Raw genomic sequence first — 56,159 nt, 5'->3', positions numbered from 1 at the left:
CGCAACCGGCCCCGGCACGCGCCGGGCATTTCCTGGATCGCGCCACATGAGCGAGGACTCCAAGCTCGCCATCGCGCTGCACTACGAGAAGGGCAGCGGCGCGCCTGTGGTCGTCGCCAAGGGCAAGGGCACGATCGGCGCCAAGATCGTCGAGATCGCCAAGGCCCATGATATTCCGATCGAGGAAAACGAGATTTTGGCGGGCGCGCTCTCCAAGGTCGAGCTCGGCGAGGAGATCCCGCCCGATCTCTACAAGGCGGTGGCCGAAGTGCTGGTGTTCGTGCTGCGGCTCTCGGGCCGGGCGCGCTAGAGCACGCCACTCTCTCCGCACGTCATTGCGAGCGTAGCGAAGCAATCCAGAGTCCCTCCGCGGAAAGATTCTGGATTGCTTCGCTGCGCTCGCAATGACGGAATATGCGGAGTAGACGCGGGCCTATCCCAGCTTGAACAGCGCCTGCAAGAATTCCACGACCGCTTTCCGCGCCTCCGCCGCCGTGGCTGGATTGCCGCCGACATGCGGGTTCAGCTCGACGCAGGAATCCTTGTAGGTGAACGGCACATTGGTGTCGCCGTTCATCAGCACGCCGCCATTACCTTCCTTGATGTGGCAGTTGCGCACGGTCTGGGCGTTGGCCGACACCACGACCGAGGCGACGCCGAGCAGGCCGCTGTCGAAGCCGTGGGCGCTATCGGGGTATTCAGTTAGCACCACGTCGCGGCCAGCAGTCTTGAGCCGCTCGACGAAGGCCTTGCAGCTCTTCACGGGGTTATAATCATCCGGCGTGCCGTGGAAGATGCGGATCGGGCGCGCCGCGACCTCGGTGTCGGTCTGATAGGTCGTCGAGCAATCCGGGTAGAACGGGATGTAGGCCGCGAACTGCACGCCGGACTTGTTCCAGAGCTTGTGGAAGCGATCGAGGCTCGCATAGAGCGTCGCTTGGCCGCCGCGCGAAAAGCCCATCAGCACGATGCGATCAGGATCGACGCGCGGATGCTTCGCCAGGATCTCCAGCGAATGGTAGATGTCGATGATCAGATTGAGCCGGCCGAGCAGGGCCTGGTTCGGCCCGACTACGGTCAACCCGCGGCCGGTGAAGCCGTCGATCACAAAGGTCGAAATGCCCATGGCGTTGAATTCGTGCACCCACGCTTCGGTAGCGGCGCCGACGCCGCTCGAGCCGTGCATCAGCACCACGACCGGCATCCTGCCGGTGCCCTGCGCCACGCGGAATTCGCCAGCGACGGTCACAGGCTTGCCGGCCGCTGCATCGCCGCTCAGAAATTGCTGGTCGGAGAGCGTGAGTGACGGGATCGGGAAGATCTCGGTCCGGGCCGGCGCGTCCTTGGGAAGCGATTGCGCGCTGGCAAGCACGGTTGAAGCGTAAAGCGCAATGAGCACCATCGCGGCGCGGAATGCCGTCGGCATTGGATCCTCCCCTTAAGATTTTGGGGAAGTAGATCAACGCCCGTACGCGCTGTCAATTTGCGCGCGGGCGTCTCACGCCTTCTCGGCCGGCTTCTTCGCCGTCAGGGCCTGGTCGATGGCGAAGCCGCCGATCTCGCTCATCGCCTGCGAGATCACGTCGCCCTTTCGCTCAAAGCCCCGCGAGAGATAGTCGAACTGGGTCCGCGCCAGCTTCAGCACCTCGATCGGCACGGAGACGACGGTCTCGTTGAACGCGTCGACGGAGGCGCGCAATGTATCGAGCTCGGTGGTGAGCTTGCCGATATGGCTTTCCGCATCCTGCATCAGGCCGACCAGCTTGCCGCGCTCGACATCGAAGGCGGCGCGCTCGGCGGCCGCAGCCGATGTCACCTCCGCAAGCTGCGCCCGCAGCGCGTTGATCTGGCTGACCATGGCGTCGGAGGCGAGTTCGGCGGCTTCGCGCAGCTCGACATGCCGCGTGCTCTCTTCCTGCTGCTCGTGAAAAAGCCGCTCGGCCGACATCGCCCGCTGCGAAAGCGACTCGATCAGGCTCGCCGCGCGCAGCAGCATCTCGCCGTTCCGCCCCGACACCATGCTGGCCATCCGCCGCAGGAAGTCGGTGGTCTCGGACGCGCTGTTCGGAGGCAGGGGAACGACCGTGGCGGACATGAGGTGATGCTTGCAGCCGGACGTGATGACCGCCGCCGTACCGACTGGCTCACGCAACATTCGGCGCCTGATCGTAGGCTTGGAGCAAGCCTGAATCGCCCGGCCGGGTCAACCGATCTGCGCGGGCAAATCGCGGTCATCCCGGCCGCTGGCAGGAGTCAGGCATCCGTCTGCCGGCCGATCCGGCCCAGATGGGTGAAACCGAAGCCGGCGGAGTATTTCAGGCCGTAGCCCAACGCCCGGTCGAAGCCGATATGGGCGAGCCAGATCAGGGCGATGGACAGGGTGAGGGGCGCGGCGAGGCCCAAACCCAGCGTGATCAGGATCACCGGCGCCAGGTAGCTATGGGCGGCGTTGTAGGCCATGGCGCCGAATTTGGCGTCCGACAGATAGGCCAGGAAGCTCAGATCGGGAACGAAGAAGAGCAGGGCGTAGACCCACCACGAGCCGCTCCAGGCCGCATAGAGCGCCGTCATGCCAGCGAACAAAGCGAGCCCCTCCAGCCGCAGCAGGATCCTGACGCCGCCGGTCACGGCGCCGGTTTCAACAGCTTTCTCGTCCATCGTCGTCTCCCGGGCAAAACTTTGTAATTCCTTGCGCTTTCACGCTACTTCAAGGGTGCCCTGCGGCCCCGAAAGCCGCTTCCCGGCCTGCAAAATGCCGTGTTAGAACCCCGCATCACTTAAGGCTTAAGAACTGGCGGGAGCAAATGAAACATATCCTGGACGCCCTTGAAGACCGTCGTGCCGGCGCAAAGCTCGGCGGCGGGGAGAAGCGCATCGAGGCGCAGCACGCCCGCGGCAAGCTGACCGCGCGCGAGCGCATCGAGCTCCTGCTCGACAAGGGATCGTTCGAGGAGTTCGACATGTTCGTCGAGCACCGCTCCACCGAGTTCGGCATGGAGAAGAACAAGATCCCCGGCGACGGCGTCGTCACCGGCTGGGGCACCGTCAACGGCCGCAAGACGTTTGTCTTTGCCAAGGATTTTACGGTGTTCGGCGGCTCGCTGTCGGAAACGCACGCGCTGAAGATCACCAAGCTGCAGGACATGGCCATGAAGGCGCGGGCGCCCATCATCGGCCTCTATGACGCGGGCGGCGCCCGCATCCAGGAGGGCGTCGCCGCACTCGCTGGCTATTCCTATGTGTTCCGCCGCAACGTGCTCGCCTCGGGCGTGATCCCGCAGATCTCGGTCATCATGGGTCCCTGCGCCGGCGGCGATGTCTATTCGCCTGCCATGACCGACTTCATCTTCATGGTGAAGAACACCAGCTACATGTTCGTCACCGGCCCTGACGTCGTGAAGACGGTCACCAACGAGGTCGTCACCGCCGAAGAGCTCGGCGGCGCCTCGGTGCACGCGACGCGCTCGTCGATCGCAGACGGTGCCTTCGAGAACGATGTCGAGACGCTGTTGCAGATGCGTCGCCTGATCGACTTCCTGCCGTCCAACAATTCGGACGGCGTGCCGGAATGGCCGAGCTTCGATTCCATCGAGCGGATCGACATGTCGCTAGACACGCTGATCCCCGACAATCCGAACAAGCCCTACGACATGAAGGAGCTGATCCTCAAGGTCGTGGACGAGGGCGATTTCTTCGAGATCGCGGAAGCCTTTGCCAAGAACATCGTCACCGGCTTTGGCCGCATCGCGGGCCGCACCGTCGGCTTCGTCGCCAACCAGCCGATGGTGCTGGCCGGCGTGCTCGACAGCGACGCATCCCGCAAGGCGGCGCGCTTCGTCCGTTTTTGTGATGCCTTCAACATCCCGATCGTCACCTTCGTCGACGTGCCGGGCTTCCTGCCCGGCACCGCCCAGGAATATGGCGGCCTGATCAAGCACGGCGCCAAGCTGTTGTTTGCGTACTCACAGTGCACCGTGCCGCTCGTCACCATCATCACCCGCAAGGCCTATGGCGGCGCCTTCGACGTCATGGCATCCAAGGAAATCGGCGCCGACATGAACTACGCCTGGCCGAGCGCCCAGATCGCGGTGATGGGCGCCAAGGGCGCGGTCGAGATCATCTTCCGCTCTGACATCGGCGATCCCGACAAGATCGCCGCCCGCACCAAGGAATACGAGGACCGCTTCCTGTCACCCTTCATCGCCGCCGAGCGCGGCTACATCGACGACGTCATCATGCCGCACTCGACGAGGAAGCGCATCGCCCGCGCGCTGGCGATGCTGAAGGACAAGAAGGTCGAAGCGCCGGCGAAGAAGCACGACAATTTGCCGTTGTAGAGAGATGGTGGCCCGGATGAGCGAAGCGACACCCGGGCTTTCGTCTCAGTCCCACATGTCGCTTCGCTCATGCGGGCTACTGGTCGGAAGCAGGGAAGCGCAGTGACACGGCGCCGTCTGTCGGAAAAGCGAATGATCGACGAGCTGGAAACAGGTCGCGAGCACCTCCTATCGGCACCGGCCTCACGAAGGCTACTATCGCTACTTCGCCATCGACTGCAGTCGATCACTCGCAACCTCTACGTCGTACACTGGATTCCAGAGCAAGCAGAGGATCTGTACGATATCCTCGTCGATGGGACGACTGTCGTTCAAATTGAGCTTCCGCGCGATCCGGGCAGCACGGAGATTGTCTTCGAGAAGAGCGGCGTCAAAGAGTACGCCCGCAGGCGCATGTCGAAGCCAGATCGTCGTAAACTAGAACTTGCGCTCGAGCTTGCTCAACGATGACCGAAGACGATCCGACCGACGAAATCTCCGATATCGAAGATCGGATCGAGGCGCTGGCCGCGATCGCGGAACGTTGCCGGAAGTACATCCTGGCGTCCAAGATCGCGATCGGCAGCGGTGCGGCGCTGCTCCTGGTGACCATTCTCGGGCTGTTTGGATTTGGTCAGACCGCCGCGCTCGGCTCGATCGCGCTGGTGCTCGGCGGCATCGTTTCGCTCGGCTCGAACATCAGCACGCTGCGGCAGACAGACGATGCGATCGGTGCTGCGGAGGCGCGACGCTCGGCATTGATCGGCAGGATCGATTTGCGTGTGGTCGCCGATACGCCGATGAAGCTGGTGTGACGCTGCCTCAGGCAGCCGTCTTGAGACCCAGAACCTGCAATTCCGTCCGACATTCGGCAGCGAACGCCTGAAGTCGGTCCGCGGTGTGCTGGTCGAGGATCGCCTTCGCCAGCCGAACGGCACGGGCGACTTGCGATTTCAGATGGTCGATACGGGCCATGGGTCACCTTCCACCGTGATCATTTGAGGCACATTGCATCGTTCCAGTGGTCACGAGCCTAGGGCATCCACCCGGTCAGTTCTGTGCGGTGGGTCACATCCCGCGCGCCGCATCTCCCGCCGCGAAATGCGCCATCTGATCGGCGTGAGCCTTTGCGAACGCCGGACGGCCGATCGCGCGCGCGACGTAAGCGCGGCAGGCAGGACTGTCCGCCAGCCCGTCGAAACTATCGACGACGCGCAGCACGTCCGACATCAGGATGTCGGCGACGGAGAAGGAGCCCGCCAGCCATTCACGGCCGGCCAGCACTGGCTCGAGACGCTTGAGGCGGAGCTTGAGAAAGTCGTCCACGAATTTCCACGCCGCCGTGTCGCTCGGATGACCCATGAACTTCGACATTGTCCACGGCAGGCCTGCCATCTCCATCGAGTTGAGCGCGGCGAACAGCCATTCCGTGGCATCGCTGCGGCCGCGCTGATCTGAAGGCATCAGCTTCGTGCTGAGCCCGCCGAGATGCAGCAGGATCGCGCCGCTCTCGAAGATCGAGAGGTCGCCATCGGTGAGCCAGGGAACCTGGCCGAAGGGCTGGTGCGCCAGATGCGCCGGGCCCCGGTCGTTGAACGGCGTGCTGGCGACGCGATAGGGCAAGCCAGCCTCTTCGAGCGCCCAGCGCACCCTGAGGTCACGCACATAGCCGCGCGGCGGCGGGGGAACCCAGTCGTATGTGAACAAGGTGAGGTCGGCCATGGGGTGTCTCCGTGCTGTCTCAGGCAAAGGACGGACGGAGGCGGCGCGTTCCGACATGGGCGTGACGTTTTTTTGTGGCGCTACCGGCAGGCCGGATAGCCGAAGCGTCTGATGATTTCGCTTCCCGAGATCGAATGGAACGCGAAGGTGTCCATGAAATGGTTGTCGGTGACGTATTGGCGCAATGCGCCGTTGTAGGTGCTCAGCATCTGTCGTGTGGAAGAGGCGCTGATGGTTCCCTTCTGCATGTTGCCACCGGCGTGAAACAGCAACGTCGCGCTCGGCATGACGCAGACATTCTTGATCGAGAGGAACATGGTGCAGGCGGACTGGCAGTGGCCGTCGATGCGGAAGCGTTCGCCTGAGGCGTTGTACTGCTGGATCACGTTCTGGAACTGCGCAAACGCGTAGGCATCGCGGGCGCCGTAGCCCATGCGGAGCGACGAGACGGAGCCGTCGGCATAGGCCTGGGATCCCGTCAGGCCGCACAAGGTGAAAAGGAATCCGAACGCGCCCAGCCTGCGCGCCAATCGCTGCCGTCTCTTCAAGGTGCTCTCCTGAATAAAATTGAGTTGGAATGGAAAGGGTCAACTTCATCATCTTGGCAGAGACCGTTGGGCGGGCAAAGGCGCGCTTGCACCCATGCCCAACAGTTTTTGCTTGAGGAGAACGGTGGTGGGCGCGCTCGGCCTTCGAGGTCGCGCGCCTGCCTGACAGCGTTGCAATGAACCTGAACGCGCGATTCAGCGGCAGTTCATGTCGTGAGCCCGACACTTCCTCTGCATCATCGATTCAAGCAGAGGACATCTCATGGAGCGCCGAAAATTTTTGAAACTCGCATTCGGTGTTGCGGCGGGAGCCGCTGCGTTCACCGCGGCCGCACAGGCCGCGCCGCTGGCCCCGCAAGTGCTGGGGAATGGCAGCATGCCGTCAGCCAATCCGGACGCTCAACCCGCTGTCATCGGTGGCGAAGAAGCAGCGCAGCTCAAGCCCGAGCAGGTGCGCTGGGGTCACGGCCATTGGCATCATCGTCACTGGGGATGGCGTCACCGTCATTGGGGTTGGCGCCGTCGCTGGCACCATCGCCGCTGGCGTCACTGGTAACGCTGCGCTGGAATGAAAAAGGGGATCGTGGTGGCGATCCCCTTTTTGTTGTGCCTGAAGCGCCTCGACAAGAATGGCCGCGCAGGCTCATCCCGCGCGGCCATTTCGCACGTGCAAAGATCAGATCGGGCGGCAGCGGCCGTAGTACCAGCGGAAACCATAGGGGCACACGCGCGGGCGCACCACGACGACAGGCGGGGCGACCACGATCGGCGCGGGCCTCACGACAACAGGACCGCCCATCGGACGGCAGCCGCCATACGGGCCGCGATACCAGCCCGGGCCGCAGCCGCCCATGGCGCTGGCGGACTCGCTGAAGCCGACGGCGGCGCTGGCGAGCATCACGGCGGCGAACAGATATTTCATGTGATCTTCCTTCTCGTCCTTGGGGGGCAAGTTCTGTGGGGGAGGCGCTAGGGGGAAAGTGCTTCGATGATGTGGCGCTTGCGGCGCACAATGAATCAACAGACACGATTCGACACATTAAATTTCAGCACGTGCCGTCACGTTGCGATCCAAACCTGCCAATCATGACCTGAATGCGGCATGAACATTTCTCGCGTGCGGCCTTGCGCGACACGAGATGGCGCTGGAGCCGACCTGCGCGCCGTTCACGCCGTTGGCGTGATCAGTCCCTGCCGTTGCCGAACAGCGCCGCAAACTGCTTCTCGCCGGTGCGGGTGAAATTCACCACGCGGCTGCCGGGCGTCGCGTCGCGCGCGGCCCATTTCAGCTCGGCAAAACGCTGCATCATCGCGGCCCCGAGCGTGCCGGCGAGATGGTGGCGCCGCTCGCTCCAGTCGAGGCAGGCCTTGCACACCGGGCGGCGCGGATGGCTGAGCATGTCGGGCGAGATCTGCAGATGCCTGACGAGGAAGCGCTCGCCTTCCGCCGTCAGCTCGATCTCCTGCTTTTTCTGCTTGACCAGGTTTCGCTCGCGCAGGGAGTCCAGCATCTGCACGCCGAGATCGCCGGCGAGGTGATCGTAGCAGATCCGCGCGCGCCGCAGCGCCGGGTCCTTCGGCCCGGTGCGCACGCGCATGTGGCCGGTGCGCGCGGCAAGGCCTGCAAGCCCCTCGAGCACGCCGGCGACATCGTCGTCGGTGAGGCGATAGTAGCGGTGGCGGCCCTGCTTCTCCGGTTCGACCAGCCCGCCGGCCTCGAGTTTTGCCAGATGCGAGCTTGCGGTCTGCGGCGTGATGCCGGCCTCCTGCGCGAGCTCACTCGCAGTGAGCGCGCGTCCGTTCATCAGCGCCGTGAGCATGTTGGCGCGGGCGGGATCGCCGACCAGCGCGGCGACCATGGCGATGTCGGGTCCTGATTTCATGCTTCGATGGTAGCCGAAGCATTGCGGCCGGGCAAGCGCGTAGCGTGGTGCCGCAAACACGTCATTGCGAGCGACGCGAAGCAATCCAGATGCTTCAGCGGCGGCGGTGTCGCTCGTGTTTTTCGCAACCGACAGATCAAGGAGCCCGTCATGTCCATCACCGTCTTCATCCGCTACCAGCTCGATCCGTTCAAGCGCGCGCAATTCGAGGAATACTCAAGGCGCTGGCTCACTATCATTCCGAAATGCGGTGGCGACCTGATCGGCTATTTCATGCCGCACGAGGGCACCAACAACATCGCGTTCGCGCTGATCACCTTCGAGAGCCTGGCTGCCTACGAGGCCTATCGCGCGCGGCTGCGGCAGGACGCGGAAGGCATGGCGAACTTCCATTTTGCGGAGGAGAACAAATTCATCCTGGCGGAAGAGCGCACCTTCCTGCGCAAGGTGGTAGTGTAGGCCATCGTTGACGAGGAGGCACCCATGATCGCCGTGATCTTCGAGGTCTGGCCCAAGCCCGAACATCGCCAGGACTATTTCGACCTTGCGGCCGACCTGAAGCCGTTTCTGCAAACCATCGACGGCTTCATCTCGGTCGAGCGGTTCGAGAGCCTGACCGAGAAGGGCAAGGTGCTCTCGCTGTCGTTCTGGCGGGATGAGGCCGCCGTTCAGGCGTGGCGCAACACGATGGAGCACCGCCGCACTCAGGCCAAGGGCAGGGCCAAGATCTTCGCCGACTACCATCTGCGCATTGCCAGCGTCGTTCGTGACTACGGTATGACCGATCGCGCGCAGGCACCGCAGGACAGCCGCGCCGCGCACGACCCGCACTAGCGCTCGCGCCTATGTGTGCCTATCTCTGCGCGGCCAATACCAGGGAGAGAAACATGCATGTGACAACTGCTGACAAGCGCGCAACATTCAGGAAGCTGCACGAGAGCGGCTGCTTCATCCTGCCCAATCCGGTGGATGTCGGCGGCGCCAAGGCGTTGCAGCATCTCGGTTTCAAGGCGATTGCGTCCTCGAGCGCAGGCTTTGCCTGGACCATCGGCAAGGCCGACAACCGCGTCACGGTGGACGATGTCTGTCAGCATCTGGCAGCACTGAGCTCGTCGGTGGACATTCCCGTGAACGCGGATTTCGAGGGCGGTTTTGCGGTCGAGCCTGCTCAGGTCGCTGACAACGTCGAGCGCGGCGTGCGCACCGGCGTGGCGGGCCTCTCGATCGAGGATTCCACCGGCGACAAGGACAAGCCCCTGTACGATCGCGCGCTCGCGGTCGAGCGCATCAAGGCGTCGCGCAAGGCGATCGGCGACAGCGGCACGCTGCTGGTCGGCCGCTGCGAGGCTTATCTCTGGGGTGTCACCGATTTGAAGCTCGTCATCGACCGGCTCACCGCCTACGCCGACGCCGGCGCCGATTGTCTCTATGCGCCGGGCCTGAAGACGCGCGAAGACATCGCCGCGGTGGTGAAGGCCGTCGCACCGAAGCCGTTCAACCTCTTGATCGGCGCGTCCGGCCTGTCGTTGAAGGAGGCCGAAGATCTCGGCGTACGCCGGATCAGCGTCGGCGGCTCGCTCGCCCGCGCCGCCTGGGGCGGCTTCATGCGCGCGGCGAAGGAGATGGCGGAGAAGGGGACGTTCAGCGAGCTGGGAAACGGCTATCCCGGCGGCGAGCTCAACAAGATGTTCAGCTAGAGCATGATCCGGAAAAGTGTGAAGCGGTTTTCCGAAGAGATCATGCTCAAACAATAGAGCAGACAAAAGCGGCGGGACCGTTTGATCCCGCCGCTTTTGCAGTCATTGTAAATCGTTACTTCGCGCCGTCGGATGGAGTCTGCGTATCCGGCGCCGGCTTGCTCGGCGCAACGCCCGTGGTCACGCCCGGCGCGGTATTGTTGCGCGGCGTCACGTCACGCATGCCGGGAGGTGCGGCCGGATTGGCAGGTTGCGTCTGCTGCGCGGTCTGGGTAGCGGGCGTATTGCTCGCCTGGTTGCCCGTGCCGGAGTTGTTCAGGCCATAGAACACGGCGCCCAGCACCAGGGCGACAGCTACGGCGAACAGCGCGACCTTGCCGCTGGAGGCGAGGCCTTCGCCAAGCTCGGGATCGGCCTGAAGGTCGGCATCCCGGCGCGCCGCGCGAAGATACTCATCGTCGGCGAGGTTCGGGCGGTACGGATCGTTGGGAAAACGGTCGTCAGCCATCGATTGGGTCTCCTCGTTGATTACGTCCTGACAACCCTCAGCTGCGCAATTCCGTTCCGCGCGTCCTAATGCTTTCGTCGCATGTTGCCCCCAGCCGCGGAATCGGGAACCTGTTCACGCGGGAACTCGATGCGTAAGTTCCATCGCAGCAAGAAGGGAACAAAGCGATGTGGAACCTGCCGCCGACCGATAGCGTGCTGCATTTCCTGTCGTTGGTTGCCGTGGCCGCGCAGGGCATGACGGCGGCGCTCGCTGCCGGCCGCCGCAGCATGGACTGGCTCGGCGTCTGCTTCCTCGGCTGCATCACAGCGCTTGGCGGCGGCACGCTGCGCGATCTTTTCCTCGGGCACTATCCGCTGGCCTGGGTGCAAAACCCTGTCTATCTCGCGCTCGCCGGCGGCGCGGCCTTCCTTACGATCCTGTTCGCGCGGCTCGTGCACCGGCTGAAGCTCGCCTTCATCGTGCTCGACGCGATCGGCCTCGTCGTTTTCACCATGACCGGTTGCGACATCGCCTGGCAGATGGACGCGACGCTGCCGATCGTCATCGTCTCCGGCATGGTGACGGGCTGCGCCGGCGGCGTGCTCCGCGACGTGCTCTGCAACGACGTGCCGCTGCTGTTTCGCTCCGAGCTCTATGCCAGCGTCTCGGTGGTGACGGGGCTGTTCTACGCCACCGCCTTCGGTCTCCAGCTCAACGCCGAGCTCTGGACCATTTTGACGTTTGCCCTCGGCATCAGTTTTCGTCTCCTCGCGGTGCGTTACAAATGGGAGATGCCGAAATTCGTGTTCACGGGGGATGAGGAGAAGCGAGATTGACCTCGCCTCACTCTATCCAAGCCGTCATAGCCGGGCTTGTCCCGGCCATCCACGACCTTGACCGCGGCACGAAGAACATGGATGCCCGGGACAAGCCCGGGCATGACGACGAATGCCGAAAAGAAGCAACTACGGCGCTTGCCCACGCGCTTTCGCCACCTGCGCCGGCGTCACCATCGGGCCGGCATTGCCCCAGGAATTGCGGATGTAGTTTGTCACCGCCGCGATCTCTCCGTCGGACAATTTCCCGGCATAGCCCGGCATCTCGCCGGTGTTCGGCGCCCGCGGCGTCGTCAAGGTGTGCGCGCCGTCGAGAATGACGCGCAAGGTGGAGGACGGGTTGATCGATTGCAGCAGCGCATTGCCCGGTAGCGGCGGATAGATGCGCGGGGCGCCGGAGCCGTCGGCTTCATGGCAGGCAATGCAGAATTTGGCATAGACGGCCTGGCCCGCTTTCATCTCGGGCTCGTCAGGCGGCGTCACGTTCGTCTCGCGGCGCGCCGGCGGCAGGTTCTTCAGGTAAAGCGCCATCGCGCGCACATCGGCATCGCTCATCTTCGACGTCGAGCTGACGATCACCTCGGCCATGGGACCTCCGGCATGGCTTTTGGCGTTGCGGCCGCTCTGCAGATATTCGGCGATGTCCTCCGCGCTCCACGACTGCAGCCCGGTGCGGGGGGCGCCATCGAGCCGCGGCGCATACCAGCCGCCGACCTCATTGCCGGTCAGCGCCTGCGCGTTCTTGTCGGCGCCAAAATAGTTCTTCGGCGTGTGACAGGCGCCGCAATGGCCGAGCCCGGTGACGAGATAGCCGCCCCTGTTCCACGCCGCGCTCTTGCTCTGGTCCGGCTCGAACAGGCCGGGCGTGAAGAACAGCAGGTTCCAGCCGCGCATCAGGAAGCGGTAGTTCAGCGGCCAGCGCAGCTCCGGCGGCTTGTTGCGGCTGACGACGGGCGCGAGCGTGCCGAGATAGGCGCGGATCGCCAGCGTGTCGTCCTTGGTCATCCGCGTGAAATAGGGGTAGGGGAAGGCCGGGTAGTACAGCGATCCGTCCGGCGCGGTGCCGGTGCGCACGGCGCGGGTGAAATCGGCATCGGTCCAGGCGCCGATCCCGGTGTCGCGGTCCGGGGTGAGGTTCGGGGCATAGATCGCACCGAACGGCGTGTCGATGCGCTTGCCCCCGGCGAAGGGTTTGGCCGGATCGGCGGTGTGGCAGCCGGCGCAATCGCCGGCCTCGACCAGCGCCTTGCCGTAGGCAATCAGCTCAGGCGACGGCTCGGCGGCGAGAGCGGCATTCGCAACCGCACTGCACAAGAGCCCAACAGCCAGAATCGTCCGCATCAATGGCTTCTCCTGCGACCATCAGTCGAGCGCCGGATCATAGCGGCGTCATGTCGTTTCGCGACAGCGGGGGTATCGTGACACAAATTGAAAATCGCCAATGTCTTTCCGGCCACGAAATTGCGTTTTTTTCCCGTCGCCGCGGAAGCGCCAGATTTGTGATGCGCCGCCTTAAATATCCGACATAGAGTGGCAGAGGTGGTCGGCGTGCCCTAGCTAAAAACAACGGGCAGGCAACGGCTTAAGCAGCCAAACGCTCAAAAGGGCGGAAGAGGACAAGAATGGGCATCAACCAGGGTCCGATCAGTCTCGATCAAAAATACACCCAAGGGACCGGCCATATCTTCACGACCGGCATCCAGGCGCTGGTCCGTCTGCCCATGGCCCAGATCAGGCGCGACCGCGCCGCGGGGCTGAACACCGCGGGCTTCATCTCCGGCTATCGCGGCTCGCCGCTCGGCGGCTACGACCAGCAGCTCTTCGCCGCACGAAAGCACCTCGAGCAGTACAACATCAAATTCCAGCCCGGCGTGAACGAGGATCTCGCGGCGACCGCCGTCTGGGGCTCGCAGCAGCTCAACCTCTCGCCCGGCGCGAAATATGACGGCGTGGTCGGCATCTGGTATGGCAAGGGCCCCGGCGTCGACCGCTGCGGCGACGTCTTCCGCCACGGCAATGCCGCCGGCTCGGCCAAGAACGGCGGTGTGCTGTGCCTCGCCGGCGACGACCACGGCGCAAAGTCCTCCACCGTCCCGCATCAGTCGGACCACGCCTTCATCTCGGCCTTGATGCCGTATCTCTATCCCTCGAGCATCCACGAGATGATCGAGATGGGCCTGCTCGGCATCGCGATGTCGCGCTATTCCGGCTGCTGGGTCGGCATGAAGGTGATCACGGAGACGGTGGAGACCACCGCCGAGATCGACCTCACCGACGAGATGAAGCCCTTCATCATTCCCCCGGATTTCGAGCTGCCGCCCGGCGGGCTCAATCTGCGTTGGCCCGACGACCGCTTCGAGCAGGACCGCCGGCTGCAGGACTACAAGGGCTTTGCCGCGATCGCCTTTGCCCGCGCCAACAAGGTCAACCGCGTCACCATGGATTCGCCGAACGCTCGTTTCGGCATCATGGCCTCGGGCAAGAGCTACGAGGACGTCCGCCAGGCGCTGCGCGAGCTCGGCATCACCGAGGAGGTCGCCGCAAAAATCGGCCTTCGTCTCTACAAGATCGGCATGCCCTGGCCGCTGGAGCCGGAAGGCGTCCGCCAGTTCGCGGTCGGCCTCGAAGAGATCTTCATCATCGAAGAACGCCGCGAGATCGTCGAGAACCAGGTCAAGCAGGAGCTGTTCAACTGGCGCGACGACGTCCGTCCGCGCATCGTCGGCAAGATGGACGAGCACGACAAGCGTTTTCTCACCTTCTCCGCCGAGCTCAGCGTCGCCTCGCTTGCGACCTCGCTCACCGAGCGACTTCTTCGATTGAATCTCAACCCCGAGATCGCGGAGATGCTCCGCGCCAAGGCCGACTGGTTCAACGGCCGCCAGGCGTCTCAGATGATCCCTACGGCGCCTGTCTCCCGCACCCCGTATTTCTGCTCCGGCTGCCCCCACAACACCTCCACAAAAGTCCCCGAAGGCAGCCGTGCGCTCGCCGGTATCGGCTGTCACTTCATGGCGCTGTGGATGGACCGCTCGACCGAGACCTTTACGCATATGGGTGGCGAGGGCGTGCCGTGGGTCGGCATCGCGCCCTTCACCAACGAGAACCACATTTTCGCCAACCTCGGCGACGGCACCTATTTCCACTCGGGCATCCTGGCGATCCGACAGGCGATCGCCTCCAAGGCCAACATCACCTACAAGATCCTCTACAACGATGCGGTGGCCATGACCGGCGGCCAGCGCCATGACGGCGATCTCTCGCCGCAGAAGATCATGGCCCAGCTTCACGCCGAGGGCATCAGCGAGATTTATCTCGTCTCGGAGAACCCCGATGCCTATCCGGCCGATACCATTGCGCCCGGCGTGAAGAAGTATCATCGCGACGAGCTCGATCGTGTCATGAAGATGTGCCGCGAGTACAAGGGCACCTCGGCGATCGTCTTCGTGCAGACCTGCGCCGCCGAAAAGCGCCGCCGCCGCAAGCGCGGCCTGATGGAAGATCCGGCGCGCCGCGTCATGATCAACCCGGCCGTCTGCGAAGGCTGCGGCGACTGCTCGGTGCAGTCGAACTGCATCTCGGTCGAGCCGCTGGAGACCGAATTCGGCCGCAAGCGCGCCATCAACCAGTCCTCCTGCAACAAGGACTATTCCTGCCTGAAGGGCTTCTGCCCGTCCTTCGTCACCGTGGACGGCGGCAAGCCGCGCCATCGCGCGCCGGCTGATCTCAGCGACATCGGTCCAATTCCCGAGCCCGCCTCAAAACCGTCGCTGGACAAGCCCTACAACATCGCGGTCGGCGGCGTCGGTGGCACCGGCGTGCTCACCATCGGCGCACTGCTCGGCATGGCCGCGCATATCGAGGGCAAGGCCTCGATGATCCTCGACATGTCCGGCCTCGCCCAGAAGGGCGGCGCGGTGCTCAGCCACGTGCGTCTCTCGGATCATCCGGCCGAGGTGACGTGCTCGCGCATCGTCACCGGCACGGCTGACGTCGTGCTCGCCGCCGACGAGGTGGTCGCGGTTGCCAAGGACACGATCTCGCTGTGCGACACCAGCCGCACCCGCGGCATCATCAACAGCCATGTCATCCCGACCGCCGATTTCGTGCTCAACCGCGACTTCAATTTCCAGACCCGCAAGCTGAACGGCCTCTTGGAGACGGCGCTGCACAAGGATTCCGTCTTCTTCGACTTCACCAAGCCGGCCGAGCAGCTGCTCGGCGACAGCATCGCCACCAACATGATGATGATGGGCCATGCCTATCAGAAGGGGCTGTTGCCGCTGTCGGCGGAAGCGATCGAGCAGGCCATCGAGGTCAACGGCGTCTCGATCAAGATGAACAAGGAAGCCTTCCGCCTCGGCCGCCTCGCGGTCGCCGATCCCGCGCGCCTTGCCGAGATGCTGAAGGGGACGGACGAGGTCGAAGCGCTCAAGACGCTGGATGCCATGACGCTCGACGAAATCATAGAACATCGGGCCAAGCATCTCACCGCCTACCAGAACGGCCGCCTCGGCAAGCGCTACCGCAAGCTGGTCGACCAGGTCCGCGACGCCGCGGTCAAGGGTGCCTACGGTGATGCGCTGCCGCGCGCGGTCGCGATCAACTACGCAAAACTGCTTGCCTACAAGGACGAGTACGAGGTCGCGCGGCTCTTCACCGACGGCGCCTTCGCAAAGCAGCTTCAGGACCAGTTCGAGGGCGACTACAAGTTCAGCTTCAACCTGGCGCCGCCGATCCTCAGCCGTGGTGTCGATGCGCTCGGCCGCCCGAAGAAGCGCGCCTTCGGCCCCTGGATGCTGAAGGTGTTCGGCGTGCTCGCAAAATTCAAATTCCTGCGCGGCACCCCGCTCGACATCTTTGGCCGCAGCGCCGACCGCAAGCTCGAGCGCGATCTGATCGCGGGCTATGAGAAGGACGTCGCCACCGTGCTCGGCCTGTTGTCGCCGGTCACTGTTGACACCGCGGTCGAGCTCCTGTCGCTGCCCGACCGCATCCGCGGCTACGGACCGGTGAAGGAGAAGGCCGTCGCCGACGCCAAGGCCCGCTACGCGCAGCTCGCTGCCGATCTGGCGAGCCCGCCGCCGGCGCCACGGCAGATCGCAGCCGAGTAGGGTGCTTCGTACGGTGGGTTAGCCTTTCGAACTGCGCAAAGCGCAGTTCGAAAGGCGTAACCCACCCAACGACACCGCCCCTTGTGTCGCCCGTCGGGCGAAACACACAAGCAGCGGGTCAATCCGCACACTCAAAAATATTCTCCTTTACCGAAATTCGGAATTGTCGTATCAATCCGCCACCTCATCCCTCTCAAGGGGCGTATCGCGATCGTCACGAAACGCGGGGTGAGTGGCGGTGGACGCGGGCTGCGTCGCGCGGGGGATTGTCTCGTGCGCACGACGGGCGCGGTCTCGCGTACGGCAAAATCGTGTGGTCCTGACGCCCGGAGTCTGTGCGTCAAGTCTTGCGGGTCACTCGCAGGGCGACGGGGGCAATAGTGCATCGCTCCCCGGGGAGAGCGCGACATAAGCCGTAAAGCCACTGCGCAGGGAAGGCCGGTTGTTGGGCCGCACCTGTATGCCGCTGTGCACCTGTTTTCGCGCATTTGCGCACAGCGGACCGTGGGTGCCCAGCCGGCACCCGGTCTTCCCTGCACCCTCTTTTCCGGAGGGAGCGAGAAGGACGCAAAAGCTCGGGCGAGATGCGCCGCGAGGATGCTTCGCTGCGCTTGTAATGACGGTGTGGAGGCGGCGCGCGATGTATGACGGAGCGGGCAATTGCGCCAACTCGCTACCCCTCTCGCCCGACGGAATATTTCCGCGCTTGCCAATCAGGCCGGTGCGGTTCAGAAAAACAGGGCCATAAGAAACGCGAGCGGAGACCTCTGTTTTGACCATCAAGGGCAAGGCCTATATTGCCGGGATCTACGAACACCCGACCCGGCATGCGCCGGACAAATCCACCGCCCAGCTTCATGCCGAGGTCGCCAAGGGTGCGATCGAGGATGCCGGGATCAGCAAGGACGATGTCGACGGCTATTTCTGCGCGGGCGATGCGCCCGGCGGTGCCTGGCCGATGGTCGATTATCTCGGGCTGAACACTAAAAAGCTGCGCCACGTCGATTCCACCGAGACCGGCGGCTGTTCCTACATCATCCATCTCGGTCACGCGGCTGAGGCGATCGCGGCGGGCAAGTGCTCGATCGCGCTTGTTACGCTCGCCGGCAAGCCGCGCACCGGCGCGATGCCGCCGCGTGCGGCCGGCGCGGAAGCTGATTTCGAGTCCGCTTACGGCGCGACCACGCACAATGCCTATGGCATGTGTGCCATGCGCCACATGCACGACTATGGCACCACCTCCGAACAGCTCGCCTGGATCAAGGTCGCAGCCTCGCATCACGCGCAATACAATCCGCATGCGATGCTCAAGGACGTCGTTACCGTTGAGGACGTCTTGAACTCGCCGATGATCTCCGATCCCTTGCATCGCATGGATTGCTGCGTCGTCTCCGACGGCGGCGGCGCGCTTATCGTGACGACGCCGGAGATCGCCAAGAGCCTGAAGAAGCCGCTGGTCAAGCTGATCGGTCATGGCGAGGCCATGAAGGGCCCGCGCGGCGGCAAGGATCTCGATCTCACGTACTCCGCCGGCATCTGGTCCGGCCCGCGTGCGTTCGAGGAAGCCGGCATCACGCCGCAGGATATCAAATACGCCTCGATCTATGACAGCTTCACCATCACGGTGCTGATGCAGCTCGAGGACCTCGGCTTCTGCAAGAAAGGCGAGGGCGGCAAGTTCGTCGCCGACGGCAATCTGATCTCTGGTGTCGGCAAGCTGCCGTTCAACACCGATGGTGGCGGCCTCTGCAGCAACCATCCGGTCAACCGCGGCGGCATGACCAAGATCATCGAAGCCGTCAGGCAGCTGCGCGGCGAGGCGCATCCGAAGGTGCAGGTCAAGAATTGCGATCTCGCCATCGCCCACGGCACCGGCGGCCTGTTGGGTGTTCGCCACGCTGCCTCGACTGCCATTCTGGAGCGCGTGTGATGAGTGAAGCCAAAAAGTATCCGGCCCCGGTGACCAATCCGGAGACCGCCGCGTTCTGGGACGCGGCCAAGCAGGGCAAGTTCATGATCAAGCGCTGCACCGCGTGCGGCGAAGCGCATTACTTCCCGCGCTCGATCTGCCCGTTCTGCTATTCCGACAAGACGGTGTGGGAGGAAGCGTCGGGCGAGGGCACGATCTACACCTGGAGCCTGATGCGGAAGTCGCCGACCGGCCCCTATGCGATCGGCTACGTCACGCTGAAGGAGGGACCGTCAGTGCAAACCAATTTCGTCGACTGCGATCTCGAGAAGCTGAAGATCGGCCAGAAGGTGAAAGTGGTGTTCAAGCCGACGGATGGGGCCCCGCTGCCGTTCTTCACGGTGGCCTAGGACGGTCCTCATCCTGAGGAGCTTGCGAAGCAAGCGTCTCGAAGGATGGCCACGACGAAGAAACGTTTCGGGCATCCTCGTGGTTCGAGACGGCGCAAGAGCGCCTCCTCACCATGAGGATGAGCACCACTGGGAGGAAACCGACAAAATGTCCGCCAGATACGAAGAACTCAAAGGCCTCAAGAACCTCGGCCAGAAATACAGCTACGCCGATCGCGAGGTCATGCTCTACGCCTACGGCATCGGCCTCGGCGCCGATCCCATGGATGAGAATGAGCTCGCCTTCGTCAACGAAGGCACGTTGACGCCGCGACCGCTCAAGGTCGTGCCGACCTTTGCGTCCGTCGCGGCCTGGGGCTCGGGTCCTGGTGAGATGAACCTCAACCGCGTGATGGTGGTCGACGGCGAGCGCGACATCACCTTCCACCAGCCGCTGCCGGTGGCGGCGAACATCACCGCCGACTCCTCCGTGCTCGAGGTCTACGACAAGGGCAGGGACAAGGGCGTCGTCATCGCCCATCAGACCGTGCTGAAGAACGAGAAGGGCGAGAGGCTGGCGACGCTGGTTGCCTCGCGCTTCGCCCGCGGCGATGGCGGCTTTGGCGGGCCGAACCTGACCCAGCCCGATCCGCACAAGATTCCGACGCGGGCGCCCGACAAGACCATCGACATCGTGACGCGCCCCGACCAGGCGCTGGTCTATCGGCTCTGCGGCGATCGCAATCCGCTGCATTCTGATCCGGAGTTTGCGAAGAAGGCCGGTTTCCCGCGTCCAATCCTGCACGGAATGTGCACCTACGGCATCACCTGCCGCGGCGTGCTCCAGACCTATGCCGATTACGACGCCTCAGCCTTCCGCCAGCACGTCGCGCGGTTCTCCTCGCCCGTTTATCCCGGCGAGACCGTGACCATGGACCTCTGGAAGGACGGCAACGTGATCTCGTTCGAAGCCAAGGTGAAGTCGCGCGGGGTGACGGTGATCAAGAACGGCAAGACGGTGCTAGGTTAGCAAGGTCTTGTGCCCCGGACGCAGCGCAGCGCTCCTTCAGCGGTGCGCTGCAGAGCCGGGGGCCCAGAGCGCCGCAACAAAGAACAGGGTCCCGGCTCTGCGTCCCAGCGTTTCACGCTGCATCGCGTCCGGGACACGAAACAACAAAATCAGGGAGAAGCCACCATGGGACTACTCGACGGCAAGGTTGCGCTGATCACCGGCGCGGGCGGGGGGCTCGGTGAGGCCTACGCAAAGCTGTTCGCGCGGGAAGGGGCCTCGGTCGTCGTCAACGATCTCGGTGGGCCCCGTGACGGCTCCGGCGCCGACAAGTCGATGGCGCAGCTCGTGGTGGACGCGATCAAGGCCGAAGGCGGCAAGGCGGTCGCCAATGGCGCCGACATCTCCACCATGGAAGGCGGTCAGTCGGTGTTCGACGACGCCATCAAGCATTTCGGGCGCGCCGACATCCTGGTCAACAATGCCGGCATTTTGCGCGACCAGACCTTTGCCAGGGCGTCTGAGTCTGACTGGGACAAGGTCATCAAGGTGCATCTGAAGGGCACCTTTTGTTGCACCATGCCGGTGTTTCGCTGGATGCGGGACAACGGCGGCGGCGTCATCGTCAACACCTCCTCGACCTCCGGCCTGATCGGCAATTTCGGCCAGACCAATTATGGAGCTGCCAAGGGCGGCATCTGGGGCCTGTCCAACGTGCTGGCGATCGAGGGCCGCAAGTACAACATCCGGATCTGGACGCTGGCCCCGGGCGCCCTGACCCGCATGACCGCAGACCTGCCCCGCTATAAGGAGAACCCCGGCGCGGCGCTGGGGCCGGACGGCATCGCGCCGGCCGTGCTATACATGGTCAGCGATTTGTCGGGCGACCAGACCGGCAAGGTGCTGGGCGTGTCCGGGCCCCGCGGCGTGCGCGAGATGCGGATGATGGAAATGGAAGGCTGGAAGCCGCCGCACACGGGCTGGAACGCCCAGGACATCGTGGAGCATGCCAAGGAGATCTTCTTCTCCGAGGAGCAGATCAAGATGGGCGCGCGGCGGTTTTAGCCACACGACAGAGAGACAAGGACGACGATGAAACTGACCGCCGACGCCAAGGGCACCTTCGCAATCGCGCCGACGCCGTTCCACGATGACGGCCGGATCGACGAGCGCTCGATCGACCGCCTGACCGATTTCTACGACGAAGTCGGCTGCGACGGCGTCACGGTGCTGGGCATCCTCGGCGAGGCGCCGAAGCTGGATGCCACTGAAGCCGAGCAGGTGGCGGTGCGCTACGTCAAGCGCGCCAAGAAGATGCAGGTGATTGTCGGCGTCTCGGCGCCCGGCTTTGCCACCATGCGCTCGCTGGCCAGAGCCTCGATGGACGCGGGCGCCGCCGGCGTCATGATTGCGCCGCCGCCGTCGCTGCGCACCGACGACCAGATTGTTGGCTATTTCAAGCAGGCGGCCGAGGCGATCGGTCCTGATGTGCCCTGGGTGCTCCAGGACTATCCGCTGACGCTCACGGTGGTGTTCACCCCCGCCGTGATCCGCAAGATCGTCATGGACAATCCGAACTGCGTGATGCTCAAGCACGAGGATTGGCCGGGCCTGGAGAAGATCACGACGCTGCGCGGCTTCCAGAAGGACGGCTCGCTGCGCCCGCTCTCGATTCTCTGCGGCAATGGCGGCACCTTCCTTGACTTCGAGATGGAGCGCGGCGCCGACGGCGCCATGACCGGCTATGCATTCCCCGAGCTTCTGATCGACGTCGTCAACCTCTCCAAGGCCGGCAAGCGTGATGCCGCGCACGATCTGTTCGACGCGCATTTGCCGCTGATCCGCTACGAGCAGCAGCCCGGCGTCGGCCTGACCGTGCGCAAATACGTGCTGCAGAAGCGCGGCATCATCGCTTCCAGCGCGCAGCGCAAGCCGGGCGCGACGATGACGGCGACGGCGAAGGCCGAAGTCGATTATCTCTTGTCGCGCGTCGCCCGTTTCGACAAGCGCGCCAATCTCGGCCCGCAATCCAGCGCGGCAGGTTAGTTGAATGCCCGAGACATCAGCGTCACGCCCGGCCTCGACCATTCTTCTGCTCCGCGACGGCGCCAAGGCCGACGGCAAGGGCCGCGGCGAGATGGAAATCTTCATGATGGTTCGCCATCATCAGATCGAGTTCAACTCGGGCGCGCTGGTGTTTCCGGGCGGCAGCGTCGACGCCGGCGATCAGGAGATCGTCGCCCGCGCTGATCTCTATTCGGGCGGCGTGGGCCTCAGCGAGGCGGACCGCGGGTTTCGCATCGCCGCGATCCGCGAGACGTTTGAAGAGAGCGGCATTCTACTGGCGCGGGCGAAGGGCTCGAACACGCCTGTTGATGCCAAGCGCGCCGGCGAGATTGCCGATGCGCACCGCGTCGCGCTCAACGAGCACAAGATCAGCTTCCTGAGCATTCTGGCCGACAGGGGTCTGCAGCTCGCGCTCGACACGCTCGTGCCCTACGCGCACTGGATCACGCCGGAAGGCATGCCGAAGCGCTTTGACACCTGGTTCTTCCTGGCGGCCGCGCCACCCGACCAGCTCGGCGCGCATGACGGGCGGGAGTCGACCGATTCGATCTGGATCTCGGCACGCGAGGCGGTGGAGGGTGGGGAGAGCGGCCGCTTCAAGCTGCCATTCCCGACCACGCGCAATCTGATCCGGCTGGCAAAGCAGCCGACGGTGAAATCTGCACTCGACCATGCCAAGGGCCTGTCGATCGTCACGGTGATGCCCGTGATGACGAAAACAGAAAGTGGCCGTCAGCTCCGCATTCCCCGCGAGGCCGGCTATGACGGCGAGGTGTTCGAGGTCGGCGCGGTCGGCTAAGACACTTCGACGTCGAGCGAAGTATTGGCGACCCCGGGCGCGCTAGAGTCCGTCCATTCCCGGGTGGACGGAGCGCGCGATGGAGAACCGACAGGAGACCAATATCGCCGTCGAGCTGGCGCTGTTGGTCGCACTCGCAACGCTCTGGGGCGGTTCCTACACATTCATCAAACTCGGCATTGCCACCATCCCGCCGATCACGTTGATCGCCGCGCGCACGACGGTTGCGGGCCTGTTGCTGCTCGCCGTCATGTGGGCGAGGGGCGTCAGCATGCCCACGGACGCGGCGACCTGGCAGCGCTTCGCGTTCCAGGCCGTGCTCAACAGCGTCATCCCCTGGACCCTGATCGCCTGGGGCGAGCGGCATGTCGATGCGTCGCTCGCCACCATCCTCAATTCGGCCGGACCGATCTTCACCTTCCTGCTCACCGCGATCGTCACCCGCCACGAGGCGACTACCCCGCGAAAACTGTTCGGCGTGGTCGCCGGCATGGCCGGCATCCTGCTGATCGTCGGCGTCGATGCGATCCAGGACGTCGGCAGCGGCCTGGTCGCGGAAGCGGCCATCGTCGCAGCCACCATCTGCTACGCCTGCGCCGCCATCTTCGGCCGGAGCTTCAAGGGCCTCGACCCGATGGCGCCCGCGGCCGGTTCGCTGTTGGCGGGCGCGGCCGTGCTGATCCCGGCCTCGCTGGTGCTCGAGCAGCCCTTGACGCTGTCGCCCTCGCTAAGCTCGGTCCTGGCGCTGCTGGCGCTCGCAGTGTTCTCGACCGCAGCCGCCTTCGCGATCTACTTCCGCCTGATCCAGACCCTCGGCTCGGTCGGCACCACCGCCCAGGCTTACCTGCGCGTCCCGATCGGGGTCGCCATCAGCGTTGCCTTCCTGGGGGAGACCCTGAGCCGGACGGCCTGGATCGGCCTTGCCTGCGTCGTCCTCGGCGTCGCCGCCATGACGATTCCGGCCCGGCGGCCGGCCGTCGTTAAACCATCATGAAAAACAGCCTGTTCCGACTGGCGGAGCCATGTTCCCCCGGAGGGGCGATACAGCGTATATTGGAGCGGTATGGAGTCCGGTTCCGCCCCCATGTCTGCCGAAACGCCACCGAATCCGCCGCCGAAGCGATCATTTTCGCTGTCGATCGGCCAGATGACGTATGGCAGCTTCATCCTGGTGCTGGCGGTGATCATCGTCACCTCGACCGCCAGCGTGATCGCGATCCGGCATATCGATGCCACCTTCGCCGAACTCCAGCGGCTGCAAAGTGTCGGCGATCTCGCCGAAGACATCGACCGCCGCATGAACGATTTGCGGCTCGCCGCGCGTGACTTCGTCACCGATCCCGGAGCGGGCATCCAGTTCAAGCAGGTCGGCGAAGCTGCCTCGACCCTGAGCGACATCCTCAAGAAGACCCGCATCGAGCTTGCTCCCGAGCAACAGGACATGATCGACGGCGTCTCGGAGCGGCTTGCGACCTATCGCAGCGGGCTGGAGCGGATCTCGACCCTGATCGATCGCCGTGCGCAGCTGCTTGCCGGGCTGCCGCCGCTGCGCGACCAGTTCGATGCGGCGGTCTCCCAAAGCGGGGACCGGGAGCTCGCGGCGCGCCTGTCCGAAGCCCAGAGCCGTATTGCGCTCGGGCTGCTGGCACGCAATCCGTCCGCAGCGGAGCAGGCTGCGCAGAGCATGCGGACGATGGACATTGCCGATAGCAGGTTGAAGTCGATCGTGAACGATTACGCGGATGCCATCATCGCGGTTGCGGTTCGCGAACGACAGATCGCCGATATCGACCGCGAGGTGCTGGGAACCGAGGGCCGGCTGATCGGCCGCGTCACCGAACTGCTCCGCGACGTCAGCGACCGTCGCGGCCACGTGCTGTCGCGCGACTTCGCCCGGACGCTCGCGGAGGCGCGCTGGCAGAGCATCGTGCTCGGCAGCATGGGCGTGTTGATCGGCATCCTCGCCGCCGTCTTCGTGGTGGGACGGACGGTGCGGCCGCTGGCCCAGATCGCGCGCTCCATTCGCGCGCTGGCGGCCGGCATGAAGGATACGTCGATCCCGTCGGCCGATCTCAACAACGAGATCGGCGACATCGCACGTGCGGCGGAGGTGTTCCGCCGCGCGCTGGAGGAAGCTGACACGGCGCGCGAGGCGGCGGTGCGCGCGCTCACCGAGCAGCGGCTGGCCGAGGAGAGCTATCGCAAGCTGTTCGAGGGTTCGGTCGACGGCATCTACGTGACGACGCCATCAGGCGATCTTCTCAACGCCAATCCGGCGCTGGCGCGGATGATGGGCTACGACAGCCCGCAGCATCTGATCGACAGCATCAACGACATCGCCCACACCATCTACGTCCATCCCGAGGCGCGCGCGGAATATCAGCGCCTCATGCATCGCGACGGCATGGTGCGCGAGTTCGAGTACCAGGTGCGCCAGCGCAGCGGCAACATCCTCTGGCTCTCGGACAGCGCGACCGGTGTGCGGGACGAGCAGGGCACGATCGTCCGCTACGAGGGCACGCTGCGCGACATCACCGACCAGAAGCGGGCGGAAGACGCCATCGCCGAAGGCCGGCGCCTGCTCCAGCAGGTTATCGACACCGTGCCGGCCGTGATCAACGTCAAGGATCGCGCCCTCCGTTACGTGCTGATGAACCGCTACATGGCCGGCATCTTCGGCATCGAGCCCGGCGACGCGCTCGGCCGCACCACCGCCGATCTGATGTCGCGCTATGGCGCGGCCAAGACCGACGAGAATGACAAGAATGTACTGAGGCTCCGCAAGGGGCTTGGATTCTACGAGGAGGAGTACAAGGACTCCTCTGGCCACATGCGGCAATGGCTGGTCAACAAGCTACCGCTGCTCGATGCCGATGGCGAGATCGAGCGGATCGTCACCGTCGCGCTCGACATTGGCGAACGCAAGCGCGGCGAGCAGGAGATGCGAAAGGCCAAGGACGCCGCCGAAACCGCACTGCGCAACCTGCGCGAGACCCAGGCCTCGCTGATCGAGGCGGAGAAGCTCGCGGCGCTGGGCCGTCTGGTTGCCGGTGTTGCCCACGAAGTTAACAATCCCGTGGGGATCAGCCTCACGGTTGCCTCTGCGCTCGAGCGCAAGACGGCGATGTTCAGCGCCGAGGTCGAGCGCGGCGAGCTTCGTCGCTCGACGCTCAACGACTACCTCAACACCAGCCGCGATGCGTCCTCGCAGCTGGTCTCCAATCTCAACCGCGCCGCCGAGCTGATCCAGTCGTTCAAGCAGGTCGCGGCCGACCGCAATTATTCCGATCAGCGTACGTTCGACCTCGCCGACCTGACCGAGCAGGTGGTGATGAGCCTGCGCCCGGGCCTTCGCAAGCAGAACCTGACGCTCAACGTCGAGTGCCAGCCCAATCTGACCATGAACAGCTATCCCGGCCCCTACGGCCAGGTGCTGACCAATCTGTTCCTCAATGCGGTGGCGCACGCCTTCCCGGACGGACGTCCTGGCATCATCGACATCCAGGTGCGCGAGTCCGGCAAGGACAATGTCGAGGTCATCGTCTCCGACAATGGCTGCGGCATGAGCCTCGACGTGCGCCGCCGCGCCTTCGATCCATTTTTCACGACGCGGCGCGATCAGGGCGGCACCGGCCTCGGGCTGCATATCGTCTACAGCATCGTCACCAACAGGCTCGGCGGGCGGCTCGATCTCGATTCCGAGCCGGGTGGCGGCACGCGCATCCAGATGATCCTGCCGCGCACAGCGCCGCTGGAGCAGGCTGCCGAATAGGTCTGTGGCTAGTCGGCCTCGGCAAGCTTGTGCAGGGTCGCGCCGAAAATCAGGCTGGCCTTGCCGACCAGCGCCGTGCCGGTCATCTCCGCGCGGGTGTCCGTGTAGGTTCCGCTGACGCCGATACCGACCGGGGCAGGACCGCCGAACAGCGGATTGTCGTCGCCGCGCGGCGAGGTGTGCCGTTGCACCAGCACCTCACCCTTGAAGGTGTGGTCGTCTTTCACCACGTAGCTGCCGGTGTAATAGAGGTAGGCATCGCCGCCAAGAATCTTGCCGTCGCGAAAAAGAATCACGCCGCTGCCCTTGCCTGTTCGACCATCGAGCAGGTTCACGTGAATCGAATAGAGGCCGTTCTTCATAACGTCCCGTCGGCCGGCCGCCATCGCCCAATGGCGTAACCGGTGAAGCTTTTATGCCAAAGCGCAAGCGCCCGCGCAACGCGGCAGTTTCGCCTGCAGGGTTGTCCTGTTCCGGCACGCGAACCGTAATTGTCCCGGCTTGCGTGTGATGCGGATATGACGGTCTCATCATGCAGCGAGGCCAGTCGTTACGAATCAGAGTTGGCCCGCGAAATGCATAACCATTGTTGCACTGGCCGCGGGGTGCTGGAGCAAGACCAACGTGAGCAACTGGATCGATTCCGGCGGCGATGAGCCGCGTCTGTACAGTGCGCGTCTAACGATTTGCGATACACAACGACGGCGGTTGGGCCGTTCCCTACGATGGCAAAGCGCGGCAAGTCTTGCTTGTGCGCTGGCGCTGATCGCGCTCGTTGCCCCTCTCGGGCACGCACGCGACCGCGGCCAGTTCGTCAACACCAGTGCCGAGCTGAAGGCCTGGTTCGACGGCTTGCGCAGCGGCAAGGGGCCATGCTGCTCCGATGCCGACGGGTCGGCGATCTCAGACTCCGATTGGGAAAGCAAGAACGGGCACTATCGTGTCCGCATCCCACGTCTCGGCTATGTCATCGAGGGCAGAGAGCAGGAACTCGTCTGGGTCGACGTGCCGGAGGAGGCCGTGATCTCGGAGCCGAACCGGGTCGGACGTACCATGGTATGGCCGATCTACGGCTACATGGGCGTCACCATCCGCTGCTTCATGCCCGGTAGCATGACCTAGCCGCAAAGCGGCTCGCCCGCGACCTCAGGTGTATTTCTTGTCGCGCTCGAGCAGTTCGACGGAGATGCCCTCGGGACCGCGAATGAAGCAGATGCGGACGCCCGGCCGGATCGTTGTCGGCTCGCGCGTGAACGTCACTCCCTTGGCCTTGATCTCGGCCGCGACGGCGTCGATGTCCTTCACCGTGAGCCCGAAATGGTCGAGACCCTGATGGGGATGCGGCGGCGGTGGGCCGACAGGTTTGTCGCCTTCGAGCGGCGCGATGAAGATCCTTGCGCCGCCCAGATTCACGTCGATGCGTCCCGGTGCGCGCACGATCTCGCCGCCGAGGATGTCGCGCAGCCAGCCCGCAGTCGCTTCCGGATCCGGGCTGCGCAGATGGATGTGATCCCAGGTGACGACGACTGGCATTTCAATTCCTCCCGATGGTCCTTGCGATGTTGCAGCGCATGTTAGCGATCCCCATCGACGATCGCTACCATGGCTCCTAGCTGAGATTCGCGCTGTCGCGGGAACCCTAGTGCGCCTTGCGGATTGAAGAAGGAGCGAGTCACGCACCCATGAAATTAGGGATACACCGGACCGGACTGGGACGTTTCGTCGGGAACGGCGAGGAACGGCAGCGCGTCCAGCCGGCCGCAGGCGTTTGGCTCAAGCGAGGCGTGTTGTGGCTGCTGGCCGCGAGCGCGGTCGGTGCTGCCCTTTGGTTGCTGATGCCGCCCTCCGAAGGCAACGTCGCGCAGACCGAACCCGTGAAATTGGCGCTGGCAAGGTTCGATCCGGCTCCGACCGCGTCAGCCTCGGATACCTCCGCAGCCGAAGCCGCCGGGCTTGAGCGGATGAAGATCTCGTCACAGACCTGGCGTCGCGGCGGACTCGGTTCAAAGGCGCTCGTGACCTTCACCGTGCGAAATGACAATGACTATGCCGTAAAGGATGTCGAGATCGTCTGCGCCTTCACGCGGCGCGACGGGAGCCACCTGACTGACCGCAGCCGGGTGATCCCCGACATGGTCGGCATGAAGAGCCGCAAGACGTTTGCGCGTATCCCCATCGGTTTCGTCAATGTAAACGCCGATCAGGCGAAGTGTTCGCTGGTCACGGCGCAGCGCGCCTAAAGGGCCACACATTGCGCTAGCGGAAAAGTTACCGTTCTTACCCCTTGGCCAAAATTCTTGGCGTCGCCACTTGAACCAAAGGCTGGGCGTAGGAACCAATTAAAGGATCGCCGGTTAAGGCGAAGAGCCCACGCGGGGATGCGGGGGGCGGAGCGCGCTGGATGCCCATCTTTCGGTATTTCATGTTCGTCGGTGGAGCGCTGCTGGCACTGTTGTTCGCGGCGGATTTCGTCTGGCCGACGACGCCGGTTGCGCAGACCGTTGGGGTTGCAAGCTACGACCAGCCAACGATCCGGATCCGGTCCGATCGCCATTTGCCTGAACGGGTTGTGCTCGATACCAGCCAGCCGACGATTGCTGCCCCCGTGATGAAGACGGCTGCCGTCGCGGCCCCCCAGCCGACGGTGCAAGCTGATGCATTGGCTGACATGTCCGCAAAGGCGCGTGTGCGCGAGACGTTCGCGCAGTTTACGCCGAAGGCTGACGTGGCCGCCGCCAGGAAGGCCGAAGCAAAGCCGCAGGCTCAGTCCGAGGTCCCGCAGGCCCAGCCGCAGCAGCAGGTCCAGGCTCCGGCCCAACCGAAGCGCAAGGTCGCCCGGGCGCATCCGGCACCGCAGCGCGGTCAGCCGATGATGCTGGTGGCACAGCAGCCGCATTTCGGCCTGTTCAATACGACTTGGTGATAGAGCCCTTGATCCGTCTCGAAATGAGGCGGGAAGGGCTTTTTATTGTCTGGCCTCTCTGCTAATTCGAGTCGATCCGAACGGTGTGCTGGCTTACCAGCGTACGATCGAGGCAGTTCGGTTTGTTGCCCTTACCCGGGGCAGGCGCTCGTAGCTCAGCTGGATAGAGCATCGGATTTCGATTCCGAGGGTCGGGAGTTCGAATCTCTCCGAGCGCGCCAGTTCGCGGAGACCGGGAGGATGGCTCGGTGTCTAACTCGTGTGCATCGATGATCGAGGGGGGATACGGCATTAGAGCCGCGGCCACGCGACGTACGATGATACCAGACGGCTTTGTTGCAATGCATCGCGAACGCGGTTTCACAAAACGTACTGTGAACTCGGGATAGGTTCTGTGGTCTTTAGGTGTTCACTCCCGATTTTTCGCGCACCATTAGCGCTAACGGGCAAAGCCTCTCGACGCGCGCCATTAGAACCGGCCCTATTGAAAAGATTTACAATTCGCGTTTACTCATTTCTCAGCTGCCAGGATTCGAGGTCGGAAAGGACCGTTATGGTTGGCAAGAGGCATGCCCTGGAGGAGATTTCGGTCAAGCTTGCGCAGGCAGACAATCTCGTGGCCAAGGGCAAGACCCAACGTGAGATTTCGAGCGCACTCGGCGTGAGCGTGATGACCTATCACCGCTGGAAAAAGATGCTCAAGTCTCACCAGCCGACCATGAACAGAGGGCTCCAGGAAACGGCAGGCCGGCTGCACTCGCCAGGTGATGCAAATTCGGAAGAAGCGATCAAGCGCCTGGAGCTCGAAAACGCACAATTGCGACGCCTGGTCACCGACGCGCTTCTGGAAAAGCTGAAATACGAAGAGGAATTGCGGGCGCACCGCGGGGCACCGCCGAGGCGTCCCGATAACGGCTAGAGCGTTAGCCGATTAGGGCACCTGCTACTCCGCTGCGATCGAATGGCTCGACAGGTACGCCGCATAGGCCTGCCGCAAGCCATCCTCGAGCGACGTCGTCGCGCGCCAGCCGAGCCTGTCGAGCCTGCTGACATCGAGCAGCTTGCGCGGCGTTCCGTCGGGCCGCGAGGTGTCGAAACTGATCTCACCGCGATAGCCGACGATCTCCGCGACCAGGAGCGCGAACTCGGCGATGGCGATGTCCTCGCCGGTGCCGATGTTGATCAGCTCGCTGCCCGAATGGGTCTTCATCACATGCACGCAGGCATCCGCCATATCGTCGACATAGAGGAACTCGCGCCGCGGCGTGCCGGTGCCCCACACCACGACGTTCTTCGCACCTGACAGTTTCGCTTCGTGGAAGCGCCGGATCAGCGCGGCCACGACGTGGCTCAGCTCGGGGTGGTAATTGTCGCCGGGGCCGTAGAGATTGGTCGGCATCACGCTGATGAAGTTACTGCCATACTGGCTGCGATAGGCCTCCGCCATCTTGATGCCGGCGATCTTGGCGATCGCGTAGGGCTCGTTGGTCGGCTCCAGTGGGCCCGTGAGCATCGAGTCCTCGCGCAAGGGCTGCGGCGCCAGCTTCGGATAGATGCAGGACGAGCCGAGGAACATCAGCTTCTCGGCGCCATTGACGTGCGCGGCCTGGATCACGTTCGCCGTGATCGCGATGTTGTCGTAGATGAACTCGGCGCGCAGCGTGTTGTTGGCGACGATGCCGCCGACTTTTGCTGCGGCCATGAAGATCACTTGCGGCCGCACGCGTCCGAACCAGTCGAACACCTGGGCCTGGTTGCAGAGATCGACCTCGCGCCGGTCAACCGTGACGAGCTTGACGTCTTCCCGCGCGAGCCGGCGCACGATGGCGCTGCCGACCATGCCGCGATGGCCGGCGACGTAGACGCTCTTGCCCTTCAGCTCAAACGGTACGCTTGCCATTCGCGACATCCCGTTTGGCCTCCGCCAGATCGCTCGCCACCATCTCCTCGACGAGCTGCGCAAAGCTTCGCTTCGGCTTCCAGCCCAGCACCTGCCGCGCCTTGCTGGCATCGCCGATCAGCAGATCGACCTCGGTCGGGCGGAAATAGGTCGGATCGATCTTCACCACGACCTTGCCGCTGACGGCATCGATGCCGGTCTCGTCGACGCCTTGCCCGCGCCATTCGATGCGGCGGCCGACCTGGGCGAAGGACATCTCGACCATCTCGCGCACCGAACGCGTCTCGCCGGTGGCGAGCACGAAGTCGTCGGGCTTGTCGGCCTGCAGGATCATGTGCATGCCCTCGACATAATCCTTGGCATGGCCCCAGTCGCGCTTGGCCTCGAGATTGCCGAGATAGAGCGTCTGCTCCAGGCCGACCTCGATGCGCGCCACGCCGCGGGTGATCTTGCGGGTGACGAAGGTCTCGCCGCGGACCGGGCTCTCATGGTTGAACAGGATGCCGTTCGAGGCAAACATGCCGTAGGCTTCGCGGTAGTTCACCGTGATCCAGTAGCCGTAGAGCTTGGCGACGCCGTAGGGCGAGCGCGGATAGAACGGCGTCGTCTCCTTCTGCGGGATCTCCTGCACCAGGCCGTAGAGCTCCGAGGTCGAGGCCTGGTAGAACCGGGTCTCTTTCTCCATGCCGAGGATGCGGATCGCCTCCAGCAGGCGCAGCACGCCGATGGCATCGGCATTGGCGGTGTATTCCGGGCTCTCGAAACTGACGGCGACGTGGCTCTGGGCGGCGAGATTGTAGATCTCGGTCGGGCGGATCTGCTGCACCAGGCGGATCAGATTGGTCGAATCCGTCATGTCGCCGTAATGCATCAGGAACGGCACGTCGCCGAGATGCGGGTCCTGGTAGAGATGATCGACGCGCGCGGTGTTGAACGAGGACGAGCGCCGCTTGATGCCATGAACGGTATAGCCGCGCCGAAGCAGATAGTCCGCGAGATATGCACCATCCTGTCCGGTTATACCGGTGATTAGTGCGACAGGTTTACTCATCCGACGGATTGCTCCTGGCAAAAGTGTAGCGGTACATGAGGACATCACGCGAAATAACGTTATTGGTCGAGAGATAACGTTAAAATGTTAGATAGAGCACAATTGCAACAGTTTTGCTGCGGTGTGTCGGCCGGAGTTTCGTGGCAGTTGTGCAGGGTCACCATGCATCCCACAGGCCGGAATGCTCAGAACTCGTTATGCGCAAAAAGCTCTGCTTCCGGAGCCTGATCGGGACGCTTCGCCGAGAATCTGCAGCTGACTGCGCGCAATCGTCTTCACGATCAACAGTTTGAATCCCTCAGCAGCAACCAAGACTTGTCGGGCGCCGCTTCTAGAGAGCGGGGCAGCCCATTTCTTGGTCACCAGCGTCCGGGCATCCAGTTAAGAGCGAGCCGCTGTCCTGCCTCGATCTGGGAGGACGACATTTTCGAGGCCACGGCATTGCGAAGCCTGAGGTAGAAGTCCCGTTCGCGCTTGGAGACCGCATGGGCGGCAGCGAGGTCGAGCCATTTGTAGGACAGGACGAAGTCTTGCGGCACGCCGTGGCCCTTGTCATAGCTTAGCCCGAGCCGGCTCTGTCCGAACGGGTCGCCCTGCACGGCGGCTCGGTGATAGTAATCGGCGGAAGCATCGTATGCCTGCGGGACACCGAACCCGTTTTCATACATAAAGCCGAGCAGGGCCTGTGCCCTGGCATCTCCCCGTTGCGCCAGAGGGATTAATTCATTCACGGCGCGAAGGTAGTCGCGTCTGGCATAGGCGGCAGATGCGCGGCTCACTCCGTCAGCCGCAGCCGGCCGTGCCGTGCCCGCGCTCAACGAGCAAATGACGAGAAACAAAATCGGTATAATCCGTCGCACTGACCTGACCTCGGCCTTTCGCTCTGCTGGTCCCTTGATTCCGAATCTTCGCATCGAGAGGCTTGATACAATACGCGCCGCGAATTTCGACCACTCCGTTAGCGCACGGGCGCGCCAGTGACCGCGCTCACACCTATGTCTCCGCGCAATTTCGACCGCAGTTCCTCGGCAACGTAATGTGCATCCGTACCGTCGCGGATGATCTGGGGACGTATGAAGATGATCAACTCGGTACGCGTGTTCTTCTTGTCCTGATGGGAGAACGCATCGCCAAATCCGGGAATATCATCGAGCACGGGGATGCCGTTGCGGGTTCCGGTTTGCTGCTCGCTGATCAGGCCCGCCAGCAATACCGTCTGGCCAGACGCCACGGTAATCGCGCTCTTGACCTTCCGCTCGGAAACGGTCGGCGTCAGGCTGGCAGCGGTTGCTGCCGAGACATTGCTGATCTCCTGTTCGACATCGAGCCTGACGTTTCCGTTGGCGTTGATGCGGGGGGAAATCTTCAAGATGATGCCGGTGTTTCTGTAGTCGATCGTATTCACGACCGTGTTCGCCGTCGTCAACACCGTGGCGCTTCCGGTCGATACCGGTACGGAATCGCCGACCTGAAGCGTCGCGACCTGATTGTTGACCACGACCAGCGACGGGTTCGACAAGACCCTTACACTGGTGACGGTATGCAGCGCGTCGAGAATCGCATTTGGCTGCGCCTCCGAACCGATCAGGAAGTTGAAGCCCGGCAGGGCACGATTGATGAATGCGTTCGCGACCGCACCGGCAGCGCTGGCCGCGCTCGTGCCGGTCGATTGGGTGTTAAGAGCAGAGCCCTGGTCCGGCCTCAGGCCTATGTTGTGACTGGTCAGATAGAACTGCACGCCATAGGCGAGCTCGTTGGTGAGAGTTACCTCGGCGATCGTCGCATCGACGGCAACTTGAAGCTGGGGGCGATCGACCTGCTCCAGCGTCGCCTCCACGATCCGGTAATTCGCCTGATCGGCGTAAATGAGCAGTGTGTTGTTGACGACGTCGGCCGTAATACGGACGCCCTGCAATACTCCCTTTCCGCTGCCGCCGCCTCCCGTGCTGCCGCCAGTGCTGTCCGTGGCGCCAAAGGGGGAGTTGGACCCCGACTGTGCACCGCCGAAGCCGGTTGTCCCGCTTGTTGCGCCGCTACCGCCGAGCCCACCGGCCCGCGCGCCTCCCAAGCCGCCTGCTGAAGACGACGAGTTGCTGTTCAGCGACAGTCGATCCGCCGCGCTGGAGGTGCTCCCGCCAGAGCCGGGCGCGAGCTGGCTGCTCGCAGTATCGAGCGACGCAGACGAGCTTCCCGTAAACATATCGGTCAGCACGCGGGCAATCTGGCGCGCTTCGCCGTATTTCACATGATAAACGTGAACGCTCGTTCTCGCCGTATCCGCATTGTCGAGACGCCTGATCCAGGTTGCGGCCGTGCTGAGCAAAGCTGGCTTTCTGCTGATGACCATGACGGCATTCAGGCGCGCGATGGTCTGAAACTTGACCACGTCATGGCTCAGGCCGCTATCGCCGGAATCCATGATCTTTTCGAGTTCGGCAATGATAGGTTCCGGGCTGCTGTTGGTGATCGGATATATTCCGACAGATTGACCTTTCATCCAGTCGACATCGAAGCTAAGCGCGGTCTCGACCGCTGCGCGACGCTCGGCGCCACTGCCCTGGATCAGCAGGATGTTCCGTGTCGCATCGGCACGAACCGCTCCCGCCTTTGTCGCAAAACTATCCATCAGTTTCAGCAACGTTTGCGCCGAAACATACTGCAACGGCACCACGGAAACGCCGTAGCCGGGTTCTGGACTGCTCGCGACGGCATCGACCCGGCCTGAACCGACGACATCGCCGAGCGGCGTCAGCCGATAGCCTGCGGTATCGCGGACCAGCACGACGCCGCTGATCCGAAGGGCGTTTTCAAGGACATAGATGATGTCCGATTTCGGGACCGGTTTGACGGAAACGAGGCTGACGGTGCCCTGGACCCTCGGATCAATCGTGTAACCGGTATTGAGGATGTCCCCGAGAATGACTTTCGCCACCGCGGCGACCGGCGTGTTCTCGAAGTTGAGGTCGAACCCCCCGCCGCTGCCAGTCGCGGCTGGTTGCGCGCGATTTTCGGCGACTTCGACGACCTCTGTGCCGTTGTAAACGGCTCCGCGGCCCCGCTGGCCGACATTGCGCTGTGCCGGCTCCACCTCCTGGGGGGTGCGGGGGAGGATATCCAGCGAACGAACCTTGTTGAGCACGTCAATGTCGTTAGCGTCGGTCGTCGCAATCGTTGCTGAATTGCAGGACGTCAGAAGGCCAGTGGAACACAGCAGAATGACGGACAAGGCGCGATCAATTCGCGGGTACCGGCTTACTCGGCCGACTCGTACCATATTTTCGCCATTCCAGTTATGAGATCGACATTGGATGAGCGTCGATGTTGGGAGCGCTTCTATTAGCGGCTAAATGTGACACTAATAGTTGGCGGGCCAGGTTGCCGGCGGGGCGAAGACGGCTTGGGCTCTCAAGCACGTTTGAATGAGCAAACCTGCCGCGATTTCGTGCAGATGTCACAGTTCGGATCGATATTGGCGGCGAGTGATCGACTGCACGACACCCGCAGGCACGTGCCGTGTGACCAGCGGGCGCGCCTAACCGCATGGTCGAGGCCGGCCTGGTGATCGGAAATGAGCGGGCAGGCGACGTGTCCGAAAAACATTCCGAGATGATGCCTCGGTGCACCGGCGAAACTGGAAAAGATGGATGGCCAGCGACGATTCAATGCGGTTCGTTGAGCATCTTCGTCAGAAGAATTATCTGACGAAGACGGCGAGCAACGCCGAACTCGCCGAGCAAGCGGCCTCCGACCATTCGCGAGGCGAACTTCCCGGTAAGCTCTGGGAGCATACCAATCTTTCGTCGAGCGATTTCGCGGATGAGGTCGCACGTTTTTATGGCCTGGAGCGCGTCACACTCCAGGAAATGCTAGCCGCTGTTGCCGAGATTCAGCCATTTGCGCCACGCTTTCTGCGCGAGATGACGGTGTTTCCCTATCGGTCTGCCGAGGGGAAAGCATTGCTCGCGGTGGCGGACCCCGCCGAAACGGCCGCCATGCGTGCCGCCCAGATCGTTCTCGGAGCCGACATCGCGGTCAAGGTTGCGTCATTCGAAGACATCGCAGTCGCCCTCGATCAGCGTCTCGGCAGTAACGACACCCAGATCCAGGGCGAGGGCGAGGAAGCATTCCGGCCGCGTGACGACGATATCGAAAGTCTGCGCGATCTCGCGAGCGGTGCGCCCGTGGTGCGCGCGGTCAACGACCTTCTGGAGAAAGCGGTCGAGCTGCGCGCAAGCGACATCCATATCGAGCCAATTCATGCCGGGCTTGTGGTTCGCATGCGCATCGACGGTCTGCTGCGACCCGTCGCGGCTCCGTCAGGCGTGTTACCGCAGGCCGTGATCTCGCGTATCAAGATTATCGCCAGTCTTAATATCGCCGAGCGGCGCCTGCCGCAGGACGGATCTGCCCGGTTACGGGCCGGCCGCTCGGAGATTGATATTCGTGTTGCGATCATGCCGACGCAGCATGGGGAGTCCGCCGTTATCCGTATCCTGCCGAAGGACCGCGGTCTGCTGGTTGTCGAAAAACTGGGATTCTCGCCGGCAGACGAGACCAAGCTCCGGCGAATGTTGACCCTGCCTCACGGCATGATCGTCATTACCGGTCCGACCGGAAGCGGCAAGACGACGACGCTTGCGACGGTTTTGTCGATCCTGAACACGCCAACCCGGAAAATCCTGACGATCGAGGATCCCGTCGAGTACGAAATTCCCGGTGTGAACCAATCGCAAATCAAGCCGGCGATCGGGTTGACGTTTGCTGCCGCGCTGCGTTCCTTCGTGCGTCAGGACCCAGACGTCATCATGCTCGGCGAAGTGCGTGATTCTGAAACGGCGCATGTTGCAATCCATGCCGCTCTGACCGGACACCTTGTATTGACGACGTTGCATACGGAAACAGCGGCCGCCGCCGTGCCCCGTCTGCTCGATCTCGGTGTCGAAGGATATCTGCTGCGGTCGACTTTGCAGGCTGTCATCGCGCAGAGGCTGGTTCGCCAGCTCTGCGACCGCTGCAAGGTGGCGAAGACGTTGACCGAGGCCGATCTCGACGATGATCCCCGGCTGGGCGCACTCGGATTCAAGGCAGGCGAAGAGTTCAAGGGGCCGCGCGGTTGCGAAAGATGCGGCGGTACAGGGTACCGTGGCCGTTTGGGCGTGTTTGAGGTCCTGGTCTTGACGAAGGAGCTCCGCGAGCTCATCGGCGAGAAAGCCGATGGCCGGCATATCGACGAGATGGCGATTGCCGATGGAATGACGACGATGCTTGACGACGGTATTGCCAAATGCCGCCAAGGCCTGACTTCTCCGGAGGAGATCCTCCGAGTCACAACGATACGGTGACGTCGTGCCGAACTTCCGCTATCGTGCGTTGACGCAGAAGGGCGAGATCGTGCACGGCACGCTCGCGGCCCCCACGGCAGCCGAGGTCGCGCGCCGGATCGAATATCTACAACTGCTCCCGATCGAAACGGTCCAGGAGAAGCCGGACGCAGCTGCATCCGGCTTCGGGTTTTTCAATCGACCAAGCCCTGCGGAGGTGACGACGTTCACGCGGGATCTGGCGCTGCTGCTCAAGGCGGGCGCCCGTCTGGACGACGCCCTCGAGCTGCTCGCCGGCGACGCGGACGTCGGCAGGCTGCGTCCCGTGGTGGGAAAGTTGCGAGCCGCGCTTCTGAGCGGAGAAAGTCTCGCCGCGGCGGTCGGCAATCATCCGACTTTGTTTCCGCCAATGTATGTTGCGCTCGTTCGCGTCGGAGAAGTGTCAGGGACGCTCGACAAAGTGCTCGAACTGCTCGGCGCGGAGCGAGCCCGCTCGGAAGCGATGCGTCGTAAATTGACCGACGCCATGCAGTACCCGGCCTTCGTTCTGGTCGCAGCGTTCGTTGTGATGCTGTTCTTCATTCTGTTCGTTCTCCCGCAGTTCTCTTCGGTGCTGCAGGATTTCGGTGGGAAGTCGGACTCGGCGCTGAGCGTTTTCATCCATTTGTCGGAATTTCTTCGTGGCAACGCGACCGAGGTTCTGACCGTCTCGGCGCTGTTCGTCGCGGCGGTCTGGTGGCTGCTACGCCGCCCTGGCGCTGGCGCGGCCGTCGTGGGCGCGGTCTCCCGGATTCCGGGGATTGCGAGCATCTTTCAGTTTTACCGGACTACGCTGTTCTGCCGTAATCTCGGCGTTCTTCTCGGCAGCGGCGTCGATCTCTCAGCAACGCTGCGCATCCTGGTCGATATCATGGCGGTCACTGGAAGCGTGGTGACGTGGTCGGCAGCTGCGGACCGTGTGCGTCACGGCGGCAAATTGTCGGATGCTCTTTCGGCGTCGAACAATCTTCCGCCAATGGCGGTCCGCATGTTGCGACTGGGCGAAGAAACCGGCCAGTTGCCATCGCTTGCGGGCCGCGTCGCCGAATTCTATGAGGCGAAGCTGCAGCGCAGCCTCGACCGCATCGTCGGTATCATTGGGCCGCTCGCCATCGTTACCATAAGTACCGTTGTCGGCGGCTTGATCGTATCAGTCATGACCGCGCTGCTGTCGGTCACCCAACTTGTCGGCTAGCCCTGAGGAATTGCGCCATGAATTCGAACAAGCAAGCGAACCTGTTTTTTGCGCTGCGTCCGCGCCGCAGGTATCGGGACAATCCGGGTCAGCAGGGCTTTACATTGGTCGAAATGCTCGTCGTGATCACGATCATCGGCCTGATCATGGGCCTGATCGGCCCTCGTGTCCTGAACTATCTCAGCGAGTCGAGGGTCAAGGCCGCGAAGATCCAGCTGCAGAGCTTCAGCAGCGCGCTCGATCTGTTCTACCTTGACGCTGGCCGCTTCCCGTCAACGGCGGAAGGACTGGTCGCACTGGTGCAGCCGACACCGGGCGTCGACGGCTGGAATGGGCCGTATCTCAAAGGTGGTGCCGTCCCCAGCGATCCCTGGAACAAACCGTATGTTTATCGGTCGCCGGGAGAGCGCGGACCCTATGATATCATGTCTTATGGTTCCGACGGCCAGGAGGGCGGCACCGGCACTGCGAGCGATATTTCGCTGGAGAACCTGAAGAGCGCCAAAAATGAATAGCGAGGCCGAGCACGGCTTTACGCTGATCGAGATGGTCTGCGTGATCGCGATCATCGCGATGCTGGCCGCGGTGCTGTTGCCTCTCGTTCCACGTCAGACGTCCCGTGCGCGCCTGCAGGCTTATGCCGTTGAGGCCGCGACGCTCCTGAAGGCCGATCGCATCGCGGCAATGCGGCGCGGAGTGGACGTCACCACGCTCGTGGATGCAGGGTCACGTGTGATCCGCTCCGGCACGACGTCGGAAAGCATCCGTATCCCGGACGACGTTCGTTTTGACGCTCTGTTGCCGCAGAGCTGCCGGCAGCGTGCGTCGCTTTCGACAATCAGCTTTTTTGCAAACGGCATGTCGTGTGGCGGCACAATCGCGCTGACGCGGCTCGATGCAGGCTACGAGGTTCGGGTTAACTGGCTGACCGGGAGGATCGAGATTGTCTCGCGCAGTGTCACCACGGATTGACGAGTCTGAAGCCGGCTTCACGGTTATCGAGGTCTTGATCGCGCTGGCGATCGTGGCCGTCTCTATCGTTGCCATAGCGTCGGTCATGTCTGCGAACGCGCGCGGCGTGCAGTCGATGGGAGAGCATGTTGCCCTGGTGCAGTCGGCACGGCGGATCATGAATGCTCAAATTCCGCTGCGCAAGGAACTCGGACCCGGGGCGTTGTCGGGCGCGATCGACGGCTATCAATGGCGGATAGAGATCAGCCCCATGAGCGACTGGATTGCGCCGGATACCGATGCCCCCTTTGTTCCGCATCTCGTCAAAATTCGCGTGCGATCGGCTTCTGGCGCCGAATACGATCTTCAAACGGTTCGCCTGGTGGGTACGCCGCGTCAATGAGAAGCTCGGTCACAAACAGCGGGCAGGGCAAGGATGGCTTCACGCTCATCGAGACGCTGGTTGCTCTGGCATTGATGGGCCTGGTGCTGTCGGCCCTTGCGAACATTACCTCGCAATGGTTGCCGAGCTGGAATCGCGGCTTTGACCGCATTCAGCGCACCGAAAGCGTCAGCCTTGCGTTGCAGAGAATTTGCGACGACCTTGCTGCCTCGGAGTATATGCCGGCCAATCGCGACCAGTTGCTGTTCGAGGGCTCGGAAAAGTCCGTGATCTTTGTGCGAACGGCGCTAGGACCCAATGTCGGGCCAGGACTAGACATCGTCCGGATCGGTGAGACCACCGATCGCAGCGGCCTTGTGACGGTCCGTTCGAAGTCGCCGTTCAGGGTGCTCCAGCCAGCCTCGTCGCTGTCCGAGCAGATCCAGTTCGGCGATCCGGTCGTGCTGATGCGCGCGCCGCTTCGGCTGTCTTTTGCCTATGCGGGGCGCGATCGGGCCTGGAAGAACAGCTGGCACGAGAAGGAATTGCCGGCTGCAATCGCTCTGACGGTTCGCGATGCTGCAACCGACCGTGTGCTGTCAGTCTCGACGGTGGTGTCGATCCACGCCGAGGCACCGGCCGTAGATCCAAACAAGGCGACGGAGGATGCCAAGGATGCTCCGAAGCCTGCCGCAGACGCTGCGGCTGCGCAGGACAGAACGCAATGATCCCGAAATCCAACCGCACCGATGTTGCGGCAGAGCAGGGCTTCATCATTGTCGCCGTGCTTTGGATCCTGGCGGCACTGGCGGCGCTGGCCACCATTTTTGCGATTTATCTCTCCAATACGGCGCAAGCGCTTGCAGTGAGTGATACCGCAGTCGAGGCCGAGGGACTGGTTTCGGCAAGTGTCGAGCTGACGGCCTATCAGCTGTTGTTGTCGAAGCCCAACGAGCGGGCTGCGGATGGATCCTTCCAGTTTCGATTGGGTCACGGTGATGTCGTCGTCTCGTTCGTGTCGGAGGGGGGGCGTATCGATCTCAATGGGGCGTCGAAGCAGTTCCTGGCCAACCTGCTCTCGGTCCTTGGGGCGGATCGGGAGCAAGCCGACCAGTATGCCGAACGCATCGTCGCCTGGCGGTCTGTTCCGAAAGCGGATTCCGCTGATAATGAGCCTTCGCTCTACCGCGCCGCAGGTCTTGCCTATTCTCCCCGTCAGGCGCCGTTCGCCCATGCGAAGGAACTGGCGCTGGTCCTTGGGATGCCCCCGGTTCTGGTCGAGCGCGCTCTGCCGTTCGTCACGGTTTTTACAGGGGCGTCCAAGGTCGATGTGCTGGTGGCTGCGCCCGAAGTCATTGCCGCGCTGCCGGGCATGACGCCGTCGGGGGTGGACGGGTTCCTGAAAGAGCGGCCAACCCTGGGAAAGGATCAAGCGGCGATCGCAGCAGCGCTCGGTCCGGCGCAGAAAGAAGCAGGGATCGAAAAGAGCAATATCTTTCGGATCCTGACGACCATCAAGTTCGCTTCGGGCCGTCGAACGGCGTCGGAAGTTGTGATCAGACTGGGCGGTAAGGAAGATCCTTATCAAATTCTGTCTTGGCAGGATGACGTGACGGCCGTCGACAGAGGTCCACGAAGGCTAGCGGGTGGTTGACCATGATCGCTGAATTCAAAGAGCTGTTTGAAGAGTGGATTGCGGTCGTTGCTCGGACCATCAATTCTGTCGGCGGGCGGCTCTTGTCCCAACCGCTGGTGTCGTTGATCGAAGGCGACGACGATATGTTGACGGCAAGAATGGCGCCTGTTCGGAAGGGCCCTTCCTTGCCGGATCTGTCCTTTCGACTTTCGAGCGGCCAGCCAGTCCCAGCGCTTCCGGCTGATTGGGAGAAGGCGCTTCGCGGCAGCCGGGTCGAAATCCTCGTGAAGCCGGGCAAAGTCCTGTTTCGACCTCTGGACTTTCCGAAACAGGCGGCGGATTTCCTCGATGGCATGATCCGCGCGCAGATCGATCGATTGACGCCGTGGACCGCGAGCGATGCCGCCTTCAGCTGGAGCTCGCCATCCGACCTCACGAATGATCGAATCCAGCTCACGCTTGCTGCGACGTCGAGAACGAGAATTCAGCCGCTCGTCCGGTTCGTGAGCGATATGGGTGCAGCATCTGTCGCCGCGTTTGCCGAACCGCCGCCCGACCTGGGCACGCCAGACAGGTTCAGGATCTTCGAGGTACCGTTGCAGAGCGCCTTCGGTCAGAAGATCGATTTGCCGCGCATCTTGCGCATCACGATACTATGTTGCGGGCTCGCGGCTCTGGTTGCGCAGGCAGCTTCGGTCTACGAGGGCGGAGCGCTCGAGGACGAGAATCAGCAGCTTTTGCGACGGATCTCGGAACGGCGCGCGTCGTTGCGTCTCAGCCAGAATGCTATAGGCGGATCGGCACAGGAACTGCTTGCAAAGCGGAAGCAGACCACGCCTTCCAGCGTCATGGTGCTTGAATCGATGTCCAGGGCCTTGCCGGACAACACCTATGTCACGGAGCTGCGGATCGAGGGCGACAAGGTCCAGGTTGTTGGCATTTCGCAGGACGCACCGTCGCTCATCCGACTGATTGAGCAGTCGCCGCAATTCTCCCGGGCAACGTTCTTCGCGCCCACCACGCGCGGACAGAACGATCCAGGCGAGCGCTTTCACATCGAAGCGCGCATCACACCGTACTTTGGATCTGGCACATGAATGTCGTTGCGGTCTTGAGAAAGACATTCGTGGCGTCGCCTTTGTTGGCGGCGACCGTGTACGTGGCTCTCGTAATTTCACTGCTGTTCGCCGTGATCATCTCGATCGCGGGTCTCGCCAGTCAGCGCGCTGAAGTCGCCTCGTCGGCCGCGATGCTCGAGCAACTCGAAGGCCACGCGACGGCCACCGGGAGGAAGTCGACGGATGCGGACGTGCGTTCGGGCTCGCCATTTCTCGAAGGAGCGACAGTTACAGTCGCCGGTGCCGCCCTTATCCAGCGTGTCGCGGGTTCAGTCACCAAATTCGGCGGCAATGTTCTGTCATCTCAACTCGAGTTGAAAAGCCCGCATGCCAAGGCAGGATTTCTCAGCATCCTGGTGAGTTGCGAAATCGATCAGGCGGGATTGCAGAAGCTGCTTTACGACCTCGAGGCCGGCATGCCGTTCTTGTTTGTTGATCAGCTCGCGGTTCAGGCTGCGACGTCTGCTTCCGGTTCGGGAAGCGGAAAACTGCGGACCTTGCTGGCAGTGTCCGGGCAATGGCAGGAGACCAAATGATGCTTCGGGGGGCAGTGGGCATCGTCATCCTGCTGATGTCTGCGTATGGCGCCCGTGCGCTGACGTCCGGCGCGGCGGACGAGTTGGACGACGATGAACGCGCTAGCAGATCTGCCGCGGTATCGACCATCTGGGACAAGCCCGCCCCCCCGATCCGTGTTGTCGTGCCGCAAGTCACGCCCGCCCCCCCACCGGAACGACCGCTTGGCGCCAATCCGCTGTGGGCTCTTCCGCTCTCGGCCCTTTCAGCCACGCGCGACCGGCCAATGTTCTCGCCGGAACGGCGGCCACCGATCGCTGCTGTCGCGCCGACCCCGATTGCGCAGCCGGCCGCGGTACAGAAACCGCGAGATCCCGAACGTCCGCAGCTATCATTGATCGGCACGGTCGTTAGCAGCGACGAACGTTTCGGCCTCTTCCTTGATCAAATGACCCAAGCGGCACTCCGGCTGAGGATGGGCGAGAGTTATCGGGGCTGGAACCTGCGATTGATTCAAGGCCGGGAAGCGACTTTGGAGAAAGATCAGGAAGCCGTCATTCTCGCTTTGCCGCAGCGAGGGGCGGAGCAGTCCGCCGGCGAGGTCCGTTTCCCCCCTGCGAACGGCAACAAACTGCCGTTGGAAAAGTCATCATGGCCTAGTCCGCTCAGCAGCAAATGACTGAGACTTAACGTCATATTTTCAATAACAATGCCAGCGTAAAACGCGCCGCCATATCACTGGGCGCTTTGGTAACTCCGATGGCTGGCGTGCGAGTTTTGCGATCGGATTTGCCGAGGGTTGGGGTTCGCGACCGCACTTTCAGATCTGCGCGCGCTGAACGAGGCCTTGCCAGCAGGCGAGTGATCGCTGAGTTGCGGATATGGAGCGCCTCTGAGAGCTGCCTGGTACGATGCGGCTTGATATCATTGCGGCGCGGTACGTCGGTATAAGTATGATATGTAACGCCAGATCGCGGGCTGCTTCGCGGCCCACCCAAGAACTCGGAGTTTCCGATGCTGCTGGAGACCCCGAATTATGGAAAGTTGCGAAATGATACGGCCCAGCGTCGTTCTATTGACCGGCCTGATGCTCACGGGAAGTGCCGGCGCGGCTGTGGAGTCTCCGCTAGTCTCTGATCCGAGGGAAGTCGTGGCGCCGAAGCAGGGCCGAGCCGAGACGAGAGGCGTTGCGCCGGCATCCCGGCCATCACAGGCCCTGCGAGGTAATCCGCTCGCTGGCATCTCGCTTGGGTCGCTGAACGAGACCCGTGCGCGCCCTCTGTTTTCATTGTCGCGACGTCCGCCGCCACCCGTTGCTGCGGCCGTCGAACCAAAGGCTCCGCCGCCGCCCCCGCCACCCCCAGAACCCGAAAAGCCAGAGCTCTCGCTGGTCGGGACAGTCACCGGGACCGATACTGGCATTGGTCTATTTCGGGATGCGGCGGGCAAGAACGTGCTGTTGAAGACAGGTGAGTACCATCAGGGCTGGATCCTCCGTGCGGTTCAGCGGCAACAGGTCATGTTTGGAAACGGCACGCGGGTGGCCGTGCTGACCTTGCCGCCGCCTGATGTGAGAAAAGCCAACGTTGGGTTGGGAGGTACGCCGGTTGCGGCGTTGCCTTTCCCCAACAAAGCAGAGCCCCCGCCATCGGGCGCCGGGAAGCCGCCTGGAATGACCGGCGGCGATCGGCCCCAGCCACCGCCGCCCGGAGAGAATCCGTTTACCCGTCTTATCCCGCGTCAGGCGAAGCAGTAGTCGGGAGGAAAGCTCTTTCGCGGTGAGCCGAATGTGCCGCGGCGGGAGAGGGGACCTCGAGTTTCTTTCGCGAGGCCGCCTGCGCCGCGCTGCGAACTCGCGCCACCGCGCCGCACCAGAGGACTGAATGGCGCCGATGGCGCAAATCCGAGATCACAGTGGTGGGCGGGCCACCATTGTGCTGCCGCGTAGCGCCTCGTCCAGCAGGCCACGTTTCCTGGCAACGGACCTCGGCTTGAAACGCTCGGAGCGCGGCGAGAGCGTTGCGAACTCCTGCTCGATCAATCCAATGATCGTTGCACGATCCCAGTTCTGCTCCGCCCGCGTGCGGCCAACTACGCCCAGACGCCGGCGCAGCGATGCGTTCTCTGCAAGCGTCATGACGGCGCCGGCCAATTTGCCCGCGTCCCCTGGCGGGACCACCAACCCCGCGTCCTGCGTCTCGAGTGCGATCCCGGTGCCGGGATCGGCCATCACGATAATTGGCCGCCCCGAAGCCAACATGCCGGAGAGCTTGGAGGGGAGTACAAGATCTGCAGCCTGCGCTTTCTGCGGCATGCAGTGAATGTCGGCAGTATTGAGGAGCTCCGAAAAGCGCTCCACGGGTTGAAGGTCGATGAAATGCACGTTGGGTAGCCCGCGTGCCAGTTCGACCAAATCCTGTTTCTTTGGACCATTTCCGCACAGGATGTAGTGGATCGAAGGGTGACTGTCGCGCGTTGCGGCGGCCGCCGTCACGATCAGCTCCAGGCCTTGCTTTTCCGATATCGCGCCGGAATAAAGCACCACGGTATCGGCGGTCTTCAGCCCGAGACTGGCACGAAGGCGAGTGTCCCTGTCGCCCGGAACGATCATGCTCAAATCGCTCCAGTTCCGAATTTGCAGTAGCCTTTCCGCATCGACGCCCTTGCGCTCGAGTCGGCTGACCATCTGGGGAGAAATCGTCGAAACGCGATCAAACGAGCGAAATATTTCGCGCTCGAAGCCAAGCCCCAACCGGCGGAGAATATCGTTCCGCAGCAGACCGAGCTCGAATGCTGCGTCGATCTCAAGGTCTTGAACATGCAGCCAGGCGGGAACGCCGATAGTCCATGCGGCTAGCGCTGCGATGGGCGCCGAGAGCAAGGACGGCGCGACAGTGAAAACGACGTCGGGACGCCACCGAACTGCCTTCAAAAGCATCGGCGCGAGGCTCGAAATCGAAAAGGAGGCGTGGTGCAAAAGCCGTTTGGATCCCGACGGTTGGCTTGGCACATAGATTGGTGAACGGGTAACCTGGACACCATTCAATGTTTCAACATTATACCACAGCGAACGATACTCCGGTCGAATGCTCCAGTCGGGATAATATGGGGGGGCGGTTAGAACCCGAACCTCATGACCGCGTGCCACCAAGCCTTCGCAGAGTTCGGAATTGTACTTCGCGACACCTACTAGATCGGGTGCATAGTTGATCCCGCAAAACAGAATGCGCATGAGCAAAAGTCTCTCTGCATCGCGCTTCGTCGGCTGGAAACGCTGATTTTATTGGGAGTCAGCCCGCGATTACCCTGCGCATCCGCATGGTGATCTGCTGTTCGTGGAACCGTAATGATGCCTAATAACATATTAATGACGTTATTTGTTATCGATGAACATATTAACAGCCGGATAACTCCGTCCGCGATGAATTCACATGTAAATGATATCAAGCGGCGAACCTGAATTTTCGGCAAGAGGAGAGCCGAATTCAAACGCTCCTCCGTCGGCAACGGAGGAGCGCCGGCCGGAGCAAACCGGCGTTCTTTGCTCAGACGGAAATGTGATCTGGTGGCAGGCCGGCGCTGTGGCGCTGGTACATCTTCAAAAGCAGTGCCTCGACATGCGCGGTGGCAAGCCGGGTGTCGAACAAGGGCGTCGTCAGGCGATTGCTGGCCAGCTTGCGCTTGATTTCCTTCAACCTGGCAGGTTGCTGAGCAAGCTCGATCGCAAGGGCTTCATAGGCCTGGGGCGTCGTCGTCACGAGCTCGGGAAGATCAATCGCTTGCAACAGGCTCGCCGCCACTCTTCCGGCGAACGTTTCGCCGAGACAGGTCAGCACGGGCACACCGGCCCACAGAGCATGGCAAGCCGTCACATGGGCGTTGTAGGGCAGAGTATCGAGAAATATGTCGGCCAGGCGATGTCTCGCCAGGTGATCGGCCAGGAGCGGCATCCTTTCGGCGAAAACCAATCGCTCGGCGTTGATGCGTCGCGCAACGGCCTCGCTTTGCAGATTGCGCGTCGCCTCAGGATTGTCATTTGACAGCCACAAGACGCTTCCTTCGACCCGGTCGAGGATCCGCATCCAGGAGTCGAAAACGCCGGGCGTTATCTTGTAGGCGTTGTTGAAACAACAAAATACCACACCATGTGACGGAAGCCCGAATTCCGCGCGCGTGACCGCAAGGTCCGAAATTGCCAACGTCGCGTCGTTGACCAGGTAGCTGTGTGGGAGGTAGGCGACCTTTTCCGCGTAGCACGGCCGTTGATCCTCGGGGATCACGATCCGGTCGGCCATGATGTAATCCATGTACTCTGCGGCCGACGTTCCCGGATAACCGATGTAGTTGATCTGGATCGGCGCGCATCGCCTGGCAAAAATGCCCGGTCGCGCACCGCCGGTCAAACCGTTCAGGTCCACCAGGATATCGATTTCCCGTTCCTTGATGAGTTCAGCGATTTGCTGGTCGCTCTGCTCGCCTGCGTCGATGAAATGCTCGAAGGAACGCTCCAGCCGGCGCCGAATATCCCAATCTCCGCCGGATCCGAGCGATATTCCCGTTATCTCGAAGCGGGACTTATCGTGCTGCTCGAACATCCCCGCCATCACAAAGGCGACCGGATGCGGCTTGAAGTCCGCGGAAACATAGGCGAGCCGAATGCGTTCATGGCAATACCGCTCGCCCCGCCAGAGCGGCGTATTTGAGGCGGGATACCGCTTTTCGATCCACTGCCTGGCGCAGTGAAGCTGATCTTCCGAAGATGACGGAACACTGAGAAACTCGAGGGGATGCGAGACCAGTTTCCCGGCCCGGCTCAGGGAAATCAGCCGGTCAAAATCGTCGTCAAGATCGCGCCACAGGCAGAGCTGCATCTTCATCCGGATACGAGAGCTCTCCCAGCCTGGGCGGTCAGGCTCTATGGAAATCGCGCGCTCGTAGGCCGACAGCGCCTCGCTGTAGCGCTTCAGCCCTTCCAAGACATTGCCACAGCCGAACCATGCATCGGCGAGGTCAGGCTGCAATACCCGCGCCTTGTCGTAAGCAGCCAGGGCGTCGTCATAAAATCTGAGTGTATAGAGAACATTGCCCTTGCCCAGCCAGGCAGTCGCGAGGCGGGCATTCAGGGACAGCGCCCGCTCATAAGCCGCAGTGGCTTCGTCATATCGGGTCAGCGAAAAGAACAAATTTCCGCGCGCGAGCCATGCCTCGGAGAGGCTTGGGTCGATCGCGATGGCCTTGTCGTAGGCCGCAAGAGCCTCGTCGTAGCGTTTGAAGGCGCTGGCGACGCTGCCGCAACCAAGCCAGGCGATCGCAGCTCCCGGATTGAGCGACGCCGCCTTGGAATAGCACGCGAGCGCTTCCTCATAACGCTGCAAGTTCCAGTATACCGTTCCGCTGTTGATGTGGGCGTCGACAAACCCCGGATCGACCATGAGCGCGCGGCCGAAGCTCTCCAGGGCGGCCTCATGTTGCTTCATGGAGGCCAGTACCGAGCCACGTTCGTTGAGCGCGCCAAGGTGCTCCTTGTGAAGCAGGAGCAGTTCGTCGAATTGTCGGAGCGCATCCGGAAGCTGCCCGGTCTTGAACAATGCCATGCCGCTGTTGAGCAGCAGGATTGCGCTAGTCTTGTTGAGCTGAAGACCCTTCCGGCAGACCAGGATGGCATTCTCGAAATCGCCCGCCTGGCACAGCAAAGTCGCGTAGTTCTCGACGAACATGAGGTTAGGCGGGCTTGTCGAAAGCGAGCGTGCCATCAGAGACTTCGCTCGCTCGATATTCCCCGCCGCGGCCTCGATCGCTCCGAGATAGTGGAGGGCGTGGATGTTGCCTGGGCTCTTCCTGATGACTTGGCGGTAGAGCCTCCCGGCGTCCACCAGGTTACCCGATTGGTGCAACGACATGGCTCTCTGGAGCATATGGCTGCTGTCAACCATAGACCTGACCATTCCTCGCGCGCCGTAGTTTCCGCACCATGGTCACGGCATCCTTACCTGGAAAGACCGTTCGTGCCGTTTCGCCGTTCGATTTGCAAAATGACGCCGCGGTCCATCAGGACAGCTCCCCCTCGTGACGCACTAATCGTATTTCCCTCGATGATGATATCGCGAATGCCCGGCGAGGCCGGTGAAACGCCTTTGACTTCGATGTGGGAATCCTGGACGAGCTGGTTGCCACGCACCACGATCGCGCGGAGCAGCGGGGGTCGATTTGGTTTGTTGTCGGGCTGGATGCCCTGGACAGCGACAACAGCTTCCCCTGAGGATATCTCGCGATCCGGACCAGCCTGATACGAGTTGCCCTCCACAATGCGGTTATCGAGCAGTTGAATCTGCCAGCCCGGCTGAAAATGGAAATATATGCCCGCGCGCGCATAGAACCCGCCTGTCCTGACCGACCGGTTGCCGGCGATCACGTGATTCAGGGCCGTGCCGTAGGTCTGCGCTGCAACTCCGGTGTCTTCGAACTGATTGTCGATGATCAGGTAGTTTTGTTGCATCTGGTTGATGCAAATGACCGACGTTGCATCCAGGCTGACCTGAAGGGGTCGGTCAAGTGTTATGGCCATTTGCGACGGCGCTGGGGCTAGCGTGAACTCCGCGACGCGCGCCATTTGTCCCGCGCCGGTGCCGTCGACAACCATGACGACTGCACCTGCCCATTTCGAACTGACGACGCGGTCGTTGAGGGCGCCGAGCAGGGATATCTGGTTGGGCGCGGTGCTCTGAGCACCGCCGAAATAGTAGCCGCCTGGCCCGTCGGTGGTCACGGCCTCTCGATCACCTCCGATCATGCCCTTGAACGTATTGCGGCCGACAAAGATATTCTCGGACGCGCTGACTGCGTTCGAGAGCGTGTTGATTCCGCCGCCCGTGCCTTGCAGGTCGGCCGCACCAATCGTGTTGTTCTCGAAGATGATGCGGTTCGATCCCGTTATCGAATACCAGCCAAAGCGCCCGTTGTTCAGGATGTTGCCGGAGACAACGCCGTTGCTGACTTTCAAGAAGTAAAGCGATCGGCCCGAACCGACGACGTCGCAGTCGGACACGACGATCCGGTCGCCGCTCAATCGAATGCTGTCCGGAGAAGAAGGGTAGCGCATTTGGAGCGTTCCCATCCGCTGAAAGGTCTCCTGCGGCGTCATGTGCCCACGAAATGCAGAGGCGCGAATTCGCACGCGCCTGATCGCAATGTCAGAGGCGTCTGGCGCCGGCTCATTGCCGATCAATCCTCCGGAAATGATATGGCCGTGGTTCGAGGCGTAAATCGTCAGGTCTTCGATTGAAAAGCGCGAAGTCCCCTTGATCAGGACGTCCGGGGCGTCTGTGAAGTCGGGGAAGACCAGATTGACCAGATCGATGCGCTCACCGCGGATACTGACGCCTGGCGGAATGACGAGCGTCTCTGAAATCAGATATCGGCCGCGTGGGAAGTAAACAGTTCCTCCGCCCTTTTCACTGGCTGCTTCCAGCGCCAGCCGGATTGCACGAGTGCAGTTGGCCTTGCCGTCGCCCACCGCGCCATAAGCGCGAACGTCGAACGACGGGCTCTGGTCCGGAGCGGACGCACGAACCTCGATCGAGCCGGCATCGACCCATTCGCCATCACCCCCATCGCCGTTGGACAGCCGTGCAAGATACCGTCCCGCCTTCGCGTCGTTGGGCAATTGGAACGTGGCTTGCCACATGCCGCCGGCAGTCAGAGTAGGTTTGACAGCGGCGCCTCCGCCATCGGGCGTGAGCACGAGCCTTGCACGGTCGGGGCGTCGGACGATGTTGCGGCCGAATATCCGCAGCCATTCACCGGGAGAGGCGGCCTCGCCGAGATTGCCCTGTGTCCAATAGACGGTCGGCAAGTTGAGGTTGGCGGAAAACGCGCCGTCCGGATAGCGAAGCGTGAAATGATAGAGTCCAGCAGCGAAGTCCTTTGGAATTACGAATTTCAGAGATTGCGAATTTGGTTGAAGAATGTCGACCGCCTTCGCAGCCGTCGACCCGGCGCCGGATTCCGCATCTTGCAGGCGGCTAACCGTCGCGCCGGTGACCTTGTCGAGGGCGTCGCCCGTCACGACGACGGTATCGTCGGGGCCGACAGGATCGTTGAACCAGAACACCGTCGGCTGCGCGAGCACGCTGGCGCAGCACATAAGCTGCACGCTTGCGAGAACTGCAAAGAAGTGCGGGAGCGCGAGTCTGCGACGACGCCGCGTCGTCGGATATGGCTGCGAGCTGAATCTGATGGACACGACGGATCAACTTTCAAGGATCGATGGCTAGACCGGTCAACCGGCGAAGCGCCGCTTTGACAGCTACGGGATCATTAATCCCGGAGATGGCATTCTCGAGCTCGTCGACTTTTGCGCCGACCAGGAACCGGTACCAAAGGCCTTGAAGGCTGTGGTAGACGAGACCCTCCTTGCCGTCGAGAAATCCGAGCTGGATGAAATAGCGGTACAGGAAATAGGCCGGCGTGCTGATCTGGTAGGGGATCCGGTTGTAGAATTTCTCTTTGACCCGCCTTTTGATGGCTGCCTGCGACGAACCATCCTGCAGGCCCGGGCTCCCGTTACGCGTTGAGGTCCCGCGACGATGGTTGATGACTTCGATCGCTTCGCGCGTGGCGTAGCGATTATGCTTGTCTGTGAAGAAAGTCAGATCATTCAGGTTGTGATCGGCAAATCCGCCGTCGAATGTCACGGTGCGACCGCCCCAGACGAAGATGTGTTCGTCCATCCAGCGATCCTCGACGCGACCGTAACCGCGGCGCCAGATACGCAGCAAGATCAGGGGATAACGACCGCCGTGACGTATCCAGCGGCCAAGAAAGATGTGCTTGCGCTTCAGGTTGACGCCGACCACGTCCTTGCCAAGCTCAGGCAATTGCTCGTTGATGCGAGCGGCCAGATCTGGCTCGATCACTTCGTCGGCATCGAGGCGCATGATCCAGGTGGCGGTGATCGGAGCGTTTTCGAGCGCCCATTGGAACTGCTTGGCCTGATTGATGAACGTGTTCGCGAGAACGGTTGCTCCAGAACTCCGCGCGAGCTCCACGGTTCGGTCGGTGGAGAAACTGTCGATAACGAAGACTTCGCTGGCGATGCCCGCGACGGATTCCAGCGCGCGAAGAATATGCTGCTCTTCGTTGTAGGTAAGAACGACGACGGCAAGGTCAGCCATGGCGCGTCCGGTCAGTTCGAATTGAAGGGTAGCATTGTATCCGACGGCTCGATCGATCGGGGCAAGGCCAAAGGGGCCTGCTACGCAACCGCCTATCTATCGTCGCAATACGCATTGGACCGCTTCCAATGCCGAGAATTGGCGCGTGGCGCGTCATTGGGCCATCGCGTCGCGGTATAGCGCCAATGCCTTGGATGCGACAGCTTGCGCGCTGTAGCGTTCCAGGATCAAGGCTCGGGCTGCATCGGACTTTTCCGCCCGTTCTTGAGGCGGCATTGATGACGCGGAGGCCAGTCCTCGCCGAATGCTTTCCTCATCAAAGCCGATCTCCAAAGCAGCGCCGGAATCAAAGCCCGCCGGCAGGTTGCACTCCGGCGTCATCAAGACCGGTTTGCCCGCAGCCCACGCCTCAAGCACACTCATAGGCAAGCCCTCGCTCATTGATGGCAGAACGAAGAAGGTTGCTGCGGCGAATGTGCGCCTCTTGTCTTCACCGTATTGAGCTCCTGTGAAAACGACGTTGCCATGCCGATTGTGGAGTTCGGCGACGCGGTCTTCGAAGCCCTTCAAACCGTCGATCCACCCGCCAAACACGAGTGCCGATCGATCCCGGAATGAGGCGTCGCTGGAGCACAGCTGATCCCAGGCGGAACATAGCTCGATGCAGCCCTTCCGTTGGTGAATCCGGCCGAAATAGAGGTAGATATCACGTCCCTGGAACTCGTCGCGCCACCAGCGGGGCCAGCCGTTTGCCGGCTCGAACGGCTCGACGTAATTCGGGATGATGCGTACACGCGGGCTCGACGCAAAGTCAGCGACGTCCATTCCCTCGCTCTCTGTCAGAACGTGGAATAGCGCGGCCTTGCGCAGAAACCGGTTTTGATAGAGTGACGATACGATCCATTTGAGAACAGGGGAGCGTTTCCGGACCCAGGCCTCCAACATGCCATGTGGCGTGACGACGTAAGGTCTTCCCTTCAACAGAGCCCAAAGATAGACCGCGAAACAGTGGAATGTCCAAATGCCATGAACGTGCGCGACGTCGGCATCGGTCCGCAAGAGCGCGAACAGGATGCCGGGTGAGAAACCGTATCGGTGGGTGCCGAAAAAGCGAAAGGCGCGCACGGGCAGGGGCGTCCAATTCGAAACGTCCTGCTGATAATAGCGATCGGCCAGGGTCATGACCTCGACGTCCAGCGCTGGCTCCGCAACGGCTTTGGTCAGTAGCCGCGCGGCCTCGGCGACGCCACCGCCGGAGCGTGATATCGACGATATGACAATCAATATGCGGTAACGGCGATTTTCGGTCATGTGATCAGCGTCGTTCGGTGACAAATAGCTCGCGTCAAGGCCACCAGCACGATCAGTTGCATGAACAGCAGCGGAATGACGCCCCCGATCGGCCCCCGTATAACGATCGGCGCCGCGGCCATGAAGATATAAGAACGCAGATCCAATCCATTGATGCGCGTCGACTGCTTCAGTCCGAAAATCGTGAGAAACAGGGCAACGAAAAAGGCGCCGATCGCCACGCCGACCAGCCCCAAATCCGCATAAAACTCGCCCGCAAAAAACAACGAAAGATTGTCCGTTCCTGCAGTTCCCATTTGGACCAGCTCGGCGCCCATATCCTGAGCGATCAAGGTCTCCTTCGATGTCCAAATTGAGCGCGGAATGAAGAACAGGAGAATGCCAAGCGTCTTGCGGCCCAAAAAAAGTGGCCCGTCATGCAGCGAAGGTCCGTTATAAAGATACCGCATCTCATATACGAGCATGTCAAAAACATCGATAAACGGTGCCTTGAAAATATACTGCGATATATTGATTTGATCGGACGCTTCGCTGAGCGACATACCGTATCGGCTGGTAAAATTCAGTATCGGCATCAAAACGATGAGCCCAAACATCGCGCCGACGTAAAAGAGCGATACCGGTACCCGTCCCGACAGGAATATCAACAGCACGGGCATGTAAGCCATCAAAAGAAAAAATCGAGCTGCGTTGTAGGGATTCTGGGAGACCAGCAGGAGAAGAATGACGCAGACGCACGCGAGAAAAGATCCGATCGACCCGATGAACGATCCTCGTGGTCGGGTCTTGAAGTAGATGCAGGTAAAAAAGCAAGTGATCGCCTGGAGAGCAAGAAACGCGGTTGCAATTGGGGGGGTATCTGCACCATCAGATCGCGACTGTCGGTCGGCCAATACGTTGCCGATACCGCCCTCCAGCAAAACGACCGCAAGGAAAGCCAACACATTGAGCAAGAGCAGAACGATCAGGGGGTGATCGTTCAGTCGGTAGTTGGCTTGCTTCGTGCCAGGGTAGAGTTCTGACGCCATCACGGTCGTGATGCTGGCGACAACGAGGAACACGAAGACAATTAGTTCGGCGGTAATGATTTCTGTGTCGTCGAAATAGAGACCGCCGACAGGCCCGTTGTTGTCGAAATATCCCAATCTCAGGGACTGGCAGGGCGCGATGACGAAAAACAGATAGACGATGAGCCAGATCATGTCTTGCGCTTTAGCGTAACTACCCTTGATTCTTGCGATGTTGAAGCAGCAGACGACAAACACCGGCAATGTCAGCGCGAACGAGAATAACTCCGCGGAAAAGAGGACGTTCAACAGATAGTACACAGAGTAAAAGCTGAGCCTGATCGTTGTCGAAACGTTGCTCGCGGCCCCGGTTGTGACTTGATGCGGCGTTTCGAATAATGGTCTGTCTCTCTGTACCGACGAAAAAGAAGCCATTTTCAGGCCTCTCGCGCGATGGGCAGCGGATCAACTCGTTTCTCGCCGCGCAGGAAAAGATAAAGCAGCAGCATTCCAGTCGCGTGGGAGGCCATGTCTCCGAGGATCAGCGCGTAAACGCCGTAACTCGTGAGGGCAAGGTAGCTTACGACCATTCCGACGACGACAAAGATGGTAATGATAAAGGCCAGGACGGTATAGCGGCTCAGGGCTGCGAGCGCCTGCGCCACGATCCACATGATCGAGATTGTGAGGATGGTCGGCGAGAACGCGATGAGCAGCCAGCCGACCTCAGAAAAGTTGCGTTGTTTCGCGAATGTCAAGCCAATACCCGCGAATAGGGTCGCGATCGTCGAGCCAATAGCAAGAAAGCTCGCAAGCTTTTGCGCGCCGAAGATCGTCGCGAGATTGTGCTTGTCGGGCTGGGCAAATAGTTGCACCAGAGTGGGAAATTCGACGCGCAGGACGAACCCGATAAGCTGAGTCATGCCTGAAACGATCTGCTTCGCATATAGCAGGAACGCCGTGATTTCGGTCCCGAGGAACGTCGTGCTCAGCAACAGCTGGAAACGGAAGTAGAGCTGGCCTGGCAGAGTGCCGCAGAGCATGGCAAGCCCGTCTTTGACGGATCTCATCAGCCCACTGCGAGT

At 62.2% G+C, this 56,159-nt stretch carries 56 protein-coding genes and 1 tRNA gene (2 of these 57 cut by a window edge); 34 read left to right on the top strand and 23 right to left on the bottom strand.

All coding sequences use genetic code 11. The features are described from left to right. Both M2427_RS10480 and M2427_RS10475 read left to right on the top strand, forming a co-directional pair. Window positions 1-50: the final stretch of a flagellar hook-length control protein FliK gene (locus M2427_RS10480; RefSeq protein ID WP_280706208.1), read on the top strand. It extends 1,579 nt beyond the left edge of the window; 50 of the gene's 1,629 nt are visible here — the last part of the coding sequence; its start codon lies off the left edge, out of view; it ends in the stop codon at window positions 48-50. Beyond that, window positions 47-310, top strand: a complete 264-nt coding sequence (locus M2427_RS10475) for an EscU/YscU/HrcU family type III secretion system export apparatus switch protein (protein WP_280706207.1) — start codon at window positions 47-49, stop codon at window positions 308-310. The genes M2427_RS10480 and M2427_RS10475 overlap by 4 nt, the downstream gene beginning before the upstream one ends. 123 nt (window positions 311-433) lie before the next feature. Here the strand turns inward: M2427_RS10475 and M2427_RS10470 are convergent, their stop codons facing one another. The 3 genes from M2427_RS10470 to M2427_RS10460 all read right to left on the bottom strand — a co-directional run bounded on the left by M2427_RS10470 (window position 434) and on the right by M2427_RS10460 (window position 2,658). Further along, window positions 434-1,426, bottom strand: coding sequence for a dienelactone hydrolase family protein (locus M2427_RS10470; RefSeq protein WP_280706206.1), 993 nt, complete (start codon window positions 1,424-1,426; stop codon window positions 434-436). Between the two features lie 72 nt (window positions 1,427-1,498). Beyond that, window positions 1,499-2,095 (bottom strand): hypothetical protein, encoded by a 597-nt coding sequence (locus M2427_RS10465; RefSeq protein ID WP_280706205.1) that lies wholly within the window; start codon window positions 2,093-2,095, stop codon window positions 1,499-1,501. A gap of 158 nt (window positions 2,096-2,253) precedes the next feature. Next, on the bottom strand, window positions 2,254-2,658 hold the full coding sequence (locus M2427_RS10460) for a DUF4260 domain-containing protein (protein ID WP_280706204.1): 405 nt from the start codon (window positions 2,656-2,658) through the stop codon (window positions 2,254-2,256). 146 nt (window positions 2,659-2,804) lie between these two features. On the opposite strand from M2427_RS10460, the gene M2427_RS10455 reads away from it, so the two are divergent. The 3 genes from M2427_RS10455 to M2427_RS10445 all read left to right on the top strand — a co-directional run bounded on the left by M2427_RS10455 (window position 2,805) and on the right by M2427_RS10445 (window position 5,131). After that, the gene (locus tag M2427_RS10455) at window positions 2,805-4,337 is read left to right on the top strand and encodes an acyl-CoA carboxylase subunit beta (RefSeq protein WP_280706203.1); all 1,533 of its coding nucleotides are present in this window, start codon (window positions 2,805-2,807) and stop codon (window positions 4,335-4,337) included. 132 nt (window positions 4,338-4,469) lie between these two features. Continuing rightward, complete coding sequence (locus tag M2427_RS10450) at window positions 4,470-4,787, top strand: hypothetical protein (protein WP_280706202.1); 318 nt, start codon at window positions 4,470-4,472, stop codon at window positions 4,785-4,787. Further along, window positions 4,784-5,131 (top strand): hypothetical protein, encoded by a 348-nt coding sequence (locus M2427_RS10445; RefSeq protein WP_280706200.1) that lies wholly within the window; start codon window positions 4,784-4,786, stop codon window positions 5,129-5,131. Before M2427_RS10450 ends, M2427_RS10445 begins: the two co-directional genes overlap by 4 nt. A 7-nt stretch (window positions 5,132-5,138) precedes the next feature. Here M2427_RS10445 and M2427_RS10440 read toward each other — a convergent pair whose 3' ends face one another. The 3 genes from M2427_RS10440 to M2427_RS10430 form a co-directional block, all read right to left on the bottom strand. Further along, complete coding sequence (locus M2427_RS10440) at window positions 5,139-5,291, bottom strand: hypothetical protein (RefSeq protein WP_280706199.1); 153 nt, start codon at window positions 5,289-5,291, stop codon at window positions 5,139-5,141. A gap of 93 nt (window positions 5,292-5,384) precedes the next feature. After that, window positions 5,385-6,038: a glutathione S-transferase family protein gene (locus tag M2427_RS10435; RefSeq protein ID WP_280706198.1), complete on the bottom strand. Its 654-nt coding sequence runs from the start codon at window positions 6,036-6,038 to the stop codon at window positions 5,385-5,387. 80 nt (window positions 6,039-6,118) lie between these two features. Next, window positions 6,119-6,586, bottom strand: coding sequence for a hypothetical protein (locus tag M2427_RS10430; protein WP_280706196.1), 468 nt, complete (start codon window positions 6,584-6,586; stop codon window positions 6,119-6,121). A 262-nt stretch (window positions 6,587-6,848) separates the two neighbouring features. On the opposite strand from M2427_RS10430, the gene M2427_RS10425 reads away from it, so the two are divergent. Next, on the top strand, window positions 6,849-7,142 hold the full coding sequence (locus M2427_RS10425) for a twin-arginine translocation signal domain-containing protein (protein WP_280706194.1): 294 nt from the start codon (window positions 6,849-6,851) through the stop codon (window positions 7,140-7,142). A gap of 120 nt (window positions 7,143-7,262) precedes the next feature. Here M2427_RS10425 and M2427_RS10420 read toward each other — a convergent pair whose 3' ends face one another. Together M2427_RS10420 and M2427_RS10415 are read right to left on the bottom strand one after the other, a co-directional pair. Then, on the bottom strand, window positions 7,263-7,508 hold the full coding sequence (locus M2427_RS10420; protein ID WP_280706193.1) for a hypothetical protein: 246 nt from the start codon (window positions 7,506-7,508) through the stop codon (window positions 7,263-7,265). Between the two features lie 262 nt (window positions 7,509-7,770). Then, the gene (locus tag M2427_RS10415) at window positions 7,771-8,469 is read right to left on the bottom strand and encodes an ArsR family transcriptional regulator (RefSeq protein ID WP_280706192.1); all 699 of its coding nucleotides are present in this window, start codon (window positions 8,467-8,469) and stop codon (window positions 7,771-7,773) included. A gap of 150 nt (window positions 8,470-8,619) precedes the next feature. Here M2427_RS10415 and M2427_RS10410 point away from each other — a divergent pair, with 150 nt between their 5' ends. From M2427_RS10410 to M2427_RS10400, 3 genes are read left to right on the top strand one after another with little or no spacing between them, the layout of a single operon-like run. Then, window positions 8,620-8,928: an NIPSNAP family protein gene (locus tag M2427_RS10410; protein WP_280706190.1), complete on the top strand. Its 309-nt coding sequence runs from the start codon at window positions 8,620-8,622 to the stop codon at window positions 8,926-8,928. 24 nt (window positions 8,929-8,952) lie between these two features. Further along, a complete protein-coding gene (locus M2427_RS10405) occupies window positions 8,953-9,303 on the top strand; it encodes an antibiotic biosynthesis monooxygenase (RefSeq protein WP_280706188.1) in 351 nt (116 codons plus the stop codon). A 53-nt stretch (window positions 9,304-9,356) separates the two neighbouring features. Next, on the top strand, window positions 9,357-10,166 hold the full coding sequence (locus tag M2427_RS10400; RefSeq protein WP_280706187.1) for an isocitrate lyase/phosphoenolpyruvate mutase family protein: 810 nt from the start codon (window positions 9,357-9,359) through the stop codon (window positions 10,164-10,166). A gap of 115 nt (window positions 10,167-10,281) precedes the next feature. Here M2427_RS10400 and M2427_RS10395 read toward each other — a convergent pair whose 3' ends face one another. Continuing rightward, window positions 10,282-10,674: a hypothetical protein gene (locus M2427_RS10395; RefSeq protein ID WP_280706186.1), complete on the bottom strand. Its 393-nt coding sequence runs from the start codon at window positions 10,672-10,674 to the stop codon at window positions 10,282-10,284. Window positions 10,675-10,841: 167 nt separating this feature from the next. Here M2427_RS10395 and M2427_RS10390 point away from each other — a divergent pair, with 167 nt between their 5' ends. Beyond that, window positions 10,842-11,492: a trimeric intracellular cation channel family protein gene (locus tag M2427_RS10390; RefSeq protein WP_280706185.1), complete on the top strand. Its 651-nt coding sequence runs from the start codon at window positions 10,842-10,844 to the stop codon at window positions 11,490-11,492. Between the two features lie 129 nt (window positions 11,493-11,621). On the opposite strand, the gene M2427_RS10385 is transcribed toward M2427_RS10390, so the two are convergent. Then, entirely contained in the window at window positions 11,622-12,833 is a 1,212-nt protein-coding gene (locus M2427_RS10385) for a c-type cytochrome (protein WP_280706184.1), read from the bottom strand. 281 nt (window positions 12,834-13,114) lie between these two features. Here M2427_RS10385 and M2427_RS10380 point away from each other — a divergent pair, with 281 nt between their 5' ends. From M2427_RS10380 to M2427_RS10340, 9 genes are all read left to right on the top strand, one after another. Further along, a complete protein-coding gene (locus tag M2427_RS10380; protein ID WP_280706183.1) occupies window positions 13,115-16,606 on the top strand; it encodes an indolepyruvate ferredoxin oxidoreductase family protein in 3,492 nt (1,163 codons plus the stop codon). A 772-nt stretch (window positions 16,607-17,378) separates the two neighbouring features. Then, window positions 17,379-18,536, top strand: coding sequence for a thiolase domain-containing protein (locus tag M2427_RS10375; RefSeq protein ID WP_280706182.1), 1,158 nt, complete (start codon window positions 17,379-17,381; stop codon window positions 18,534-18,536). Beyond that, a complete protein-coding gene (locus M2427_RS10370) occupies window positions 18,536-18,925 on the top strand; it encodes an OB-fold domain-containing protein (protein WP_015685453.1) in 390 nt (129 codons plus the stop codon). Before M2427_RS10375 ends, M2427_RS10370 begins: the two co-directional genes overlap by 1 nt. 148 nt (window positions 18,926-19,073) lie before the next feature. Next, window positions 19,074-19,934, top strand: a complete 861-nt coding sequence (locus M2427_RS10365) for a MaoC family dehydratase (RefSeq protein WP_280706181.1) — start codon at window positions 19,074-19,076, stop codon at window positions 19,932-19,934. A 165-nt stretch (window positions 19,935-20,099) separates the two neighbouring features. Further along, window positions 20,100-20,978, top strand: a complete 879-nt coding sequence (locus tag M2427_RS10360) for an SDR family oxidoreductase (RefSeq protein WP_280706180.1) — start codon at window positions 20,100-20,102, stop codon at window positions 20,976-20,978. Window positions 20,979-21,005: 27 nt separating this feature from the next. Further along, window positions 21,006-21,959 (top strand): dihydrodipicolinate synthase family protein, encoded by a 954-nt coding sequence (locus M2427_RS10355; RefSeq protein WP_280706179.1) that lies wholly within the window; start codon window positions 21,006-21,008, stop codon window positions 21,957-21,959. 4 nt (window positions 21,960-21,963) lie between these two features. Further along, the gene (locus M2427_RS10350) at window positions 21,964-22,779 is read left to right on the top strand and encodes an NUDIX hydrolase (protein ID WP_280706178.1); all 816 of its coding nucleotides are present in this window, start codon (window positions 21,964-21,966) and stop codon (window positions 22,777-22,779) included. 79 nt (window positions 22,780-22,858) lie between these two features. Beyond that, window positions 22,859-23,773 carry a DMT family transporter gene (locus M2427_RS10345; RefSeq protein WP_280706177.1) on the top strand — a complete coding sequence of 305 codons (915 nt, stop codon included), beginning with the start codon at window positions 22,859-22,861 and terminating at the stop codon, window positions 23,771-23,773. 90 nt (window positions 23,774-23,863) lie between these two features. Then, window positions 23,864-26,551: a PAS domain S-box protein gene (locus tag M2427_RS10340; protein WP_280706176.1), complete on the top strand. Its 2,688-nt coding sequence runs from the start codon at window positions 23,864-23,866 to the stop codon at window positions 26,549-26,551. An 8-nt stretch (window positions 26,552-26,559) separates the two neighbouring features. On the opposite strand, the gene M2427_RS10335 is transcribed toward M2427_RS10340, so the two are convergent. Further along, window positions 26,560-26,913 carry a GrlR family regulatory protein gene (locus M2427_RS10335; protein ID WP_280706174.1) on the bottom strand — a complete coding sequence of 118 codons (354 nt, stop codon included), beginning with the start codon at window positions 26,911-26,913 and terminating at the stop codon, window positions 26,560-26,562. A 262-nt stretch (window positions 26,914-27,175) separates the two neighbouring features. On the opposite strand from M2427_RS10335, the gene M2427_RS10330 reads away from it, so the two are divergent. After that, window positions 27,176-27,673 carry a hypothetical protein gene (locus M2427_RS10330; protein ID WP_280706173.1) on the top strand — a complete coding sequence of 166 codons (498 nt, stop codon included), beginning with the start codon at window positions 27,176-27,178 and terminating at the stop codon, window positions 27,671-27,673. Window positions 27,674-27,697: 24 nt separating this feature from the next. On the opposite strand, the gene M2427_RS10325 is transcribed toward M2427_RS10330, so the two are convergent. Then, window positions 27,698-28,084: a VOC family protein gene (locus tag M2427_RS10325; RefSeq protein WP_280706172.1), complete on the bottom strand. Its 387-nt coding sequence runs from the start codon at window positions 28,082-28,084 to the stop codon at window positions 27,698-27,700. A gap of 149 nt (window positions 28,085-28,233) precedes the next feature. On the opposite strand from M2427_RS10325, the gene M2427_RS10320 reads away from it, so the two are divergent. From M2427_RS10320 to M2427_RS10305, 4 genes are all read left to right on the top strand, one after another. Next, window positions 28,234-28,791, top strand: a complete 558-nt coding sequence (locus M2427_RS10320) for a hypothetical protein (RefSeq protein ID WP_280706425.1) — start codon at window positions 28,234-28,236, stop codon at window positions 28,789-28,791. Window positions 28,792-28,952: 161 nt separating this feature from the next. Next, the gene (locus tag M2427_RS10315; RefSeq protein ID WP_280706171.1) at window positions 28,953-29,474 is read left to right on the top strand and encodes a hypothetical protein; all 522 of its coding nucleotides are present in this window, start codon (window positions 28,953-28,955) and stop codon (window positions 29,472-29,474) included. A 144-nt stretch (window positions 29,475-29,618) separates the two neighbouring features. Beyond that, window positions 29,619-29,695: transfer RNA gene (locus M2427_RS10310), tRNA-Arg, on the top strand. 395 nt (window positions 29,696-30,090) lie between these two features. After that, window positions 30,091-30,393, top strand: a complete 303-nt coding sequence (locus M2427_RS10305; protein ID WP_348521922.1) for a helix-turn-helix domain-containing protein — start codon at window positions 30,091-30,093, stop codon at window positions 30,391-30,393. A gap of 24 nt (window positions 30,394-30,417) precedes the next feature. On the opposite strand, the gene M2427_RS10300 is transcribed toward M2427_RS10305, so the two are convergent. The 4 genes from M2427_RS10300 to gspD form a co-directional block, all read right to left on the bottom strand. Then, window positions 30,418-31,374: a GDP-L-fucose synthase gene (locus M2427_RS10300; protein ID WP_280706169.1), complete on the bottom strand. Its 957-nt coding sequence runs from the start codon at window positions 31,372-31,374 to the stop codon at window positions 30,418-30,420. Continuing rightward, window positions 31,355-32,425 (bottom strand): GDP-mannose 4,6-dehydratase, encoded by a 1,071-nt coding sequence (gene gmd / locus M2427_RS10295; RefSeq protein WP_280706168.1) that lies wholly within the window; start codon window positions 32,423-32,425, stop codon window positions 31,355-31,357. Before gmd ends, M2427_RS10300 begins: the two co-directional genes overlap by 20 nt. Before the next feature lie 359 nt (window positions 32,426-32,784). Next, window positions 32,785-33,339, bottom strand: a complete 555-nt coding sequence (locus tag M2427_RS10290; protein ID WP_280706167.1) for a tetratricopeptide repeat protein — start codon at window positions 33,337-33,339, stop codon at window positions 32,785-32,787. Between the two features lie 44 nt (window positions 33,340-33,383). After that, window positions 33,384-35,699 carry a type II secretion system secretin GspD gene (gene gspD / locus M2427_RS10285; protein WP_280706166.1) on the bottom strand — a complete coding sequence of 772 codons (2,316 nt, stop codon included), beginning with the start codon at window positions 35,697-35,699 and terminating at the stop codon, window positions 33,384-33,386. A gap of 370 nt (window positions 35,700-36,069) precedes the next feature. On the opposite strand from gspD, the gene M2427_RS10280 reads away from it, so the two are divergent. The 10 genes from M2427_RS10280 to M2427_RS10235 are packed head-to-tail and all read left to right on the top strand — an operon-like array spanning window position 36,070 to window position 44,262. Beyond that, complete coding sequence (locus M2427_RS10280; RefSeq protein ID WP_280706165.1) at window positions 36,070-37,767, top strand: GspE/PulE family protein; 1,698 nt, start codon at window positions 36,070-36,072, stop codon at window positions 37,765-37,767. A gap of 4 nt (window positions 37,768-37,771) precedes the next feature. After that, window positions 37,772-38,980 carry a type II secretion system F family protein gene (locus M2427_RS10275; protein WP_280706164.1) on the top strand — a complete coding sequence of 403 codons (1,209 nt, stop codon included), beginning with the start codon at window positions 37,772-37,774 and terminating at the stop codon, window positions 38,978-38,980. A 17-nt stretch (window positions 38,981-38,997) separates the two neighbouring features. Continuing rightward, window positions 38,998-39,495, top strand: a complete 498-nt coding sequence (gene gspG, locus M2427_RS10270; protein WP_280706163.1) for a type II secretion system major pseudopilin GspG — start codon at window positions 38,998-39,000, stop codon at window positions 39,493-39,495. Continuing rightward, window positions 39,488-39,952, top strand: a complete 465-nt coding sequence (locus M2427_RS10265) for a prepilin-type N-terminal cleavage/methylation domain-containing protein (protein ID WP_280706162.1) — start codon at window positions 39,488-39,490, stop codon at window positions 39,950-39,952. The genes gspG and M2427_RS10265 overlap by 8 nt, the downstream gene beginning before the upstream one ends. Further along, window positions 39,924-40,334, top strand: a complete 411-nt coding sequence (locus tag M2427_RS10260; protein WP_280706160.1) for a prepilin-type N-terminal cleavage/methylation domain-containing protein — start codon at window positions 39,924-39,926, stop codon at window positions 40,332-40,334. Before M2427_RS10265 ends, M2427_RS10260 begins: the two co-directional genes overlap by 29 nt. Next, entirely contained in the window at window positions 40,331-41,041 is a 711-nt protein-coding gene (locus tag M2427_RS10255) for a type II secretion system protein (protein ID WP_280706159.1), read from the top strand. The genes M2427_RS10260 and M2427_RS10255 overlap by 4 nt, the downstream gene beginning before the upstream one ends. Next, window positions 41,038-41,967 (top strand): type II secretion system protein GspK, encoded by a 930-nt coding sequence (locus M2427_RS10250; protein ID WP_280706158.1) that lies wholly within the window; start codon window positions 41,038-41,040, stop codon window positions 41,965-41,967. Before M2427_RS10255 ends, M2427_RS10250 begins: the two co-directional genes overlap by 4 nt. Window positions 41,968-41,969: 2 nt before the next feature. Further along, the gene (locus M2427_RS10245; protein WP_280706424.1) at window positions 41,970-43,046 is read left to right on the top strand and encodes a PilN domain-containing protein; all 1,077 of its coding nucleotides are present in this window, start codon (window positions 41,970-41,972) and stop codon (window positions 43,044-43,046) included. Beyond that, window positions 43,043-43,603, top strand: a complete 561-nt coding sequence (gene gspM, locus M2427_RS10240; RefSeq protein WP_280706157.1) for a type II secretion system protein GspM — start codon at window positions 43,043-43,045, stop codon at window positions 43,601-43,603. Before M2427_RS10245 ends, gspM begins: the two co-directional genes overlap by 4 nt. Next, a complete protein-coding gene (locus M2427_RS10235; RefSeq protein ID WP_280706156.1) occupies window positions 43,600-44,262 on the top strand; it encodes a hypothetical protein in 663 nt (220 codons plus the stop codon). The genes gspM and M2427_RS10235 overlap by 4 nt, the downstream gene beginning before the upstream one ends. Before the next feature lie 1,230 nt (window positions 44,263-45,492). Here the strand turns inward: M2427_RS10235 and M2427_RS10230 are convergent. From M2427_RS10230 to M2427_RS10200, 7 genes are all read right to left on the bottom strand, one after another. Beyond that, window positions 45,493-46,815 carry a glycosyltransferase WbuB gene (locus M2427_RS10230; protein ID WP_280706155.1) on the bottom strand — a complete coding sequence of 441 codons (1,323 nt, stop codon included), beginning with the start codon at window positions 46,813-46,815 and terminating at the stop codon, window positions 45,493-45,495. Between the two features lie 313 nt (window positions 46,816-47,128). Then, window positions 47,129-49,516 (bottom strand): glycosyltransferase family 41 protein, encoded by a 2,388-nt coding sequence (locus M2427_RS10225; RefSeq protein ID WP_280706154.1) that lies wholly within the window; start codon window positions 49,514-49,516, stop codon window positions 47,129-47,131. 53 nt (window positions 49,517-49,569) lie between these two features. After that, on the bottom strand, window positions 49,570-51,825 hold the full coding sequence (locus tag M2427_RS10220; protein ID WP_280706153.1) for a glycosyl hydrolase family 28-related protein: 2,256 nt from the start codon (window positions 51,823-51,825) through the stop codon (window positions 49,570-49,572). A 13-nt stretch (window positions 51,826-51,838) separates the two neighbouring features. After that, window positions 51,839-52,756, bottom strand: a complete 918-nt coding sequence (locus tag M2427_RS10215; protein ID WP_280706152.1) for a glycosyltransferase family 2 protein — start codon at window positions 52,754-52,756, stop codon at window positions 51,839-51,841. Between the two features lie 153 nt (window positions 52,757-52,909). After that, window positions 52,910-54,067 (bottom strand): glycosyltransferase, encoded by a 1,158-nt coding sequence (locus M2427_RS10210; protein WP_280706151.1) that lies wholly within the window; start codon window positions 54,065-54,067, stop codon window positions 52,910-52,912. After that, window positions 54,064-55,509, bottom strand: a complete 1,446-nt coding sequence (locus M2427_RS10205) for a hypothetical protein (RefSeq protein WP_280706150.1) — start codon at window positions 55,507-55,509, stop codon at window positions 54,064-54,066. Before M2427_RS10205 ends, M2427_RS10210 begins: the two co-directional genes overlap by 4 nt. 2 nt (window positions 55,510-55,511) lie before the next feature. Beyond that, window positions 55,512-56,159 carry the 3' portion of a hypothetical protein gene (locus M2427_RS10200; protein WP_280706149.1) on the bottom strand. The gene runs 645 nt beyond the window's last position, so only the last 648 of its 1,293 coding nucleotides appear in the window; its start codon lies beyond the right edge, outside the window — the gene reads right to left on this strand; the stop codon is at window positions 55,512-55,514.

This window comes from Bradyrhizobium sp. BR13661, assembly GCF_029892425.1.
Classification (GTDB): Bacteria; Pseudomonadota; Alphaproteobacteria; order Rhizobiales; family Xanthobacteraceae; genus Bradyrhizobium.
Note: the sequence above shows the minus strand (reverse complement) of the source record. Positions and strands in the feature narration are given on the sequence as shown.

Coding starts and splice junctions, on each gene's coding strand:
- M2427_RS10475 (WP_280706207.1), top strand. CDS start 47: ATGAGCGAGGACTCCAAGCTCGCCATCGCGCTGCACTACGAGAAGGGC.
- M2427_RS10470 (WP_280706206.1), bottom strand. CDS start 1,426: ATGCCGACGGCATTCCGCGCCGCGATGGTGCTCATTGCGCTTTACGCT.
- M2427_RS10465 (WP_280706205.1), bottom strand. CDS start 2,095: ATGTCCGCCACGGTCGTTCCCCTGCCTCCGAACAGCGCGTCCGAGACC.
- M2427_RS10460 (WP_280706204.1), bottom strand. CDS start 2,658: ATGGACGAGAAAGCTGTTGAAACCGGCGCCGTGACCGGCGGCGTCAGG.
- M2427_RS10455 (WP_280706203.1), top strand. CDS start 2,805: ATGAAACATATCCTGGACGCCCTTGAAGACCGTCGTGCCGGCGCAAAG.
- M2427_RS10450 (WP_280706202.1), top strand. CDS start 4,470: ATGATCGACGAGCTGGAAACAGGTCGCGAGCACCTCCTATCGGCACCG.
- M2427_RS10445 (WP_280706200.1), top strand. CDS start 4,784: ATGACCGAAGACGATCCGACCGACGAAATCTCCGATATCGAAGATCGG.
- M2427_RS10440 (WP_280706199.1), bottom strand. CDS start 5,291: ATGGCCCGTATCGACCATCTGAAATCGCAAGTCGCCCGTGCCGTTCGG.
- M2427_RS10435 (WP_280706198.1), bottom strand. CDS start 6,038: ATGGCCGACCTCACCTTGTTCACATACGACTGGGTTCCCCCGCCGCCG.
- M2427_RS10425 (WP_280706194.1), top strand. CDS start 6,849: ATGGAGCGCCGAAAATTTTTGAAACTCGCATTCGGTGTTGCGGCGGGA.
- M2427_RS10420 (WP_280706193.1), bottom strand. CDS start 7,508: ATGAAATATCTGTTCGCCGCCGTGATGCTCGCCAGCGCCGCCGTCGGC.
- M2427_RS10415 (WP_280706192.1), bottom strand. CDS start 8,469: ATGAAATCAGGACCCGACATCGCCATGGTCGCCGCGCTGGTCGGCGAT.
- M2427_RS10410 (WP_280706190.1), top strand. CDS start 8,620: ATGTCCATCACCGTCTTCATCCGCTACCAGCTCGATCCGTTCAAGCGC.
- M2427_RS10405 (WP_280706188.1), top strand. CDS start 8,953: ATGATCGCCGTGATCTTCGAGGTCTGGCCCAAGCCCGAACATCGCCAG.
- M2427_RS10400 (WP_280706187.1), top strand. CDS start 9,357: ATGCATGTGACAACTGCTGACAAGCGCGCAACATTCAGGAAGCTGCAC.
- M2427_RS10395 (WP_280706186.1), bottom strand. CDS start 10,674: ATGGCTGACGACCGTTTTCCCAACGATCCGTACCGCCCGAACCTCGCC.
- M2427_RS10390 (WP_280706185.1), top strand. CDS start 10,842: ATGTGGAACCTGCCGCCGACCGATAGCGTGCTGCATTTCCTGTCGTTG.
- M2427_RS10385 (WP_280706184.1), bottom strand. CDS start 12,833: ATGCGGACGATTCTGGCTGTTGGGCTCTTGTGCAGTGCGGTTGCGAAT.
- M2427_RS10380 (WP_280706183.1), top strand. CDS start 13,115: ATGGGCATCAACCAGGGTCCGATCAGTCTCGATCAAAAATACACCCAA.
- M2427_RS10370 (WP_015685453.1), top strand. CDS start 18,536: ATGAGTGAAGCCAAAAAGTATCCGGCCCCGGTGACCAATCCGGAGACC.
- M2427_RS10365 (WP_280706181.1), top strand. CDS start 19,074: ATGTCCGCCAGATACGAAGAACTCAAAGGCCTCAAGAACCTCGGCCAG.
- M2427_RS10360 (WP_280706180.1), top strand. CDS start 20,100: ATGGGACTACTCGACGGCAAGGTTGCGCTGATCACCGGCGCGGGCGGG.
- M2427_RS10355 (WP_280706179.1), top strand. CDS start 21,006: ATGAAACTGACCGCCGACGCCAAGGGCACCTTCGCAATCGCGCCGACG.
- M2427_RS10350 (WP_280706178.1), top strand. CDS start 21,964: ATGCCCGAGACATCAGCGTCACGCCCGGCCTCGACCATTCTTCTGCTC.
- M2427_RS10345 (WP_280706177.1), top strand. CDS start 22,859: ATGGAGAACCGACAGGAGACCAATATCGCCGTCGAGCTGGCGCTGTTG.
- M2427_RS10340 (WP_280706176.1), top strand. CDS start 23,864: ATGTCTGCCGAAACGCCACCGAATCCGCCGCCGAAGCGATCATTTTCG.
- M2427_RS10335 (WP_280706174.1), bottom strand. CDS start 26,913: ATGAAGAACGGCCTCTATTCGATTCACGTGAACCTGCTCGATGGTCGA.
- M2427_RS10325 (WP_280706172.1), bottom strand. CDS start 28,084: ATGCCAGTCGTCGTCACCTGGGATCACATCCATCTGCGCAGCCCGGAT.
- M2427_RS10320 (WP_280706425.1), top strand. CDS start 28,234: ATGAAATTAGGGATACACCGGACCGGACTGGGACGTTTCGTCGGGAAC.
- M2427_RS10315 (WP_280706171.1), top strand. CDS start 28,953: ATGCCCATCTTTCGGTATTTCATGTTCGTCGGTGGAGCGCTGCTGGCA.
- M2427_RS10300 (WP_280706169.1), bottom strand. CDS start 31,374: ATGGCAAGCGTACCGTTTGAGCTGAAGGGCAAGAGCGTCTACGTCGCC.
- gmd (WP_280706168.1), bottom strand. CDS start 32,425: ATGAGTAAACCTGTCGCACTAATCACCGGTATAACCGGACAGGATGGT.
- M2427_RS10290 (WP_280706167.1), bottom strand. CDS start 33,339: ATGCGAAGATTCGGAATCAAGGGACCAGCAGAGCGAAAGGCCGAGGTC.
- gspD (WP_280706166.1), bottom strand. CDS start 35,699: ATGGTACGAGTCGGCCGAGTAAGCCGGTACCCGCGAATTGATCGCGCC.
- M2427_RS10280 (WP_280706165.1), top strand. CDS start 36,070: ATGGCCAGCGACGATTCAATGCGGTTCGTTGAGCATCTTCGTCAGAAG.
- gspG (WP_280706163.1), top strand. CDS start 38,998: ATGAATTCGAACAAGCAAGCGAACCTGTTTTTTGCGCTGCGTCCGCGC.
- M2427_RS10265 (WP_280706162.1), top strand. CDS start 39,488: ATGAATAGCGAGGCCGAGCACGGCTTTACGCTGATCGAGATGGTCTGC.
- M2427_RS10255 (WP_280706159.1), top strand. CDS start 40,331: ATGAGAAGCTCGGTCACAAACAGCGGGCAGGGCAAGGATGGCTTCACG.
- M2427_RS10250 (WP_280706158.1), top strand. CDS start 41,038: ATGATCCCGAAATCCAACCGCACCGATGTTGCGGCAGAGCAGGGCTTC.
- M2427_RS10245 (WP_280706424.1), top strand. CDS start 41,970: ATGATCGCTGAATTCAAAGAGCTGTTTGAAGAGTGGATTGCGGTCGTT.
- gspM (WP_280706157.1), top strand. CDS start 43,043: ATGAATGTCGTTGCGGTCTTGAGAAAGACATTCGTGGCGTCGCCTTTG.
- M2427_RS10235 (WP_280706156.1), top strand. CDS start 43,600: ATGATGCTTCGGGGGGCAGTGGGCATCGTCATCCTGCTGATGTCTGCG.
- M2427_RS10230 (WP_280706155.1), bottom strand. CDS start 46,815: ATGCGCATTCTGTTTTGCGGGATCAACTATGCACCCGATCTAGTAGGT.
- M2427_RS10225 (WP_280706154.1), bottom strand. CDS start 49,516: ATGGTTGACAGCAGCCATATGCTCCAGAGAGCCATGTCGTTGCACCAA.
- M2427_RS10215 (WP_280706152.1), bottom strand. CDS start 52,756: ATGGCTGACCTTGCCGTCGTCGTTCTTACCTACAACGAAGAGCAGCAT.
- M2427_RS10210 (WP_280706151.1), bottom strand. CDS start 54,067: ATGACCGAAAATCGCCGTTACCGCATATTGATTGTCATATCGTCGATA.
- M2427_RS10205 (WP_280706150.1), bottom strand. CDS start 55,509: ATGGCTTCTTTTTCGTCGGTACAGAGAGACAGACCATTATTCGAAACG.